We start from the raw sequence: 57671 nt of genomic DNA, 5'->3' as shown, positions 1-57671 counted from the left end.
CTCGGTGTTTGTAAAGGTCTGTGTCAGGTTTTTAAAGTAAATGCCGCTGATATTACCACAGCCTAAAATGCCGATTTTTGCTTTCTTCATATGAATAACCTCCTCGGTATTTATCTTGTCGCCCATAAAAAGCCGCGGCGCATCAGTTCTTTGGCTTCGGGGATGTCGAAGATTTTATAGGTATGGCCAAGGGAGTTATAGAATACGCGCCCCTCGCCCCATAATTTTGTATAGACAACCGGAACGACAACCGAGCCGTTGGCTGCGTGCGGACCATCCGCGGTCGGAAAAGTAGTGGTTGCGAGCACGTTGACCGCAGGATCGACGTGGATATAATACTGCTCACTGGAGACATCAAAGTCATCAAGACCGTCGACAATCGGAGAAGACGAGGTTTTGACGATATTGACGCGGTAGTCAGTGCCGTCGTTTCCCGGATGTGCGATCCACTGTGAACCGGTCAGAAACTGCCACTGGGTGCTGTTGCGAAAAGAATCACACATACCGCCGTGGCAGCCGGCAATGCCCATGCCCTCTGCGACTGCCGTGCAGACGTTTTCGCAGTATTTACCGTCGATTTCGCCCATGGTCCAAATGGGGACAAATAAATCAAAGGTGCGCAGGTTATCGAGATCAGCCAGATAGTCGAGCGTGTCCGAGATTGTGACCTCGAATCCCTCTTCGCGCAGGATTTCGGCGAACACTTCACCGGTTTCTTTCGGGGTGTGGCCGTTCCAGCCGCCCCACACAATTAATGCTTTCATGTTGTTGACCGTTCTTTCTGTTGTTTTAGTTTATGTGTAAGAATAATATTTTCAATATCACCACCCTGTATAGACGATCGGATCGTTGATATACCCGTCCTCGGGCAATATAGCCGGCATCTCGGGGAATTCCATTGATGTCAGTTTTGCATTTTCGGTAAAAATCAGCAGCGTTCGGTCGGAAATTGCAAGCGTATTCGGTTTACCGATAATCGTTACCTGAGCGGCAATCCAGGTGTATTCGGTATCAATGACCGTGATATTATAGGTTGTCTTTCCGGTTTTTTCGGCAAAGACAAAATAGCTGCCGTCCTCGGAAAAAGCCATCGGCAGACTGCCGTCCGACTTTTCGTTGCCCCGACTGACAAGAACTGCCCCGGAAGCGCCGAGTGTGCAGAAATAAAGATCATATTGATCTTCGTCATAATTTACGGTTGTGCAAGCGGCGTATTTTCCGCCGTGGGCCTGCGTGCAGTTATAATACCCTTGTACGGGGAAAGCGGTCGTCGTACGGCTTTCGATGTCATAGACCCCTTTGGTCTCAGAGGATTCATATCCGCCGTATATATAGGTGAAATGGGTATCGTCAATGCGCGTATCGAAGCTGTATACCCAACTGTCCATGCCGTAAGGATCCTCTCCGATAATTCCGGCCATCAGCAGTTTGAACGCACCGCTGTCCCTGACCAGATACAAGCTGCCGTCCGAGTCCTGCAGAATATAATTTTCGTCCGAGAGATATGAATAATTTCCCGATTTCTCAATAGAAGAGAGTTCTTTTCCCTTTTCATCAAATCGGTGTTCATAATAGATAGTATTCTCGGAACCGTCGTCGTTGGTGTTATACTGCGTCATGCAGGCGAGGATATTCCCGTCGCTTGTAAGCGCTATTTCGGCGTTGGCATTAGCTTTCCAGAGCCGTACGACATTGACTGCGGTTTGAAAGTCGGGTTCGAAAATTTTCAGATAATACTGTACCGCGCTGTGAGAATCGGATTCGTCCAGCTCATAAAGAAGCATTGCGATATTGCCGTCGGGAAGCGTCACCGCGTCTAAAATATTTCGATACCCGAGGATTTTTGATATGGATACCGCATCAGGGGATTCAAAAGTTTGGGGTGGGGTATAAAATGTGCTGTCATATGACGGATCTTCGCATAAAAAAGAATAAAGTTGTGCATAGGTGGAGATCTGTTCGTCCTGATTGGTGACAAATCCGAGTAGAAGACTTCCGCCCTGCGGTTTTTGCTTCAAAACGACCTGAATCCAGACAAGGCAGTCGAATTTCTGCTCATCAGCCGAAAAGATTTGATTTTCAAGCCCCGGAACTTCTGAGATCGTTTTAAAACTGACCGGATATTCGGCAAGATAAACTCCGGCGTCCCGATAGAAAACACCGCTGCCAATATTCATATTAACGGAGATGCTGTAATCTCCGATATTAAAATCGGTGACGCCGAACGGCTCGAGGTTGGATTTGATAAAATCCTCCGCAAATTCCCGCGAAGCAGGGATGACGGAATCCTTTTCAAACTGTCCGGCAATCACCTTTTCACGGGTATAAACAGTATTGACCACCCATTCACCGGTGAATTCCTCCGACTCGCTTTGATCGCGCTCAAAGGTCTGCGAGACGACCGGCGGTGTATAGGAGGAGGTGGAAGAGGATTCGGATTGTGTCGAGCTTGTCCCGTTCGAAATCGGTATGGGAGCGCATCCGGCGGCCAGAAGGATAATTAAAGCAAGGCAAAGGGATTTTCTCATCAATTCGTTCTCCCGAGTTTTTAGCCGATCGAATACGAGGTATATTCACCCGTATATTGATAGCCGAGTTTTTGTGCCAGCAGGCAAGAAGGCAGGTTGGCCGCATCCCAGCACGGGCACAGCTTTCGATCCAGACATTCTAAAATCAATTGTGCCCCGCAGGCCGATGCCAGCCCTCTGCGTCGGTATTCCGGTTTGGTATTGATCTCGACTTCAATGCCGCCGTCATAAACGATATAGGAAGATGCTCCGGATACGGGTCTGCCGTTAAAAAGTACGACAAAGCCAAACCCCTTTTCCAAGAACGCCTCTTTCGACGGAAAATTCTCAATCAATCCCCGAGACCAGTTTTCCGAATATAAAAGGTCGTAAATTTCACTGTCAATGGGTTTTATGTAAAAGCTAACCGGCAGATTGACTGCATATTTTTCAAGCTGCTCTCGATTGAAGATACTAGGATCCTTTTTAAAACCGTACCGAACTCGTCTGCGGGCTCTCGGGCCGAGGATGTTCTCGACCATGTCATACCAGTTGGGCTGGGGGATCAGTTCGGTTCCCGCCGGAACACATTCCAACAGTTCCACTGCTTGAATGCTGGCGGGGTTCCCTCCGACAAACGAAAAGCCGGTATTGACAATCAATGCTGTGGTGGGGAAATCGGGATCGTCGGCAAATGCCTGGCCGCTGTAACCCTGCAGGCAGGAGACAATCAGTTTGTCATCGCTCCACGAAAACAGCGGTGCGATGTTTTTTATTTTTTTTAACGGGACTGTTTTCATAATGGAGTCACCCTCTTTCACAATTTTGGGAGTTGAACTCGATTGGTATTTGAAAAATGATATTTCGGAGCGATATGACCAAACTTACCCCGCTGTTGTTGTCTTATATTTTAACATAACCAATCGATAAATACAACCTTTGAAAAATCGAAAAAATGTCCTTTGAGATGTTGACAAAAAGGGTACGGTGTGATAAAATTACCGTTGCCATTGCGGAATTGTGTAATGGTAGCACGGCAGACTCTGACTCTGTTTGTGAGGGTTCAAGTCCTTCTTCCGCAGCCAGCGGCGAGTCGCCGCAGACAAACGCGATTTTCGAATCATAAAATCAACGGCGTGATTCACGCGGCGGACGCTTTATTAATTCGGAAGAAATAATATAAAGCCTCTGCAGACAAATGCGGTGGGCAGTGCCCGCTTCCAAACGCGTTTCTCATGCCATGTGTCCGAATGTGAGGATTCACGCGGCGGACGATTTATGATCGCGCAACAAATGATTCCCGGCAAAGACAAATGACCTGCGTCAAAAACGCAGGTTCAATTATCGGGGTGTGGCTCAGTTTGGTAGAGCGCTTGGTTCGGGACCAAGAGGCCGTGTGTTCGAATCACATCACTCCGACCACAAAACATCAGAATACAGCGATATACCAGAGGATAATATCGCATAGGAAAGCCAAAAATAAACGCTCACGTCGATTGACGCGGGCGCTTTTTCTTTGTAAATATTCACCGGTGTATTTCAATATATCTCACTATTACTGTCGCGGTTACTGTTTGCTATTACTGTCGGAGTTGCTTTCAGTACACTCCCGCCGTTTTGAGCGCGTCACGCAGCGAGTCGATTTCGTTTTTGATATAACCGCGTGTAGCAAGTTGACATTTGGTAATGAAGTATTTTATAATGAGCCAACAATGGGAAGTAGATGAAGGGAAGGGACAAGTCAATGAAAAAAGTTATAAAAATAGTAGTTTTTTCATTATTAGGACTCGTTTTGATTATGCGGTTGTCTGTTCCATTGATAAACAACTTGATTGCATTTGATGTAAAAAGAAAATTAATTGCACTTTCACTCCCGGAATCCACGCAAATTATCGATTCAATTTCCTGCGCGGGGAAGTTGGTGGGTAACGGAAACGGAATGCAATTTTTCGGCGCAATGCTTATTAAAAGCGAATTATCTCAAGATCAGTTAATGAATTATTATCAGACTTATCAAGATACAATCCCATCTATTTCTGTGGACCGACAGTTAGGAAACAAAATCGAAAGCATTATAAATCGTGAACTTGCTTTCTCACAAACCGGTAATGTGAGTGGATATTATATCGTTTCTGCATTTCTTGATGAAAGTGATTATTTTCTAAGTGATTATGATTTGAGAGGGCATTGATATGGATATTTCCACAAAAAACGCCGATCGGTTTACTGGATTTGCGGATACTTATGATTTGGCACGGCCAAAGATGCCGCTCTGTCCGGTTGAAATCATCACCCGATATCTCGGGAAAAAGCCAGGCCTCGTCATCGACATGGGCTGCGGAACAGGATTGTCAACCGTGATTTGGAAAGACCGCTGTGAACAGGTAATCGGCGTTGAGCCCAACGACGATATGCGTGCGATTGCGGAACAAAAAGCCGGGGATAACTTATCTTTTATCAAGGCATTTGCCCATGAGACCGGTCTTGCTTCTGCCTGTGCCGAAGCGGTGATTTGTTCGCAGTCGTTTCATTGGATGAATCCGGATTTAACATTGAAAGAGATTAATCGAATCCTAAAAAACGACGGTATTTTCGCCACGGTTGATTGCGATTGGCCTCCGGTTTGTAATTGGGAGGCCGAAAAGGCTTATTTAGAACTATTTAAAGCGGTAGCCGTCATCGAAGAAGAAAACATTGATCTGAAAGACAGCTTTACCAGGTGGGACAAGAAAAAACATTTGCAAAATATTCGAGACAGCGGCTATTTCCGTTACACCCGAGAGCTTGTATTTTCCAACACCGAAGTTTTTGATGCAGATCGTTTTATCGGTATTGCAATCAGCCAAGGCAGTTTACAGGGGGTTCTTAAAAAGAGTCCGAATTTAATCGAACAAGATTTGAAAGCATTCATTGAAACAATCCGACGTTTATTCGGTGGCCGAAACTTGAAGACGGATTTCGGTTATCGTATGCGAATCGGAATAAAATAACACTTGTAAAAAAGCCGCCTGCCGATTCTTTTAAGAATCGGCAGGCAGCTTTTTTTGGAGGGAAACTGAATCCGTAAGATCAGTCTTTCTTTTTCTTTTTAAGAGAAAACAGTAAGGCAACAATTGAAATTCCGGCGGCAGCGAATATCAAAATTTTTAACCACATATCCGCAACCAAAATTCCGCAGGCTAACATAAGAAGGATCGCGACAAGAGATAAAACCGTTCCGAATTTCATGATTTCGGGTATAACGACTGTAACTAGCCGTTTACCCATACCTCCTTTTTATGATTCTCTACCAAGGGCTTATCAGTATTATACACGATAAAAAGTAACAAATCTATAGATTATGAAAATAATTATCAAATATATGTCACTATATTTTTGCTTAAAAATCATTATACTGAAAAAATATGAAAAATTTTGATTTGTGCTTGACAATACCGAGCCCCATGTGTATAATCAAACTTCCGCGTCTGCGGCTGGACGCTTGAGGATATTTTACTGACACCGGTTTTTCGTCCGATTTTCGGAACGGAGGATTTTGTCATCTGTCGGAATAAGCGATATGATGCCATGTTCAGGCGTCATATTCAAACGCGTTCATTTGATGGGGAGAACAAAATGATTGAACTGAAAAACATCAATAAGACCTTTAAAATCGCAAAGCGTAATGCGGGACTTAACGAGGCATTAAAAGCCCTTTTTAAAAAAGAATACACCTATATCCACGCGCTCAATGACGTTTCTTTTCAAATCAACGACGGCGAAATGGTCGGCTACATCGGTCCGAACGGCGCGGGGAAAAGCAGCACCATTAAGATCATGAGCGGTATTCTGACACCTGACAGCGGCGAGTGCATCATCAACGGGCGGACGCCTTGGAAAGACCGCATTGACCATGTGCGCGAAATCGGGGTTGTCTTCGGCCAGCGCAGTCAGCTGTGGTGGGATGTGCCGGTGGTCGACAGCTTTGAATTGATTAAAGATATCTATAAAGTCAGCGATACGGCTTTCAAACGAAATTTGGACGAACTGACGCAGTTATTGGATATCGGCGAGATCATCCGGACACCGGCGCGCCAACTCTCACTCGGCCAGCGGATGCGTTGTGAAATTGCGGCTTCGCTGCTGCACGACCCGAAAATTTTATTTCTGGACGAGCCGACCATCGGGCTTGACGCGGTCTCGAAAATCGCCGTGCGTGATTTTATCAAAACGATCAACCGCGAGCGCGGCACGACCGTGATTCTGACGACCCACGACATGCAGGACATCGAGGCACTGACCGAGCGAATACTATTGATCGGGAAAGGCCGCATTCTGCTTGACGGTTCGCTCGAGGAGTTGAAGCGCAGAAATTCGACCCACAAGACCCTGACGGTCGATTATACGGGGCAGTTGGGAACGCTCGAAGCCGGAATGCACCTGCAAAAGAATCTCGACGGACATGCGGTGATCGTGATAGATACGGCGAAAATTCCGGTTTCGGCGGCCATCGCCGCGATTTCGAAGCAAGCGGAAGTAAACGACCTCTCGGTGACCGGAGCGACCGCCGAGGAAATGGTTGTGGCGCTCTATAAGGAGTTTCAGATATGAAAAAATACCTGTCCTTCTTTAAAATCAGATTGATCAATGGCCTGCAGTACCGTGCCGCCGCGATTGCCGGAATGGCTACGCAGTTTTTTTGGGGCGGTATGACGTTGTTGATGTTCTGGGCATTCTATCAAAACGGTGCGAACGAATTCCCGATGACATTCCCGCAGTTGGCCAATTACATCTGGATGCAGCAGGCGTTTTTGGCGCTGTACGCGGCGTGGTCTTTCGATAACGATATTTTTGAAGCGATCACGAGCGGCAACATCGCCTACGAACTCTGCCGGCCCGTAAGCATCTATACTATGTGGTTTGTCAAGAACATCGCCGCCCGGTATGCGCGGATGATGCTGCGCTGTCTACCGATCTTCGCGGTTGCAGTGTTTCTGCCCGTGCCGTTCAACTTGTCGGCGCCGGTCTCACTCGAGGCGGGGCTGTTGTTTGCGGTTTCGTTGATATTGGGTTCACTGTTGGCGATTGCGTTTGTAATGCTGATCTATATCGCGACGTTTTATATGCTGTCATCATTGGGTGTACGCATATTATTCAGCAGTATTGTCGAATTCCTTTCGGGTGCGATTATCCCGATTGCCTTTTTCCCGGAGAGTGTTCAAAAGGTTTTGTATCTGCTGCCGTTCGCATACACACAAAATACACCGTTTCAAATTTATAACGGCTATCTATCCGGTGCGGATGCCTATCAAAATATATTGCTTCAATTCGTTTGGCTGATCGCGCTGTGGCTTCTCGGTCGGCTTGCGATGTCCCGGGCGCTGAAAAAAGTCGTGGTGCAGGGGGGATAAGGCTCGAAAAATTAATTTTCGAACCTCAGGGAGTTTGGTCTGTTATACAAAGAATAATAACTGGTCGTTGTAAGGACCAAACACCCCAAAATCTGCGATAGGATGGTTGTAACCATGTTTTTATACCATGTCAGCGAAGAGCCGAATATAGAATTGTTTGAACCGCGTCTGCCTTCACGAAAGGATTTAAATCCGGATGTAGGACTGGTATGGGCGCTGTGTGAGCGGACACTGCCGAATTTTTTAACACCGCGTGACTGTCCTCGAGTGACTTATCATATCGGCGAAAACACCGCTGCCGCCGACATTGAAAAATATCTTCCGAAAGGATATTCCCATGCCGTGATCATCGAGACCGATTGGCTGGAACAGCTGCGGAATGCCACGTTATATTTATATCAATTTGACCCGACGGGATTTTATCTTCAGGATGAAGTTGCGGGATATTATGTCTCCGAAAAGCCGCAGATACCGATTGAGAAAACAATTGTCATCGATTTGGAGGCTGAACTGAAAAAGCGAAAGGTCGTTTTTATGACGGTTGATAACCTTTGGGAGATTTCCGAGAGAATCAAAAAGACGACGTTTAATTGGTCAATGTGCCGCATGGCATTTGCCAAAAGCAAACCGGAGGGAAAAGCATGAAATTATATCTGAAATACGCCTCTATCATCCTGCGCAGCCAGATGCAGTATAAGGCCTCGTTTGCATTGACGGCTGTCGGACAGCTTTTGGTATCGTTTACCGGGTTTTTGGGCGTGTACTATATGTTCAGCCGATTCAATTCGGTGAATGGTTTTACATTGTCGCAGGTGCTGCTGTGCTTCGGCGTGCTGCTTGCGTCGTTTTCGCTGGCGGAGTGTTTCGTGCGGGGGTTCGATGCATTCCGGGGGATTATCTCCAACGGGGAGTTTGACCGCATCATGGTGCGTCCCCGCAATGAAATTCTACAGGTGTTGGCCGCGCGCATCGAGTTTACCCGTATCGGACGGCTGCTGGTCTCGGTTGGTTTGTTGAGCTATGCCGTTTCCAACAGTGGTGTGGTCTGGACTGCAGATAAAATTCTGACCTTGTTTTTTATGATTTTCGGCGGATTTTTCGTCTATTCGGGCTTGTTCGTCATCTATGCGAGCATCTGTTTTTTCACCATTGAGGGACTGGAATTTATGAATATCTTCACCGACGGCACCCGCGAATTCGGAAAATACCCCCTTTCGATTTACGGAGAGGGTGTGTTGAAATTTCTGACTTATGTCATTCCGATTGCGTTGTTTCAGTATTATCCGTTTTTATATTTGATCGGTCAATCGCAGAATAAACTTTATATGTTTTTGCCGCTGATCGCCGCGCTGTTCGTTTTCCCGTGCCTGTTGTTTTGGAAGTTCGGCGTCAAGCACTATAAATCCACGGGTTCGTAATTATACGGCAGCCCACGCCTTATCGAGCAGGTCAAACGAATCGGTGATCGTGCATTCGATGGAATCCTCGCCGTTCAGCGGGCGCATTTCCAAAACCAGCGGATTGCGTTTGGCTTTGTCGAGATAACCGATTTCAAACAGCGCTTTCAAGGCGACGGTCAGTTCGCGTTCGCAGATTTCGCCGCCATCAATGCCCATCGGCGGGTGCATGTCGCCGTAGAGCGAACAGCACTTGTCTTTGAGTACGCAGTTGCCCAAATGGACGCGTTTGATTCTGTCACCGCATTTTAAAACGGATTCCCAGATGTCCTCACCCATGATCGGCAAATGGGCGATATCCAGTTCGATGCCGATGTTTTGATGCGTTTTTTTCACCCGATCAACGAGTGCAACACATTCGTCAATCGAGCCATATAAGAATTTTTTATCCACTGTGCGGTCGAACGGTTCGAGCAGGGCAGTGATGCCATGCGGCGCAAGTTCTCCGCAAAACCACAGGCAGAATTCGTAAAACCGCTCCTGCGCTTCGGCTCTGCGGTCGGGATAATCCGTGCCGGAGACGAATACAAAATCCTTCGCTCCTGCCTTGACTGCCTGTTCAATCTGATCCCGTACGACGATTTTGGTGAGCTCGCGTTCGGTCAGGTCGAGTGACCCGAGTGAGATTTTACGCGCGGGAAACAGGTGCAGCGCATAAGCCGTGTCTTTGCCGCTGTTTCTGACCGCGCCGATTGCTCGTGATCGCCACGGTTCCGCATATGGTACGCAGAAATCGAAGGTCACAATATCGGTGCGGACAGCGAATTTTTTAAGCGTATCCGTGTGATAAGCCGGGTCGTTCACGCAGTTCAGATAGAGCATGTGATGGACGAGTCCCAAGCTGGCGTATTGTTTGATATTGCCGGTCATAGCGTCTTTAAAACCTCCGTTTTTCTGAACAGGTAGGTCGCCCAGCACTGATTGGCGGTCGCGCCGGAAATGGTGTTTCCGTATTTTTTTAAATATTTTTCCGCGTACGGCGTATCATTGAAAGCAAATTCAAGTGTGACGGCGTCAAAAGACATCGGAATGACCGGCGGCGGTGACTGCACGACTTTTTTTGCCGCCTCGTAAATCAAGCGAAAGGTCTTTTCAATCGGATAACACAGCGCGCCGGTTTCGGAGAGCGACTCTTTCACGGTGACACCCGCGACATTCGGAAAGAGTTTTTTCGCCTCGGCAATGCCCTCGGAATCGGCGGTGATCAAAACAAGCGGCACATTGAAGCTGCCGGCAACTGCGGTCTCCATGCCGATTTCGCCGACCGATGTCCCGTTCAGCAGAATGTCTTTGATGTCGGATTCGTAGGAGTGGTTGAGCAATGCGCCTGTTGTACCCGCTTTGGAATGAAAACCGAGCAGGACAAGCCCATCGAACGATCCGTCCAACCCGCCCGCGGATGCTATCGTATAATTCGGTTTTCCGCAGTAGGAAAAGGCGTATTCGGGCAGACGGTCGAGAAAAATATTGCGCCCGTAAAAATGTTCGTCATAAATATGAACCTCATCCGCGCCGCCGTCGTGCAGACCGGTCACTGCAGCCAGCAGATCGCTCATAAAATATTCGCGGCCTTCGGCATATTCGCTTGCGCCCGGTACCGACTGCTCATAGCTGACGATACCGCTTACGCCTTCCATATCGCATCGGATCATGTACTTCTTCACGGCGGTTATCTCCTTCATCTTGCTGAATTTAATCCTATTATATCTGAAAAAAAGATCGTATGCAATATAGTAAACCTACTTTCAATCCAAGGTGAAATGAAAGTGGGTTTACCCAATGTGAAGCCACTTACCGCTTATTCCGTGTTTGATTTTTTAAGTGGATTCACTATATTTGCATACGATCAATCGAAAAATGCGGCTTCTTTATTGGTTGATTTCGGCGTTTTCACGATCCGGTTCGTCATGAGGCTGATCAATCGGATTGACATGTACCATGCAGTGTTTGATGGCGGGGAATTGCGCTTCAAGGCGGTCATGCACCGATTCGGCAATCATGTGCGATTCGTCTAGTGTTTTACTGCCGTCTGCGGAGATTTCAACGTCGACATAAATTTTAGATCCGAACATGCGGGTATGTATGACATCAATGTCGTTGACACCCTCTGTCGCCGCGATGACCTCCCGAAGTTGATTGACGATGTCCTGCGGGCAGGCCTTATCTACCATTTTATCGACCGAGTCGCGGAAGATGTCATAAGCGGCTTTGCAGATAAAGAAGGCGATCACAACGCTTGCAATGGGATCGAGTATTGGTAAACCCAGACGTGCGCCGAGAATACCGATAAAGCTTCCGACGGAGGAAAGCGCATCCGAACGGTGATGCCAGGCGTCGGCCATCAGTGCGCCGGAATTAATTTTCTTTGCCGCTGCCCGAGTCCACCAAAACATGGCTTCTTTTACGGCGATCGAGAAGACAGCGGCAACCAATGCAAGTGCACCCGGGGTAACGAGCGTTTCCGTACTCGCGGATATGATTTTTTTCACACCGCTGTAACCGATTAACAGGCCCGTTCCGCATAACAGAGTAGCCAACACGATGGCGGCGACGCACTCCATGCGGTCATGTCCGTAGGGGTGTTCTCTGTCGGATTTTTTGGATGCCATGTTGATTCCGGCAATGACGACGAACGTGCTTAAAACGTCCGATGCGGAGTGGATAGCGTCCGAAATCATTGCGCCGGATTTGGCGAAAATGCCTGCGGCGAGTTTGAATAACGATAATACCGTGTTGGCAATGATGCTGGTAATAGATACCTTGATTGCTAATTTTTTGTCCATAAAAGTATCCTCCGAAAGGCGCAAAAAAGCGCCACAGATTCGCTCTATGGCACTTTATCAACAGTTTATGTTCCCTTGTATAAAAATATATCTGCGGAACATACATACTGTCCCACAGATGATTTACTCAATCTGCTGCCGCTTATAACGGCCCGGCCCCATGACTTTTGCAAGTTCATCGCCTGCTCAGTTTGTACTGGTGATCGCACGTCTTATAAAAAACATAAAACGTAATACAGTGCAAAGAGATCGTTTTTTATTATATCAAATATTTTAGATTTGTCAACACGATATTTTACCAATGAAGAAATTGTGTTCTGGAATTTCCAGAGCTCCGCTGTCATAAACACCGTTTCCGTATAATAAATCAGCTTTTTCTGCTTTCAACAGGACGTTTTTATTTGAGCGGTTGACTGCACAAAGCATGATTTCATTGCTTTTTTTTCGGGTAAATGCAAAAACATGCTCATCAGCTTTGGCAATCTCTAAAGCGGCGTCGGCAAGCATCGGGTGATCTTTTCGCAGCTTTCCGAGTGCGGTAAAATGCGCCGTCAGTTCAGAATTCGGATGTTCCCAGTCGAAATAGCCGCGATTAAACGGGTCGCCGTAACCCTGCATGCCGATCTCGTCGCCGTAATAAATCGTCGGAATGCCGAACAGCATATAGTTCAGCGCTGAGGCGAGTTTCACTTGTTTGATGCCGTTTGTATACTCGTCAAGCGACAGAAAGGTCTTTGCCTGCCAAGCCCGGTCGTGGCCGTCCTGCGGTTCTCCCGCAAGGCGTGTGATCAGGCGGGCGGTGTCGTGCGTGCCGAGGTGATTCATCAGCAGGGAAAGCGTTTGCGGCGGGTAGTCGTTTTGCAAATCGTTCAAAATGCCCGAGAGCCGTTTGTAATTTCCGTCGCGGATATAGGCGATTACGGCGTCCGCAATCGGGTAATCCATCACGCTGTCGAGTTCGCCGCCGAGCAGATAGTGCCGCCGATGCCCGTAACTGATTTTATTCGAGGCGTTTTCCCAGACCTCGCCGATGACGATGGCTTCGGGGTTTTCGGCTTTACACGCCGTATGGATTTTGCGGATAAATTCTTCGGGCAGTTCGTCCGCCACATCGAGCCGCCAGCCGGATGCGCCCAGCCGGAGCCATTTTCGAATCACGCCGTTTTCACCGGTGATAAATTCGGAAAAACCGGGGTCGACTTCTACGGTATTCGGTAGAGACCGCACATTCCACCAGCAGTCGTAATCATTCGGCCAGTGCCGGAAGCAATACCACGAAAAATAGGGTGATGTCTGATCGTTCGCCGCGCCTTTTTCGCCGTAACGGGTTGCGTCGAAATACCGGCTGTCGGAGCCGGTATGCGAAAACACGCCGTCCAAAATAATTTTAATGCCGCGTTTTTTTGCCTGCTGTGCCAATTCGATAAACTCTTGCTCATCACCCAACATCGGGTCGATTTTCAAATAGTCGGCGGTATTGTAGCGGTGGTTGGAATGCGCCTCGAAAATGGGATTGAGATAGAGTATCGTCACGCCAAGAGAAGCAAGATAGTCTAATTTTGCAATAATGCCCGCCAAATCTCCGCCGTAATAATCATTGTTTTGAACGGCGAAATTCCGTTCGAGATTGGCGTATTCGGGCAGTTTGGCTTTGTCGGTCACGATATGGCGGTCGGGGTAAGGGTTTTTCAATTCTTTTGCCTGAAAGAAACGGTCGGGGAAAATCTGATAAATCACACCGCCGGCAAATCCCTCGGGCGTTTTCATGTTTTGGTCATAGACGGTCTGCTGCCAATAATCGCGCCCGTCCGGCTTAATCACGGCATCGCCGCTCATAAAGCGATAGAAATATAATCCCGTTTTTTTAAAAACATGACTGCATGCCCAGATTTCAATGCCGTCTTCGCAGTCCTGCCATAACATCTCAAAACGCCCGATTTCGCGGGTGTTCTCGTCGAACAGGCAAAATTGAACTTCAACTGCACCGTATTCAAAGGGCAAAGGCAGCGAAAATTCAACCTTCGTGCTGTCCGCAACAGCGCCTATAGGATTTTTACACGTTTTCGATTGTTGGTTATAATAGGTCATATTAAATGCTCATCGCGGGCATAAACACCGAAAGCCCAAATAGGAATTGTGCCGCATAGTAAAAGGTCAGTGAAACGGTGTCGCTGAGCCGCGTTTTTTTGACATAGACAATTCTTGCAAGCAAAAGGTCGGAAATTACAAAGAAAACCGCGCCGCAGGCAAGCAAAATCCCGCGTCTGTCAAACGACAAAAAAGCGGGAACGCCAAGCGCCAGCATGGCATTTAAAATAACCGAATAAGCCAGCAAATAAGGGAGTGCCTTTCCGGCTTTTTTAAAGTAATTATGGAACAAAATCCAGACCAGCAGCAACCCGGCGAGAAAGATCGGTAAACTGATCTGCCACCGGAATTGATAGGTCTGCAAAAACGCCGGAATAAAGAACAGATGGCCGAGTAAAAATGCGAACACACCGAGTACGAAATTGACGCCGATCAAAACATCGGCAATCAGGCAAACGGTCATCGCAACCATCATCAGCAATCCGAATGTACCGGCGGTACGAATATATCCGATCACACCTAAAGTCAATGCCATACCGGTGGCGAGCGCTTTGAATGTCAGTGAAAGAGGCCTTTTCTCTGCCGGAGAGAAGGACATTTTAAGATAGACGGGTTCAAAGACAAAGAAAAGCACAATGCCGAGAAACGCGATGATTGCCCAATCCAAATCTCATTCCCCCAATCGTTATCAGTATAATACGCCGATGTCGCTTCTGCAATACTTGCCTTTGAAATTAATTTTTCCGGCGGCTTCGTATGCGCGTTTTAATGCGGTTTGCAGATCGTCTCCGGTTGCGGTCAAGCCGAGTACCCGTCCGCCGTTGGTGACGATTTTGCCGTCCTTGTTTTTGGTTCCCGCGTGATAAACGGTTGCGCCGCAATCATCCAATCCGGTGATCTCATAACCTTTTTCGTAATGCCCCGGATAACCGCCGCTTGCAAGCACCACGCACGCCGCGCAGCCGGGTTTGATTGAAAAATTCACCTCAGCCAGACGCTGCTCCCGCACCGCGAGCATGATGTCGACCAGATCACCATCGAGCAGCGGCAATACGACTTGGGTCTCGGGGTCGCCGAATCGGGCGTTGTATTCAAACATTTTCGGGCCGTCGTCGGTCAGAATCAAGCCGAAAAAGATCACGCCTTTAAAGGTGATTCCCTCAGAAATAAGTGCGGTCAATGTGGGTGTGAGCACTTTTTTCTCAATGATGTTGGCCACTTCCGGCGTGTAGAGCGGGTGAGGTGCGATCGTACCCATACCGCCGGTATTCGGGCCCTGGTGGCGGTCAAAAATCTTCTTATGGTCTTTGGCGGTCGCCATCGGGCGGATGGTTTTACCGTCGCAGAAGGTCAGCATGCTGATTTCGACGCCGGTTAAAAACTCTTCGATGACGATTTTTTCGCCCGAAGCGCCGAAAGCCTTGTCCAAAAACATGGTTTTGAGTGCGTCGTCGGCTTCCGGTTCGTTTTGCGCGATGATGACGCCCTTGCCGAGCGCCAGCCCGTCAGCCTTGATTACGGTCGGATATTTGTTCTGCGTTTTCACATAGCAGAGCGCATCTTCATAATTGTCAAACGATTCGTAAGCGGCGGTCGGGATGCCGTATTTCTTCATCAGATACTTGGAAAAGACCTTGCTGCCCTCGATACGGGCGGCGTTTTGATCCGGTCCGAATGCCGCAATACCTTCGCTTTCAAGACGGTCGGTAAGACCCGCGCACAGCGGATCGTCCGGTGTCACAACGACGAGATCGATTTGGTATTCTTTCGCCGCTTTGACAATGCCGTCGAAATCCATCACGCCGATGTCAAGACAGGTCGCATCCTGCGCGATTCCGGCATTCCCGGGTGCGCAGAACAGAACGGGCTTGTGTGCGGACTCGGTTAGCTTTTTAATCACGGCGTGTTCGCGGCCGCCGGAGCCGATGACAAGTATCTTCATGTAATATTCCTCCTTTATGAAGGCGAGAAGTTTGACTTGTCTTTATCTTGTTTTTAAAACGCAATTGGGTCAAACTTCAGATTTGAAAATTTATTTTTCAAATTGTTAATGATGGAACAGTCGGATGCCGTTAAAGGCCATCACAATGCCGTATTTGTCGCAGGTCTCGATCACGTTGTCGTCGCGGATGGAACCGCCGGGCTGCGCGATGTATGAAACACCGCTCTTATGCGCGCGTTCGATGTTGTCCCCAAACGGGAAGAACGCGTCCGAACCCAGCGAAACGCCGGTGATCGTATCGAGATGAGCCCGTTTTTCTTCTTTGGTGAACACGGGCGGCTTTTCTTTGAAAATCGTCTGCCATACGCCGTCGGCCAGCACGTCCATGTAATCGTCGCTGATGTAGATGTCGATCACGTTGTTGCGGTCGGGTCGGCGCACTTCGTCGAGGAATTGCAAACCGAGAACGCGGTCACTCTGACGCAGCCACCAGTTGTCGGCTTTTGAACCGGCCAGACGGGTGCAGTGGATGCGGGATTGCTGTCCTGCGCCGATGCCGATGGCCATCCCGTCGCGGGCAAAGCAGACCGAGTTGGATTGGGTGTATTTGAGCGTGATCAGCGCAACCAGTAAATCGCGTTTGGCGCTGCCGGGCAGATTTTTGTTCTTCGTGACAATATCGGAAAGGACGCTTCCATCCAGCTTGACATTGTTTCGGCCCTGTTCGAAAGTGATGCCGAATACCTGTTTGTGTTCGACCGGTGCGGGAACATAAGTGGGATCGATTTGAATGATATTATAGCCGCCTTTGCGCTTCGTTTTTAAAATTTCCAGCGCTTTCGGGGTATAACCCGGAGCGATAATGCCGTCCGAGACCTCGAGTGCGACGATGGCGGCGGTTTGTTCGTCGCAGATGTCGGACAACGCAATAAAATCGCCGAAGGATGACATGCGGTCGGCGCCGCGCGCTCTGGCATATGCCGAGGCCAGCGGAGAGAGTTCCATCCCGTCGACGAAACAGGCCTTTTTGACCTTTTCATCCAGTTCGCAGGCAACCGCCGCGCCCGCGGGGCTGACGTGCTTGAACGAGGTCGCGGCGGGTAGTCCCGTGGCGGCTTTGAGTTCGCTGACCAGCTGCCAGCCGTTCAGCGCGTCGAGAAAGTTGATATAGCCGGGTCTGCCGTTCAGCACTTCAAGCGGCAGTTCGCCGTCTTCCATAAAGATTTTCGCGGGCACCTGATTGGGGTTGCAGCCGTATTTTAAAAGCAGTTCTTTTGCCATTTTATTTTCCTCCGTTTTTGTTGACCACACGGGTCTCCGTATCGCCGCTCAGCGGATTTTCAAACCGCACAAACAGCGAAATTTTATTGGCTTCATTCAACGTGTTCCAGAGCGTTTCGGTGAAAGCGTCGATATCACCCTCGACCGCAATCTCGGTCGATTCGCCGGTAAATGAGGGCAGGGGATTTCCGTCGCAATCGTAGGTGTGAATCAAATGACCGACGCCCGGGATGGGGGTATATTCGAAAAATTGGCGATAAACGGCGGTGGGGTTTTGCGGCGCGCTCTTTAAAATCGAGAGTTTGTATTCCGCATCGGCGTAAATACCCGAGATACGCGGTGTAAAATTCGGCTCGTCCGGCTCGAAACGGCGGGTACGCAGCGCGCTCTCAAAGCTACCGCCGAGCCGTAATGCCGCAAAAATGGTATCGGTCTGGTCGCCGTTGGTCACGATGGTCATGCCGTTAAAACGCCGAACCGGGTGGTAGATGATCAAAGACGGATCGGTGACTTTGGACGGGTCGAACGCCTCGGTTTTCAATCCGCCGCCTTCGGTTTCGACGAAAACGCGGTTGCGGCTGTTTTCGCTGCGACCCATGATAAAATAGGCCATGACTTTTTCGCCGTCTTTATTCATGCCGAGCAGAATACCGCGGCCCGGATAAGTGTTTTTCGAAAGTGCCTGTTCGATCGTCTTCATGTGTTCAAATTACCTCCAATACGATTTTCGAAAGGGTCTCCACCAAAAAAGTGTGTTCGCGTTCCAAAACCCGCGCGGCCAGTGTTTCGGGCGTGTCGCTGGGCAGTACCGGAACCGTCGCTTGTGCTACGATGTCGCCGCTGTCATATTCGGCGTTTACCCGGTGAATGGTCACGCCGCTGAATTTCTCGTTGGCTTCGATCACAGCTTTATGCACATTGATACCGTACATGCCCTTGCCGCCGTATTTTGGCAGCAGCGCCGGATGGATGTTGAAAATGCGGTTTTCATATGCCTTTAAAACCGGTTCTCCGATTTTTTTTAGATAACCGGCCAGTAAAATCAAATCGGTTCCGTGGTTTTTTAAAATTTCAAGCGTGACGCGGTCGAGTTCATCCGCATCCGGGTAAAGCGATGTGTTGATGCAAAACGCGTCGATCCCCGCATCTTTTGCCCGCTGCAGCGCATAGGCATCGTCGTTGTTGCTGATCACGCAGCAGACAGCAGCATCGATTTTTCCGTTCCCGCAGCCGTCGATGACTGCCTGTAGGTCGGAGCCGTTGTGCGAGGCGAAGACCGCGATCTTCTTCATACCGGCTTGACCTCGCCCGCGCCGTCTTTGACTTCACCGACCACATAGGCATCCTGTCCCATGGATTTTGCAAGCGCAACGGCCTCATCGGCATATTCGGACGGAAGTGCGATCAGCATGCCCACGCCCATGTTAAAGGTGTTAAACATGTCATATTCGGGGATCTTGCCCATCTGTTGAATCAGTTTGAAGATCGGCAGTACGCGGACCTTATCTTTTTCAATGACTGCATCAAGTGTCTTAGGCAGCATGCGCGGAATATTTTCGTAAAATCCGCCGCCGGTGATATGCGAAACGCCGTGCAGAGGGAAATTTTCCGCGAGTGCGAGCAGCGGTTTGACATAGATTTTCGTCGGTGTCAACAGAGCTTCGCCGAGTGTTCCATCCAGTTCTCCCACTTGCTGAGAGAGGACTTCGGGTGTGATTTTAAAGATTTTGCGCACCAGCGAAAAGCCGTTGGAATGTACGCCGGAGGAGGCGAATGCGATCAGCGCATCACCTTTTTGAATCAGCTTTTGCCCCTCGATGACCTTCTGCCTGTCGACGATGCCGACCGAAAAACCGGCCAGATCGTATTCATCCGCCGGATAAAAACCGGGCATTTCGGCGGTCTCGCCGCCGACCAGCGCACAGCCGGCCTGTACACAGCCGTCGCAGACGCCCTTGACGACGGAGGCGACCCGTTCGGGTTCGTTTTTGCCGAGTGCGATATAGTCGAGGAAAAACAGCGGCTTTGCGCCGGAGCAAATCACGTCGTTGACGCACATGGCCACGCAGTCGATGCCGACCGTGTCATGCTTATTCAGCGTAAAAGCAATTTTCAATTTCGTTCCGACGCCGTCGGTACCGCTGACGAGAATCGGCTCTTTCATGCCGGAGAGATCGGGCGCAAACAGCCCGCCGAATCCGCCGATATCGCCTACGACACCGGGTGTGAGGGTTTTTGCAACGTGCTGCCGCATCAGACGAACGGCCTCGTAACCGGCCTCGACATCGACGCCGGACGCTTTATAACTCTCGTTCATACACACACTCCCACTTATTTATTCATATTTTCGCGCTTTTGCGCGTTTTTTTGCTTTTTCGCTCTCGCTGTATTTGGTTTCGAACTTGTCGGGCTTGATCTCGTCGGGGACTTTCACCGGGTATTTTCCGGTGAAACAACCGGTGCAGCAGCCGCTGCAGGATTCCTTTGCAAGCTGGTGGATGTGTTCAACCGATAAATATCCGAGCGAATCGACGCCGATGGTTTTTGCGATTTCGTCAATACTCATCCGGCAGGCAATCAGCTTGTCTTTTCCGTCGATATCGGTGCCGAAAAAGCAGGGGCTGATGAACGGCGGGCACGAGACCCGCATATGGACTTCTTTCGCACCGGCCTCACGCAGCATTTTGACGATCCGGGCGCTGGTAGTGCCGCGCACGATGGAATCGTCCACCATAATGACGCGTTTGCCCTCGACGGTCGTTGCGACCGGGTTTAATTTGATGTGTACGGACGTTTCGCGCATCGCCTGTGTCGGCTGGATAAACGAGCGCCCGATGTAGCGGTTTTTGACAAATCCGACGCCGTATGGGATGCCCGATTCTTTGGCATAACCGATGGCTGCGTCGATGCCCGAATCGGGTACGCCGATCACCACATCGGCTTCGACCGGGTGTTCTTCGGCCAAAAGTTGTCCCGCACGCTGACGCGCCATGTGGACATTGGTGCCCTCGACGACCGAGTCGGGACGGGCGAAGTAGATATATTCGAATACGCACAGGGCCGGTTTTTGACCGCAGTGCGAGGTGATGGAACGCAGGTTGCCGTCTTCGACCACGGTGATTTCACCCGGGGCGATATCGCGAATGAATTTTGCGCCGAGGGTCTCGAACGCGCAGGATTCGGAGGCGAAAACGATGCTGCCGTCCGGCGTTTTACCGAGCGATAACGGCCGGAAACCATGGGGATCGCGCACGGCGATCAGCTTTCTCGCGGACATGACGACCATCGAATAGGCGCCTTCCAACTCATCCATCGATTTTTCGATTGCCGCCTCGATACTCGGAGAACAGAGCCGGTTTTTCGTGATGACGTAAGCGATGACCTCGGTGTCGGAAGAAGAACGGAAGATCGCGCCTTCGCGCTCGAACTTTTCACGCAACTCGGCGGCGTTGATAATGTTGCCGTTGTGGGCGATGGCCATCGGACCTTTGACGTGCCGGACGACCAGCGGCTGAAGATTGCTGCGGTTGGCGGAACCGTTCATCGAATAGCGGACGTGGCCGATGGCCATCTGACCGCCGTCAAGCTGTCTGAGAATGTCTTTGGTGAAAACCTCGTTGACCAAGCCCATGTCCGCATGCGAAATGACGATGCCGTCGTCGTTGACAGCGATGCCGCAGGCCTCTTGGCCGCGGTGCTGCAGGGCATAGAGCGCATAATAAGCCGCTGCCGAGGCATGGAAGGTCTCGGTCGAGCAAATGCCGAATACGCCGCATTCCTCGTGGATGTCACCGAACATGAAAGTTCTCCTCTGACGAAAAAGTAAATAGCCCTGAAAGACAGAGCTATTTTTGGTTTATAGAAGCGTCCTTTGAAAGGACGGATTTACGCATTTCAATTTTATAATCGGCCAGTTTTTGAGACAGTTGTGTATCCGATACGGCGAGAATCTGTATCGCCAGCAGTGCGGCATTTTCGGCGCCGTCGATCGCGACGGTGGCGACGGGTACACCGGAAGGCATCTGTACCGTGGAGAGCAGGGCATCGAGTCCGTCGAGTGTGGAGGATTTGATCGGGATGCCGATAACGGGCAGAACGGTCTGCGCTGCAATCGCTCCCGCAAGATGAGCGGCTTTTCCGGCGGCTGCAATAAAGACACCGATGCCGTTGTCGGCCGCTGAAGAGACATATTGTGTGACTTCAATCGGCGTCCTGTGCGCCGATAAGACCCTCATTTCACAGGGTACGCCGAACCTTGCCAGACAGTCCGCAGCTTTTTGGACGACGGGCAGATCGGAGTCGCTGCCCATGACAATCGCAACCTTGCGCAAACGACCACCTCCGAAAATGAATTGAGGTGCAAAAAAATCACACCCACATGAATATTCTATCATACCCCGAAAAATTTTGCAACCGGAATTTACCCCTTTGAAAAAGATCGGTAAAATGCAAAAACCGATCATGTCCCGATGAAAGTATTTGTCAAATTTCAATAATTTTATAAAGATTTTCCGATGTTTTTTCAAGAGGTTGACTTTTAAAAACGACTGTGATACCATACGCCTGTGCCGATTGATCGGCCATTAAATTGAATATGATTCGCAGCACGGTTCCGGACAGCATAAACTGTTTGGATCAGAGGGAAGTTCGGTGAAAATCCGTCGCAACCGCCATTACCGTGATAGGGGAAACCCTTCAGTCGGAATACTTGCCGTGCATGCGTGGTAACCGGAATTTTTCCGGAACATTTTTGGGTTTGAAAAGTGCAGCCGTTTTAAAGATTCCGAAAGGGATAGGATCGGTTTTGCACTCTTTCGAAATTATTAGAGCAGTTGCGCTTTTCGTTATCGGGTCAGATAATGGAAGCGCGATTTTTATTTGCCCCGATTTTCAACGGATATCTGCGCAAAGCGCAATATCATATATAAAGATCAAGGAGCGAAAAACTATGAAATTCAGAAAAACAATCGTCGTGATCCTGACCATTGCCATGATGCTGTCCGTGTTCGGACTCACGGCATTTGCGGCGGATGCATCGGCAAAGGTCTATGTCACTATCGTCGATAAAACCGGCACGGTCGTGCTGGCGCAGGAAGCCATCACCGTCACCGATATCGATGCGGACGGCTCGCTGACCATTAATGACGCGTTGTATGCGGCGCATGAACAAAAGTTTACAGGCGGCGCAAGCGCCGGCTATGCCACGGCGACCGGTGATTACGGCTTGTCCATCACCACACTCTGGGGGACCGGAAACGGCAGCGGTTTCGGTTATTATCTGAACGACGCAGCTGCCATGGGTTTGACGGATGTTGTCAGTGACGGAGATTATCTGACCGCTTTCATCTATACCGATACCGCCAATTTCTCCGATACCTATACATTCTTTGACGTCACCACCGTTACGGCTTCCGCCGGTTCCGAGATCGTTTTGACACTTTCAGCCGCCGGTTATGACGCAAACTGGAATCCGGTCGTCAATCCGGTTGAAGGCGCGGTTATCACAGTCGGCGGCACCGCCACTTCTTATACAACGGATGCGAACGGAAAAGCCACAATCAAGATCGAAGCCGAAGGCACCTATGTGATCAGCGCGACTTCTTCATCGATGACGATGGTACCGCCGGTCTGCATCGCGATCGTTACCGCTGAGACCGATTCCACATTGCCCGATACCGGTTCCGGTTTCAATCCGATCCTGATTGCCGTGATCGCTTTGATCGCCATGGCCGGAATCGCCGTGACCGTTATTCCCGGAAAGGTCAATGAAAAGTAAGTTTTTTGCCGTTTTTGCCTGCTGCCTGCTGATTCTTGCAAGTTTCTCCGGAGTGGCAGCGCTTTCGGCACAGGATGCGAACAATACCGTTGACGAGGTGCTAAACCTCGCCGACGGCATTGTCGCATACAACGAATCGGTTTCAAATGCCGCATCAATTCAGGAATGGATCAATACCGAATTGGCGGAAGGGGCCGGGCAGACCTCCGAATGGTATGTCATGGCGCTGAGCCAAAGCGGTGAGACCTATGATTTTTCCGAATATACAAATGCGCTGATAATTTATTTAGATGAAAACGAGATTTCAGGTGCGGTTTCCCGCCAAAAATACGCACTGGCATTGATCGCCGCGGGCTGTGCCGATGATCCGTATGTGACCGCCATAGCAGAGGAATCGATCGGGCAGCAGGGAATTATGAGCTTCATTTTCGGGCTTCACCTGCTCAATAACGGCTGTATTAATTCATCTTATACCACGGATGCGGTCATCGGAGAGATCTTATCGCTGCGGCTTACCGACGGCGGATGGGCGCTGACCGGAACCGTCTCGGACGTCGATGTCACCGCAATGGCGATACAGGCGCTCGCGCCTTATTATCAGACAAATGAAACCGTTAAAACCGCCGTGGACGAAGCGATAACGTTTTTGTCGGAAATTCAGTTGGACGGCGGCGATTATTCGAGTTACGGAGTCGAAAATCCCGAGAGTGCCGCGCAGGTCGCGATTGCGCTGTCGTCGCTCGGAATCAATTGCATGTCGGACAGCCGATTTATCAAAAACGAAAACACATTATTTGACGGCATGGCAAAATATCTTCTCTCCGACGGCAGCTTTTCACATATTGCGGGCGGAGATTACAACCGCATCGCCACCGCGCAGATTTTCATTGCACTGTATGCCTATCAGCGTCAGCAAGCGAATCTAGGGTCGTTTTTTATCTTTGACACACCGGCTGTATCAAATGGCAACGGGCAGGAGACGGCTGCTCAAACACGCGGTTATCAGTTCTGGGTCAGCATTTCTGCGGCAGGAATCGCGTTGGCCGTATGCGTGGTATTGATCATAACAAAAAAGACCCATTTTAAAAATTTTTTGGCGGTCATTCTGGCCGCTGCTGCCGTGATCGCGTTTATTCAGCTGACCGATTTCAGCAAAGCGAGCGATTATTATAACGGCGAAACCGTACAAAAAGGTGAAATCATCGGTACGGTCACATTGATCATCCGCTGTGACACGATTATCGGCAAATCCGACTCGGAATATATCCCGGCGGACGGCGTGATTTTGAATACCGCTGCATTTGATATCGCGGACGGCGACACGGTCTATGATATTTTGGTCGAAGCGGCGCGAAAATACGATATTCAAATCGAAAACAGCGGAACGAGCGATTTGGTCTATATCGCAGGCATCAATTATTTGTATGAATTTCAGTTCGGCGATCTTTCGGGGTGGGTATTTCGCGTAAACGGTGATGTGCCTTCAGTCGGCTGCGGCGAATTTGTGCTGTCCGACGGCGATGTGATAGAATGGCTGTATTCGTGCGAACTGGGCAACGATCTCGGCTGAAAGGAGAAAACGGCATGAAAAATTTTGCGGATTACAACCCCATTGCGGTTTTTATCTATTTTCTTGCCGCTGCGGGCATGGCGATGTTCACGACGGACCCGGTGATCCTCGCATTTTCGCTTGTCGGGTCGGTTTTATTCTTTATCGCCCGAAACGGCCGCAAGGGGCTGCGTTCCCACTTATTCTTTTTCGTTTTGTTTCTCCTGATGGCGTTGATCAATCCGTTGTTTTACCATAACGGCGTGACGGTGTTGTTTGTGATGAACGACAACCCTGTGACACTCGAAGCGTTGCTTTACGGAATCGCCTCGTCTGCGATGATCGTATCGGTGTTGTATTGGTTTCGATCTTTTTCGCAAATCATGACCGGCGATAAATTATTATATCTGTTCGGGTCGGCTTCGCCGAAACTGTCCCTGATTCTCTCGATGACGCTGCGGTATATCCCTTTGTTCGGAAAACAGGCGAAAAAGGTCGATCAGGCGCAGAAAGCGCTCGGGCTTTATAAAGAGGACAATATCATCGATCGGATGCGTGGTGGCACGCGTGTGTTTTCGGTCATGGTGACCTGGGCGCTCGAAAACGGGATCATCACCGCCGACAGTATGACCGCACGCGGTTACGGCATCGGGCGGCGCACATTTTTCTCCTTGTATCGGTTTCGAAAAAGCGATTTGACGCTGACATTGATTTCTCTCGGATTACTGGCGGCGACTGCCGTGGGAATCGGTTTCGGCGTCGTTGATTTCACTTATTATCCCGAGATAGCCATGGCACCCGTGACGGCGGTTTCGGCAGCGGCGTATGCCGCATACGGGCTGCTGGCTTTTATGCCTGCGATTATGGAAGCGGAGGAGAGCATCAAATGGAAATACTTGCTGTCAAAAACCTGAGCTTTTCCTATCCGCTCAAAGCGGATTCGCACAGCGAAAAGAAAGCGCTCGAGAACCTGTCATTTTCGGTCGAAAAGGGCGATTTTACGGTGATCTGCGGCGCGACCGGCAGCGGCAAAACGACGCTGCTGCGCATGCTCAAACGGGAACTGACGCCGCTCGGTGAAAAATCCGGCACAGTCGAATATTACGGAACGCCGCTTGAGGACTTGGACGAAAAGACCGCGGCCTGTAAAATCGGATTTGTGATGCAGCGTCCGGAACAGCAGCTCGTGACCGATAAGGTCTGGCACGAACTGGCTTTCGGGCTGGAGAACATGGGGTTGCCCCAGCAGATGATCCGCCGCAGAGTGGCGGAGATGTCGAGTTATTTCGGCATCGAGGATTGGTTCGGCCAAGACGTCTCCGAACTGTCGGGCGGCCAGAAACAACTTTTAAATCTCGCGGCGGTCATGGTGATGCAGCCGGACGTTTTAATTTTAGACGAACCGACCGCGCAGCTCGACCCGATTGCGGCCTCGGATTTTATCGGCACCCTGCAAAAACTCAACCGCGAACTATCCTTGACGATTATTTTGGTCGAGCATCGGCTGGAAGACGTAATTCCGGTCTGCGATAAGCTGCTGGTATTGGAAAAAGGGAAAATTCTCGACTACGGCACAGCCCGGAAGGTCGCGGAAAATATGCGCGCATATCCGGCGATTTTAGAAGCGATGCCCGCGGCGGTGCGTCTTTATCATCAGCTTGATGTCGTGTCGCCCTGTCCGCTGACCGTGCGCGAAGGACGCCGTTTGATCGAGGAACACTTTGACCATAAAATCAAAGCGAAAGAGCAGGGGGAATACGGGCACAAAGAAGATCCCGCGCTCGAATTTTCGGACGTGTGGTTTCGCTATGCCCGCGAACTGCCCGACGTTTTACACGGGCTCGACTTCACGGTTTACAGCGGGGAATTGTTCTGCATTCTCGGCGGAAACGGCTCGGGCAAGACCACCGCGCTCGGCGCGGCCGCCGGTCTGAACCGGTTTTACGCCGGAAACGTCAAAGTGTTTGGGAAAAAGTTGAAAGAGTATATAAATCAATCGCTGTACCGTGACTGCCTTGCTTTGCTGCCGCAGGATGTGCAGACGGTGTTTTTGCGCAATACCGTGAAAGAAGAACTTGCGGAAGTCGGCGGGGACGAAATCGAACTGCCATATGATTTGGCGCCTTTGATGAATCAACATCCCTATGACCTCAGCGGCGGCGAACAGCAGTTGGTCGCGCTGGCAAAGGTACTGGCGACAAAACCGAAGTTGCTGCTGCTCGACGAACCGACCAAAGGGCTGGACGCCTACGCCAAAAACGGCATCATCAAGGTGCTGAAAAAACTGCAGGCATCCGGCGTGACCATCGTCGCCGTGACCCACGACGTGGAATTCGCCGCGCAGTGCGCCGACCGTTGCGCCTTGTTTTTTCAGGGTGAGATCACTTCGATTGACACCCCCGCGAAATTTTTTGCCGAGAACACTTTTTATACCACGGCTGCGAACCGCATGACACGCGGCTATTACGACGGTGTTGTGACGGTGGACGATGCGGTTTCCCTCTGCTTACAGAATGGGAGGAAAACATGATCGCCATCAAAAATGCGCAAGTTCGCCGGATTTTGAAAATCGCGGTACCGTTTGTCCTGATCCCCGCGGTCATCGCTGCCGGGATTCTCGTTTTCGATGAAAAGCGGTATGCGTTTATCTCGCTGGCTGTGGCGGTTTTGGCGGTGGCGCTGTTCATTGCGGGATTCGAAAAAAAGCAGACCGGAACAAGACGGCTGATCATCGTGGCGGTCATGGTGGCGCTGTCGGTTGTCGGCAGGTTCATCCCACTGTTCAAGCCGATCACGGCGCTGACGATCATCACGGCGATGTATTTGGGCGGAGAGGCCGGTTTTCTGGTCGGCTCACTGTCGGCAGTGATCTCGAATTTCTATTTCGGGCAGGGCCCTTGGACGCCGTTTCAAATGTTCGCGTGGGGTCTGATCGGATTAATCGCCGGATTTTTGGCCGATCCGCTGAAAAAGAGCCGTGTTCTGCTGCTTGTCTGCGGATTTCTCTCGGGCGTACTATTCTCGTTTGTCATGGATATTTGGACGGTGCTGTGGTATAATGAATCACTCGACTGGGCGCTCTATTTATCTGCGCTCGTCACGGCATTGCCTTATACAATTATGTATTCGGTGTCCAACGTGGTTTTTCTGTTTTTGATAGCCAAGCCGTTCGGAGAGAAACTTGAACGCGTAAAATTAAAATACGGAGTATAAAAACTCAAGAAGAATTTTTATTTATCTGAAAGGATCAGCGTCATGAAAGTTATCGCACCGGGTTTCGAATTTGTTCAAAAGCCCGACGGGGAGCAAATTTTGCATAACCTCGAATATATCGGGCGGGTCTGTTATAAGAGCGAAGATAAAATCACAGCCGATTCTGCCGCGAAGTTTGTGGGAATTCTCATCAAAAACGGCCACGAATCGGTGATCGAACATGAAAAGATCACGGTCAAAATCACCTGCGACCGCGGCATCAGCCATGAGATCGTCCGCCACCGTCTGGCCAGCTACAGTCAGGAGAGCACGCGCTACTGCAATTACAACAAAGAGAAATTCGGCGGCGAACTGACTTTTATTCGACCTTTCTTCTGGAACGAAGACCCGCAGAAATACGCACTTTGGGAACAGACGATGGCGCGCATCGAAAACGCCTATATTCAGTTAATCGGAACGGGTGCGACGCCCGACGAGGCCAGAACGGTTTTGCCCAACAGTTTAAAAACCGAACTCGTGATGACGATGAATCTGCGCGAATGGCGGCACTTTTTCGTATTGCGCACTTCGCCGAAAGCCCATCCGCAGATGCGCGAACTGACCATACCGATGCTGAAAGCGTTTCAAGTGGCAGTCCCTGTGATTTTTGACGATATTCTTGTATCTGACTGAAACGAATCATTCGTGATAAGGCAAAAGGCCGCTGCTTTTCGCAGCGGCCTTTTGCCGGGTGATAATGAAAGGGCTGAAAAACAGCGCTATTCGTTGAGCATCAGTTTGTTCTTTTGAAATACCATAATCAGCGGCGGAATCAATACGATCTGCACGGCGATGCCGGGGATCGCATTGGCGACGGCGCCCGCCCAAAACGCGGCAAGCCCGAATTCGGTGTTCTGAATGCCGCCGATGACATAACGCGCGGTGCCCCAAATCAAGCGGCCGACAATCATTGCGGTGATCAGATCGACATAATAAAACCCGAGTTTTTTAGGCAGCAGTTTGTAAAGCAAACCCGAGATCAGACCGTAGGTCGCCAACTCAAAGGCCATCGCCACGGCAGTCGGCATCAACGGCGGCGCACCGAGGGTGAAAGAGCGCAGCAACGGTGCGATAAATCCGACCAGTAAACCCCAGGGCCAGCCGCAGACGAAACCGCACAGCAGCACCGGCAGGTGCATTAAGCTCAACATATTGCCAAGCTGCGGGTTATTGGCGGTCAGAAACGGCAGCACAAACGCAAGCGCCAGAAACATTGCCGAATAGACCAGTTTTCTCAGATGTTTGTTCATAAATATTTTCCTTTCCGTATGTAATAGGGCAAAAAGAAAAAGGGCGTTTTTCCGCGGAGTTTTCCGTTCGGGAAAAACGACACCTTCATGGTATCGATCTATTTTGCGATCGTAAAAGGGCTTCAGCCCGCCGGTTTTACACCGGTTTTCGGCTTCATGCCGAATATGAGAAAATTATATCATAATCGTATCGGTTTGTCAAAGAGAATTTATCAATTTTACCGCCATTTCGAGCGCGGCGTTTGCCGCCGATATGCGGATTTGTTCGCGGGCGTTTTTGCTGTCAAAATTGAATTTTTTCACCCAAATCCGACCCGATGTTCCGGCTGCGATAAAGACCGTTCCGACCGGTTTTTCGGCACTGCCGCCGCCCGGGCCGGCAATTCCCGTGATTGCGACGCCGATGTCCGCACCCGAGAGCCGCAGAATCCCGCGTACCATTTCGGTCGCGCAATCGGCGCTGACCGCGCCTTCGGTTTCAAGAATCTCTTTGGGCACGTCGAGTAATGCCGTTTTCGCAGCGTTTGCATAAGTCACCGCAGAAAGATCAAGCACTGCGGAACAGCCCGGCACGTCGGTCAGGAGTTTGCAGAATAATCCGCCGGTGCATGATTCCGCAGCGGAGATTTTCAAGCCCTTTTCTTTGAGCAGGGTAACGAGTTGTTCTGCGATTTTTTCCATGATTTTAATCCAGCATGATGTGATATCCGTTGGCGAGCAGTTGATTCTGTATCGCGATGATATGCTCGTGGTCGCGGGTCTCGAGTTCTAGCGTGACGACGACTTCGCCCAGACGCGTGCGGTTGGAGAGCCGGTCGTGGCCGATGGACATGACGTTTGCCTGCGCGTCGGAGATGAGGTTGAGCAGCGCACGGAGCTGTCCGGGTTTGTCGGCGACGATGGTCTTGAACAGGAACCGGCGTCCCGAGCTGATCAAGCCTTTTTCCATGATCCGGTCGAGCATATTCATATCGATATTGCCGCCCGAGACAATGGCGACCGTTTTGCCGGATGTGCGGTATTTATTGAAAGCGACCGCTGCCGGAGCCACGGCGCCCGCACCCTCGGCCACCATTTTCATGCGTTCCGCCATGATCAGGATGGTGTTGTAAATCTCGGCTTCGCTGACGGTGATAATGTCGTCGAGCAGTTGTGAGCAAATAGTAAAAGTGAGCTTCCCGGGGGTCTTGACCGCCACACCGTCGGCAATTGTAATAGCCGAGGTCAGCGGGCAAATCGCACCCGCATGCATCGCCTGCCGCATGCAGGCGGCGTTTTCGGGTTCGACGCCGATGATTTTAACTTTGGGGTTGATGGCCTTAGCCGCTGCGGCAACACCGGAGATCAAACCGCCGCCGCCGATCGGTACCAGAATGGCATCGCAATCGGGCATATCGTGCATGATCTCAAGCCCGATTGTGCCCTGACCGGCGATGACCTCGGGATCGTCGAACGGTGCGATAAAAACGGCCTTTTTTTCTTCTGCAAGTTTAATGGCATAGGCATTGCATTCGTCGAAGGTCGGGCCATACAGTATAACCTCCGCACCGTAAGAACGCGTCGCTTGGATTTTATAAATCGGTGCGCCTTCGGGCATGACGACAATGCATTTTGCCCCGAGCATCTGTGCCGAGAGCGCCACACCCTGCGCGTGGTTGCCGGCGGAAGCGCATACGACTCCGCGTGCCAATTCCTCTTTGGTGAGGGTCTTCATTTTATTAAGCGCGCCGCGTACTTTAAATGAACCGGTCTTTTGCAGATTTTCGATCTTCAGATAAAAGTCCGACTGCCCGCCGAAAAATCCGGCAGGTGCGCTGATAATGTCGGTGTGATGGATCAGGCCGGACATCCGTTTCGCAGCCTTTTTTACCATCTCAAGCGTTACGAGATCACACGTCATGGTCATCCCTCCCGATGTTATTATAGCTTACTCGTCAATAGCTGAAATCAGTACCTTTATGACGGCGGCTGCAGTACGCGATTCCATGAAGGGATATTTTTTCGCCAGTGCCTGTTCCATGGTTGCGGGAAGATGTAAAAATCCGATTTTCATGGGCAGTTGGTTGTCCGATGCATAATTGAGCATGCTGTATAAAACATGATTACAGACAAATGTTCCGGCGGAGTAAGAGATATTACAGGGGAAGCCGTTTTCGCGGCAGGCCGAGACCATTTTTTCAATCGGCATTGTAGAAAACAGTCCGTCCGGTCCGTCTTCGCAGATTTTTTGATTCAAACGGGTTTCGCCGCTGTTGTCGGCGGTTGAAGCGCTGTCCCAGTTGATGCCGATGCGCTCGAGTTCCGGCTGCGTGCGTCCGGCGGCCTGACCGACCATCAGCAGTGCGTCGGGATTGTGAATTGTCAGCAGGCGTTTGATTTCATCAACCGAGGCATCGTATTTGGTGGGAATCTGTGCGGTGATAATGCGCGTGAAGTGTACACGTGACGGCAAAAGGTCAATGGCCTTTTGTGCGGAATTGACGGTCTCGCCGCCGAAAGGGTCAAAACAGGTGACTAAAACTTTCATTTTCCGAATTTCCTTTTCATTTACAAAGATTGATAATGAGTTTGTCGAGTACTGGGTTATAACCGGTGCGTCCGTCGATGCTCATAGAGACGGCGAAAAGATTGTCTGCGAGTTCAGCGGCGACGGGCAGTTTTTTCTTGTGCCCGGCGGTCTTTTCGAAGAATCCTGCTTTCGCGTAGGTGAAAACGATTGGTTTTATAACAAACCCATCGGTTTTGATGTAATTGACCGCTGCGGTGTCGATAAAATCCTTTTTGCTGTTATAGAGATAGGCGAAATCCTGCGGACCGAATTCGGCAGTCAGCGGGTTCTCGGGATCACGGGCCACGAACGCCACACCATCTTCGTGGTCGAACGGCATCGCGCCGTCAATCGCGTCATAAACGCCGTAGATGTAGTCGTAACCGACGGATTTTTTACCGAGTTGATATCCCGCAGTGCCGCTGTCGGGCGGCAGGATCACGATTTTACATCCGCTTTTCGCTAATTTTTCGGTTCTCGAGAGGTCGCACTTATTGTCGGAGATCAAGACGGTTTCGCCATGGTCGGGCAGATAAGAAGCCGCTTCGGTTTCAAACCCGAGTGATTTTGCAACCGTCAAGGCATTTTGACCGATACAGACCGCCTTGCCGTGAGCTTCCTGTTTCGGATAAGTCCGAACCGTAAAACGCTCATTGTGAATCGGTTTTTCGCCGTCATAAAGCGCCGCATCGAAATGGATATCGATTTTAGCGGTGACATTCGGCAGCATTGCCTTGACAATTCCGGCACATTTCGGACTGACGGCCTCGATGTCGGAGGTCAGTTCCCAACTGCCGATTGCTTGATCGCCGTTTCGCATCGTGACGACCATGCGCAGGTTCATATGATCTTCCTGCGTGTCATTCAATAACCAACACTCCAACGGAATCGTCTCGCCGCCGTAAGCCGTCCAGCGGTCGCTGCGCAGATTCAAACGCAGCGGAACGAGGGAATTCTTGAATTCGAAAAAGCCGGGTTTGGGCTGACGATCGACGCCGACCAAAACTTTCATCCAGCCGGCGGGCCATGCGTCGATCAGCAGATGCAGGGCGGTGGAGACGATTTTATCGCTGCGGCGGCGGAACGCGTCGGTCATGAGTTTGGCCGCGAATGCCTGATGCCGCTGGCTCTCGGAAATCCAATTCAGAATGCCTTCCTGTTCCTCGTACCAATCGCCGTGCATCGTATTGCTCTGAGCGAAGACGATCTTGTCGGGCAGCCATTGCTCACCGGGTTTGGGCAGCCATTCTTTCGGGTAACGCGAGGTCATCACGTCGTAGTTATCCAGCCCCTCGGTGCCGTATTCGCCGCAGCCGGTTTTCCAACCGATGCGCACTGCAGGCAGCCAGTTTTTATAGATCCGTCCGATCGGCAGCGCATGATTGGTATACCACATGTTATAGCAGTGGAAATCGGAAAGTCCTTCGTTCGTGGGCGGGTCGTAATCGCCCTCGACACGCTTGATGACACGGTCGGGATTCTCCTGTTTGATTGCTCGGTCGCAGCACTCAAACCAACGCTCCAATTCGGGACGACCGAGGTGTCGGTGACATTTGCCGTCGCGCTCAATCGGGAACGGCTCGTTGATATAAGTCACCATGATGCAGGACGGGTGCGAACGCACCAATCGCTCCATCTCGCCAGTTTGGCGGATGCCCTCGTAAAACTGACCGCGCCGGAAGGTGCCGAACAGCGGCAGGTCGGTCTGGTTGAGCATACCCAGCATATCGCAGTAGAGGTAAATTTCGTCCTGCACGGGCCGCTGTGTGAATCGGTAATAGTTCATATTGGCGACTTTAGCGATTAAAATGTCGGTGATCAGCAGTTCCCAGTCCTCGTCGCAGACAGCTAACTGCATATGGCCCATGTCATTTGCACCGCGCAGCCGGATCTTTTTATTGTTGAAAAACAGTTCGCCTTTATCGCCTTCACAATCCGTTTCCATAGAAAATTTGCGCATTCCGAACGGTTTGTCGTATTGGTCGAGCAGTTCGCCGTCGCATGAATACAGGGAAATGCGCGCGGTATACAGATACGGCCTATCGAGTTCCCAGGTCTTGAACTTGCCCATCGGAACTTCGTAGCGGTAGTCATTCGCACCCGGACCGGTGTAGGGAATATTCTCGAATAAAACTTCTTTTTTCGCTGTTCCGCTGAAATTGCGGGCGTAAATCTTCACGCCGAGGGTAAAACCGCCGGATTTGCCGCGGTCGGAATAGTTCTCGTCGGTCGCATTAAACACCTGCACCCACGCCTGTGCGGTACCGCAATCGATATCCGGGCGCATGAAGACGTCGTTGATGAAATAATCCGGCGTCTCTTCCAAAAAGACCTTATTGTAAATGCCGCCGCCGGGTGGGCAGTGGTGCCAACCGGTCTGCGGGTCATCCCAGCCGAGGCCGGTCGCCGCATAGATCTTGTCGCCGTCAATGCGGTCGCCTTCGATGCCTGTGGTCGGCAGATCGTTTTTCAATTCAACCAGCAGCACGTTTTTTCCGCGTCTTAAAAGCTTTGTGACCTCGAATTTGAACGGCGCGAACATCCCTTCGTGGCTGCCGACATATCGTCCGTTCAAATAGACATTGGCGATGTAATCCGCGCCCAAAAAGTTCAGCCAGACCCGCTTGTCCGCAGAGGCAAAATACTTGAATTCGGAGCGGTAAAAAGCCGTCCACCGACCCACCGGCCCGTGATAATGCGGCAGCTTGACGTGTTCCCATTCGCCGCGGCCTTTTTGGGCGTTTTCGAAATTCCGGTTGTCCTCCGGGGTTTCAAAGCGGAAATCGAATTCGGACAGAACTTGTGTTTTGCGTGTTTTGCGCGCTTTCGGAACCAGATCACGCAGAAAAGGGGAATAGTACGCCCGCAGCGTTTTGATTTCGTCCCAATAGTCCTTTTTCAGCTCTTCGTAGGATTTTTGAATCACTGCGGGCGCAATTTCGTCTGAAGGCTTGAAATCAACGGATTGGAAATCGATTGGCGGGCATTTGGCCAATCCGGGGCGGGTCGCCTTGTTATCTGCGGCGATCTTTGCAAAGTATGCCTGTTCGTTTGCCATGAAAGTCTCCATCCTGCCGCATTGCGGCATTCATGTTCAGAGAATTGACCGATTATGAAAGGACAATTCTCTTGGTATAAATTTATTTTATGCTATACTTCTATTACGTATTTATTGAGCCATCCGCCGAACTTGGAAAGATTGGGGCGGCAGGGGGCAAGCACGACGAGTTTTCCGTCGGATTGTTCATATCCCCAATGCCCGGTGAAATCGACGGGGAACAGCGTTTTGGTATCGTCGACATCGTCGGGTTTGGTCACAATCGTCGTGACTGTCTTTTTTTTTACGCGGCAGGAGTATTTGTCTATCTCGGCAATACAAAGCGGATAACGCGGGAAATTGCCCACCGGATTTTTCTCGTTGATTACGCCGATATAAAATAATCGTCCGTCGGAGTGTGTGAACGTGCGTGCACGGCTGGAGGAGGAATACATGATGCTGCCGTCGTCGTAGAGAAGAGGTTCCGGGTGGCTCCATGTCTGTCCCTCATCGACCGACACCAACATGAATTTGCAGCCCTCGACGGTGGAGTAGGGGGCGTTGCTGCCGCGTGCGACCATCATAATCCGTTCGCCGTTGACCACGGATAAGACCGGTTCGAAAAGACCGCGCGTAGAGCGTTCAACTTCGATTGTTGCCCAGTTACCGAATTCGAAGTTATATCCCAAATCCGCCGCGTTCCATTTTGCTTTAATGGCTCCGCTGCGCATAAAACCTGTGCCGTAGTAATCGATGCGGTTCCAGCCGGGATCGACCGCCTGTGAACTGACGCCGAGGGTCAGTGTAAGGTCTTTTGTGCGTACAAGGTTCGGAATCACGAGGGTCGCCATATTGGCGCCGAATTTGACGCTGTGCATATAGTGGGTTTTATCGTACATCTGACCGGAACTGCTGATGCCTTTTTGAATGATCTGGCGTTTGTCCGACCAGGTGAAGCCATTATCAAACGAAATCCGATAATAGATCTTGCGCTTTTTGGAGGGACTGTCCGGATCACCGTAATCAAAATACAACTCGGTGCCGAAATAGAGCATCGTTCCGCGGATATCGTCAGAAAAAACCGAGCCGTAGCCGTCCCGCCGACTGCTGCCGTGCAGATCATAGACGAATTTGTGCTCAAAGACGCTTTGAAATTTCCAGGTTCGCCCGCCGTCGGAAGACCGATAGATTGAGGTTGAAAGGTTGCTCTTTCGGCGGTCCATTCGGTCGAAGGTCAGAATCATATCACCGCTTCCCGGGATATCCTTGCGTGGGCATACGGCGACCGAAGGTCCGTTGATGAATTCATCGCCTTCGCAGCGGATAAACGCCTCTTCGCGCTCGATGACTTTCATGGGTTCGCTCCTTTTTACGGGGTTTTTATTTAAAACACGTTGTCGATATATCCTCTTGCACCCGGTGTGAATTTATCGATATTGTCCAGTGCTTTTGCAGCGCCCAGAATAACCGCATCTTTTGGGCTGAGCGCTCGGATCACCGGTGTGTTCAGGTGCAGAGACATATATTCGTCCAATCCTTCCAGCATACTGCCGCCGCCCGAGAGTAAAATGCCGTCGGTCTTAATGTCATTGATCAATTCCGGAGGAGTGCGTTCCAACACTGATTTTGTTGCGTCGACGATCAGAGAGACAGCTTCAGCAAGGGCTTCGGCAAGCATATCGTTTCCGATTTCAACCGCTTGAGGGATACCGGTAATAAAGTTTCTGCCCTTGACGATTGTGGTTTTACGCTTTCCGTTATAAAACGCACATCCGACTTCTTTTTTAATGCGTTCGGCGGTCGGTGCGCCGATAATTAACTTATATCTGCGTTGGATGTATTTTATGATGTCGCTGTCAAAACGATTTCCGGCTGAATTGACCGAGTTTGTGGCGCTGATACCGTTCAAGGTGATAACCGCGATATCGGTTGTGCCGCCGCCGATATCAACAACCATAATACCGTGTGGTTTTGAAATGTCAAGACCGCTTCCGATTGCCGAAGCGACCGGTTCACTGATCAGATAGACCTCTCTCGCACCTGCCAGATCGCAAGCGTCAACAACCGCCCGGGCCTCAACGTCGGTCATACGGGCGGGCACAGAAACCATGACGACGGGCTTGAAAATACGCAAGTCACCGCAGATGGTTTTGATGTAGTGGCGCAGCAGTTTCTCAGTCACGTCAAATTCGGAGATTACACCGTCCGCCAGCGGTTTGATCACCTCGATGCCGCCGGGGTTGCGTCCGAACATCCTGCTGGCTTTTTCGCCTATGGCAATTACCTCACCGGTTTCACGGCTGAAGGCAGCAACGGTGGGTTCGTCGATCAGAATACCCTTACCGCGCAAAAATACCTTTGTGGTGGCTGTGCCGAGGTCAATCGCAATATGTTGATTTAACCCGAGAAAGCCGTATGCCATTTGGTGACCATCCTTTCTTTTTTAGGGTTTACACGGTTCAGGTTTTAATTTCAACTTCCCGTTTAAAGACTACCGAGGCTGCACAGACGGCGAAAACCTCTTTTGCGCCTGCTGATTTTAAAACTCGAGTTGCCTCAGAAAGAGTTGAACCGGTAGTCATGACGTCATCTACCAACAGAATTGAACGTTTTTTAACAGAGACACTGTGTTTTAATTGAAAACTGCCGAAGATGTTGGCAGCACGTTCGGCGGCGGTCAGTTGTTTTTGTTCGGTGGAGTGGCGCAGACAGATCATGGTTTCGCAAAACGGAAACCCCAGAACATCGGCGATTCGCTCAGCCAGCAGTCGCGATTGATTGTATTCGCGTATACGCCGGCTGTGTTCGCTTTGGGGGATGCAGGTCACAAAATCCACAGGCCCGAAATCGGAACCGAGGCAGCAGTGCGCCATCATTTCCCCGAGGATAACGGCATTTTGCCGTTTGCGATTGAATTTTAAATCCCTTACCGCTTTTTTGACGCCCTTTATGTAAAAGAATGGGGCGAAAAATCCGTCCGCATTGGGAACGCGCCGCCCGGCAAATTCCATGTCGCGGCGTTTCATAAAAGGGGGATGGCATTGTCCGCAGTAGTCGAGATCGGCACAGACCTTGCCGCAGAAGATGCACTTATGCGGAAAAAATGCAGAGATCAGGCGGTCAAACCATGTCCCGTTTTTCATCAGGATTCCGCTCCTTCATCCAATCCAAGCAAAAATTTTTTTAACCCGGTATAGCGCAGCGCCTTTTTTTCGTTGGATACCATCTTCATCACGGTTGCCTCGCTGCCCACAATGATCAGCATTTTTTTTGCACGGGTCACGGCGGTATAGAGCAGATTACGGTACATCAGTTGTTCGGAATAGGCCGGAAAAATCGGAAGAATCACGGCCTCGAATTCGCTGCCTTGGGATTTGTGCACCGTGCAGGCATAGGCGGGTTCAAGCTCGTTGAGCTGCTGTGAGGTGAAACAGACCTGCCGTCCGTCGAAATCGGCATACAAAAGACGCGCGGCTTTGTCGATACCGGTGACGATTCCGCTGTCGCCGTTATACAATCCGATGCCGGCCTCGCCGTCCCTTGTCCACATTATATCATAATCATTGTGCGTTTGCATAATTTTATCGCCGATTCGATAAGAAAATCCCTCGTAATCATATTGCGGGCTTCCGCTCGGTGGATTTAAAACAGCCTGAAGTTTTTTATTCAATTCAATGGTACCCAACGCGCCTTTTCTGCCGGGGGTCAATACTTGAATATCCGTGAAGGGTGACCAGCCGTAACGGGCGGGCAGGCGGGCAGAGCACAGAGACACCAGCGTTTTGACACATTCGGTCTCGGTACGGACGGGCATAAAGAAAAAATCACCGTCTTTGCGTTCCAATACGGGCGGTTCTCCGCTGTTGATGCGGTGGGCATTGACCACGATCAGCGAAGACGCTGCCTGCCGGTAGATCTCTGTCAACCGGATCAACGGAATCTTACCGCTTCCGGCCAGATCGCGCATGATATTGCCCGCACCGACGGCGGGCAGCTGGTCAGCGTCACCCACCAGAATCAGTTTGGCGTCCGGGCGCATCGCCCGCAGTAGTCCCTCCATCACAAAGATGTCGCACATGGAAGCCTCATCGATGATAACCGCATCGCTGTCAAGCGGGGATTCTTCATTGCGTCCAAAGGTAAGCCAGCGGTCATCGCCGTTGCCGACTTTGCTGTCGAGCAGACGGTGGATGGTGGTGGCCTCCCAGCCGACGAGTTCGCTCATGCGTTTGGCCGCACGTCCGGTCGGCGCCGCAAGAGTGACTTTTAAATCGCGGTTTTGTAAAAGCCGAAGTACTGCATATAATATTGTCGTCTTACCGGTACCGGGGCCGCCGGTAATGATGCAGGCTCCGTGCGAAACTGCGGTGCGGATGGCTTCTTTTTGATAATTCTCATAAGTGATGCCGACAGATTTTTCAAGTTCGGCGATCTCTGCATCGCTGACAGGTTTTGCGTAAGTATCGATCTGAGAGAGAATCCGCATGCGGTCGGCGATGGTTTTTTCAGCCACAAAAACCTTGGAGAGAAAACAAAATTGCCGTACGCCGAAAGAAACAGGTAAAATCTCACCTAATTCCATCTGACTGTTCAGGGCGTTCTCGGCCAGTTCGGGTTCGCAGCGTAAAAGTGTTTGAGCGGCACCGAGCAGTTTATCGGTCGGCAGGCAGGTGTGGCCGTTCTGGAGGTTATGACGCAGCACATGCAAGACGCCCGCACCCAATCGGTTATCGTTGTTATATTCAAATCCGCGCTCAAAAGCAAGCGCATCAACGCGCGCAAAATCGAGGCCGATGGCGTTACAGCAGAGGATGTAGGGATTGTCCTCGACCAATTGCATCGTGTTTTCACCGAGTACCCGTATCGTTTTAACCGATTCCGAAGGACGAAGACCGTATCCCGAGAGATAGATCAGCATTCTGCGTAAATCAAAAAGCTTTGTCAGTTCTTCGGCGATTGCGACGGCTTTTTTGTGGGAAAATCCGCGTACTTCGGCAACCTGCATCGGATCGTTTTCCAATATAAATAAGGTATCGTCTCCAAAGCGGTCGAAAATCCGTTCGGCGCTGATGGGGCCGATGCCTTTGACAGCACCGGACATCAGATACCGAAGGATATCTTCGCGGTTGTCGGGCAGGCGGCGTTCGGAGGACTGTACCTCGAGTTGTTTGCCGTAAGAAGAGTGGGTTACAAACTTGCCGATCGCTTTCAGACGCTCGCCAGGGTAGAGCTGCGGCATCTCGCCGACAACCGTCAGAATGTCACCGCCGCACAGCAGTTCGACGACATGGTAACCGTTTTCCTCGTTGGCAAATACGACGCGGTCAACGACCCCTTCCGCTTCGTAAAGCCCATCCTCGCTGTCGCAGGGAACGCAGCCCGAGAAATCGCCCGCAAGGTCTCCTGCAATATCCCTCAAGCCCGCCACCTCCGAAAATGAAAAACACCGCATATCGGCACTATTTGTTTATAGTATACCATATATAGTAAACAAGGTCAACGATAAAGATAAAATTAGCCAAAGTTTTCGTATGATTTTTGTAAAATCAGACAAAGATAAAATCTATAAAAATTTTTTCGGAAAGATTGCTTGAAAAGAGAGCAGGGATATGGTATGATGCTTTTGTGATCGCTGTTTTGCGGCTTTTCGCCGTTATCACGATTTATTTAGGTCGGAGGCGCCTAACCAACCGACCGGGATTAGTTTATTTTATATCACATGGTTTTCGTGGGGGTATAGCTCAGCTGGGAGAGCGCTTGAATGGCATTCAAGAGGTCAGCGGTTCGATCCCGCTTATCTCCACCAGCACAAACCTTGTGATACAAACTTCTCTCCCCTTGTATGACAAGGTTTAGGCAAATATTTTTTTTAGGAGGAGTTTCTCTTGGACAAGTTTTTCAAGATCAAGGAACGCGGCTCGACGACACGCACCGAAATTATCGCCGGAATCACAACGTTCCTTGCGATGGCGTACATACTCGCCGTCAACCCGAGTATTCTGTCTGCCTCCGGTATGGACAAGGGCGCCATTTTTACGGCGACGGCCGTGTCCGCAGCGTTTGCGACCATCCTAATGGGCGTATTCGCAAATTATCCGATCGCGCTGGCCTCCGGCATGGGATTGAACGCTTATTTCGCCTATACCGTTGTCCCGCAGATTCAAGCCATGGGCATTACGGATCCATGGAGAGTAGCCCTGACCGCAATTCTGGTCGAGGGTATTATTTTTATTCTGCTCTCTATATTCAAATTCCGTGAAGCGCTTGTCAACGGTGTTCCTGCCAACCTCAAATACGGCATTACCGCCGGTATCGGTCTGTTTATCGCGATCATCGGCCTTAAAGGCGCCGGTATTGTGGTGGCCAACAGTTCCACGCTCGTTGATCTCGGCAGCTTAAAAACCCCGCAGGTCGTGCTTGCTTTTGTCGGTATTTTAATTATCGGCATTCTCTGGCATTACAAAGTAAAAGGCTCCATTTTGATTGGTATCCTCGCAACTTGGATTCTCGGCATCATTGCCGAACTGACAGGTTGGTATGTTGTAAACATTGATGCCGGTGTCTATTCCTTGATTCCGTCATTTGCGGACGGTTTGAGCGTTCCGTCTTTGGCGCCGACCTTCTTCAAATTTAATTTTGCGTTCGTCGGTCAGCATTTGATGGATTTCATCATCATTACGTTTGCCTTCCTGTTCGTCGACCTGTTTGACACGGTCGGAACGGTTATCGGCGTCGCATCAGAAGGCAATCTGCTCGATAAAGACGGCAAACTTCCGCGTGCCGGACGTGTCCTGATGACAGACGCGATCGGTACCGTCGGCGGCTCCATGCTCGGCACCTCGACCGTCACCAGCTATGTTGAGTCGACAGCCGGTGTCGCCGAGGGCGGTAAAACCGGTTTAACGGCGATCGTCACCGGTCTTTTGTTTATCGTCTCGCTGATTCTTTCCCCGATCTTCTTGGCTATTCCGGGCTTTGCAACGGCTCCGGCACTGATTTTTGTCGGTTTGCTGATGATGAAATCCGTCCTGAAGATGGACTTTACAACCGACATCGCCGATACGGTCGGCGGCTTCTTGGCGATCTGCTTCATGCCGTTCACCTATTCCATCGCAAACGGCATCATGTTCGGCATGCTGGCATGGGTTATCCTCAAGCTCTTCACCGGTAAAGCTAGGGACATCTCCGCAGTCATGTGGGTTGCGTTCGGACTCTTTGTTCTGAGAATTCTGACAATGGTCATTCCGGGACTTTCCATCTGAGCATCGAATTTATAAAAAGAGGCGGGGCGTTGCCCCGCCTCTTTTCTTGACAAAATACAGATGTAAATGTTATATCTCAAAGACGGTTTATAGCAAAAGAACCGCCGTAAAGGTAAACATGTTCCGGCCGGTAGTCGGGGGGAAGGATTCCGAAGTTTGGATTTACATCCTTGAAAACTGGCGTAAATAGAAATTCAGCGAATTTCCCGAAGATGAGCGAAAATACGACAGGCATGTCAATCCCAAACGCATGCAGCGTGAAATCAGCCGTTATTTAAAAAATCCGGGAATCGGCACAAAAGCGCAGCCAGGCGCTGAAACTTCAGCAGGAACAGGGAAAACTGGAGAGAAAAGGTAAATCTAAAGCGATTCGTGAAGCGGAAAAAGAACGCAGATTCGAACTGAAACAAGATAAACGCAAAGAAAAACACAGGGGCATTAGCCTCCTGTGTTTTTTAATTGAACCGTAAAGCCTTATTCTCCGATAATTTTAACCAGCACACGTTTGTCGCGCATGCCGTCGAACTCGCCGTAAAAAATCTGTTCCCAAGTTCCGAAATCTAATTTACCGTTCGTGACGGCTACTACAACCTCACGCCCCATTACAGTGCGTTTTAAGTGAGCGTCGGCGTTATCCTCGTAACCGTTATGGTCATATTGGCTGTAGGGCTTTTCCGGCGCGAGCTTTTCCAGCCAGCGTTCAAAATCGCGGTGCAGGCCGCTTTCATCATCGTTAATAAAAACGCTTGCCGTGATATTCATTGCATTGACAAGGCAGCCCCTCACGGATGCCGCTCTCCGCAAGCGCTGCGTCGACCTGTGGTGTGATGTTGATATAAGCGCGGCGTGTCGGGATATGGAATCGGAGTTCCTGTCGATAAGATTTCATGGCATTCGATTCTCCTTAATCTCTTTTTCTGAATATCAAGGCTACAATAATGATAAGAAAAGCAACTGCGGCGACGGCAAGTAAAGCCGTGACAAACGGTATGGATATGCCCAATTGGTGTGACAGCGAAGTTATAAGCGTTGAGAATTCGAAAGCCGATGGTTCGGATGAGGCAGGGATGGACGAAACCGAAAAAGTCGGCAAAATCGGTTCGGAAGAGCTTTCAAATGAACTGACAATCAGTGAAGATGATTCCGGAGATACCGATTTTTGCGATGAGGTTTCGGAAGAAGCGGCTGAAGCCGAGGGTTCGGATGGCTTAGATGAGACCGTTTGGGAAGAGGAAACGGGCTCCGGTAAACTCGCTTGAACGGAAGACGTTTCAACGCTACTCGGTTCTGAGGATTCATCCTGGGACTCCGGACGAACGGCAGTATCTGTTGCGCCGATTCCCCGGTCAGTGGCAGTGCAGGGCGGATAATTTCCGCTCCACACGTGATCCAATGCCATTTCGGCGTCTGTTATATTGAAATATTCATAGGTTTTGACGTCTCTGCCGTCCGAGGTGATGGGGTCGTCCCAGGTGATGTCGAGTTGATACCAATTCCCCCCGATTTTTACAAGGTTCCAGGCGTGAGGGATGCTATCATCTACTGTTCCGCTGACAAATAAAGATTCAATACCGACCGCATCAAAGAGCAGACGAGCTGCTTCCGCATATCCCTCGCAGACGCCTGTGCCTTTGACTAACGGCCCGTAAGCATAATAAATAAAATTCTCATTGCTGTTTTGAGCATATACGGTATTATCGATCAAATAATCATGTATGGATTTTACGAGCATATATTCACTCATTCCGGGTGAAAACACCTCTGAAGCCAACCAGTCCACTTCGGCTTTGGTCTCTTGTTTCATCTCGGTCATAGTGGCGCTATCATACCCGTAGGTGAAATCAATCATATACGCAATAGCGTCGGAGTGATTGTTGATAAAACTGTGCACCGAGATACTTTTATAACCCATGTAGGCGATATAGTCGCGGTCATGAATTTGATCGATTATATCGGAAAAGTCGGTATTTAATTCTTTACCACCGGTAAAGACAACATAGACTTTCGTTTCTGCATTCATCATAGCGGACCGGAGACACTCATATAATTCGCTGCTCGAGTTGACAATCTGAATATTGCTTATCGCGATATCGGTGTTGGTATATTGCACCTCGCAGTCGGTGTGGTCGCCGTAAACGGTGTAAGACATTCCGTAATAATAAAAGATTAATTCGGGCTTAGCGGCAAAAGCCTCCCGAAACACACTGATAATATTATCGGTCGAAACACTGAATTGTTCGTTAAAAGCGGATAAATTCTCGATAACCGTGTCGGCAGGCGAAGCGGACAGCGGCAGCGTAAAAGCGGAAAGGACTATAAAAACAAGCAAAAAAACGCATAAAAAATTTTTCAAAATTAGTCCCCTCCCGTTCTCATTTTATGTGACATAATATAGTTTATTTCGGCGGATTTGTCAATCATAAAACCATTCTTTAAGGCGTGGAAACGGTTGACATGTAAATAATTGCATGCTATACTTATCCAGATATTCCTTATTCATTTAAATCGACCTCCGCGACAAGACAGCCTAAAGGGAACAAATGAAATAAAACGCTGTCGAGAAATAAAGAAACGGAAGGAAAAAACATGAAAAAACTGTTTTCGGCCTTGGCCATCCTGCTTGCGGTCGCTCTTTTCCCAATCTCTTTTTCGGGATCTTCAACGCTATCAATCCATACAATAACGGGTACTCTTGTGGTAATGGAAGGAGAATCCATAACAGTAAGTGCAGGCGAAATTCGGGAAGGAATGACATTTCGGTGGGTATTAAATGGAACTTCTGGGAACACAACAGAAGAATGTAACGCTGCCACAGCCTCAAAATACGGGGTTATATTTTCAGGTGGATCCACCAATTCACTCACAATCTCGAATATTAACAGCTCTCTCAATAATAAAAGCTTAGTCTGTTATGTTAATTTTTACAACAAATTCATGGGAACTTGTTTTATAAAAACAATCAAAGTTCAAGAATACAAACCGGCAACACCCACAATTTCAACCATCCAATCGTTCACTGCAAATAAAAACGAGGAATGCAAACTCACAGCCATCGCAACCGCTTCGGACGGCGGCACCCTCAGTTATCAATGGTACGAAGCCTCTGCGGAAAATACAAGGGAGATCACGCCGATTGATGGAGCGGTAGGGAATACTTTATCATGCGATACAAGTAAGGGCGGAATACGGTATTATCAATGTAAAGTTATTAATACGAAAAAGGGAAAATCCAATAATGCGTTCAGCAATGTGGTTTCGGTGACGGTCAGCACACCGGTTCCTACACCGGAATACAGCACAAATAAAGTAAGTGTTTTGCCCGATGAAAACGTCACACTGAAAGCCGATATTTCGTTGAGTGAATCCGAAAGAGGTAAGATTAGTTATCAGTGGTACGAGAGTGCAAAAGATGACCCGGACGAAGCGAAAGCAATTTCTGGAGAGATCTCCGACACCATTACGATCAGCGGAAGCGAACACTCCGGCACAACACGCTATTACTTTTGCAAAATAACAAACGAAATAAACGGAGAAAAATATACGAATATTGATGACGGTTTGGCGATGATCGAGGTTACATTTGCCGGGCAACATGTCCATGAATACGGCGAATGGAAGGTGACCGCCGAACCGATATGCACTGAAGACGGAACCAAGACCCGCACCTGCGAATGCGGTGAAAAACAGACGGAAACCATTTCGGCATTGGGGCACGCATTCGGTGAATGGATCGTTGTAACCGAAGCCACTGCAGATCAAGAGGGTTTGGAAGAGCGCAGCTGCACACACTGCGGTTCAACCGAGACTCGAACCGTTCCGGTTATTGCGGCACAGTCGATTGAAACCGCAAGTGTTGATTTTTCGGATATTGCGGTGACGGAACCTCAAGGTGAATCAGAGTGGGTGGTTGTTCTAATTGTTTTGGCGGGTGCGGCAATTGGGGCAGTATACGGATTGATTTTAGTAAAAAAAGCCAAAAAGGCAAAACAAAATGAAGAAAAATAAAAACAAGGAGCGTCAAAAATGGGCAGAGTAAACGTGGTAATCGTGGATGCGACGGGAAACAAGGAGCAAAAAGTCGGCTTACCGGATGATATCAAATGCGGTATCATCATGGTAAAGCTGATCGAGAAAATCAAACTTCCGTCCGTCGGACCCGACGGAAATCCGATCAGCTACAAATTCATACATAAGGTGACCGGAAAGCAGCTGTTGGAGTCGCAAACGCTTGCCGAAGCCGGAATTCGGGACGGAGACGTATTGCGGTTACAGCCGGAGATCACCGCGGGCTGAGTATGGAAAATAACATCGAACTGTCGAGTGCCGATTTTGAAGAGGACCGGTACGACCGATTGCGGCTGATCCCCTGGTGGGATCAAAAACGTCTGTCCGAAGCGACGATAATGGTTGTCGGTGCAGGTGCGATCGGCAACGAAATCATCAAGAATCTGGCACTGCTCGGTATCGGTAGACTTCTCATTGTCGATATGGACCGAATTGAACACACAAATCTGACACGCTCGGTTCTGTTTCGTGCAAAGGACGTCGGAAGATATAAAGCCGAGGTAGCCGCAGAACGGGCGACGGAGCTTAACCCCGATGTAAAAGCGAAAGCGTTTATCGGCAATATCATTGATGACATCGGACTGGGTGTATTTCGGAGAGCCGATGTAATCTTGGGCGGGCTCGACAACCGTGAAGCGCGGCTGGCAATCAATCAAGCCTGTTATAAAGTCAACAAGCCTTGGATTGATGGGGCGATCGAAGTGTTAAACGGGTTCGCGCGGGTTTTTCTGCCTCCGGACGGCGCCTGTTACGAGTGCACGATGACCGAGACGGATTGGAAACTGATCAATAAACGCAAATCCTGTGCGCTGTTGACTCATGAGCAGATGGCTGAGGGGAAAATTCCGACCACACCGACGTCTTCGTCGGTAATCGCGGGTATTCAGGTGCAGGAAATGCTGAAGTTGCTGCATAGTGACCGAGAACTGCCCACTCTCGCCGGAAAATGTTATGTCTTCAATGGTCTGACGCATGACTCCTATATCGTGGAATATCAGCGAAAGCCCGACTGCATGAGCCATGACTCCTATGAAAAAATCGAGCAGAAACCCTGGTCGGTCCGAACGATGACCTTGAAAGAACTGGTCGCCGCCATTAAAAACGAGATGGGCGAAAATGCAGTGGTGGATTTTGACCGAGATATTGCAACTGCGGCGGGTTGTACCTGCGGTGAAATAAAAGAACTTTTAAAACCCATACATCAGCTGAGCGGTATGGATATCACCTGTGCAAAATGCGGTAAAACCATGGATTTTGACAGCTTTCACTCCCTGAACGGAACCGAGCCGTTTTTAGATCAAACACCATATGACGTCGGGATTCCGCCGCTGCACATCATCACCGGAAGGGTGGGGACGAAACTGCGGTATTATGAATTCACCGGCGATGAAAAAGAGGTTTTTGCAGAGCTCTGACAGAAAGGAATTTGTTTATGACGCCCAGAATGCGCAGAATTGCTTCCGACTGGGAGCAGATCAAAAAGGATTTCACAGGTCACAAAAACATTATTGTCACACCCGTCGGGGAAGAGCCGCCGGAAAAATATCATGTGACCTATTTTGTCAACGGCATTTATTTGCTGCCGGATGGAAGCGTTCAAAAGCTGGGACGGCACGAGGTTGAAATCACCCTCCATGCCGAATATCCGAGATTCAAACCGATCTGTAAAATCCTGACGCCGATCTGGCACCCGAATTTTCGGGACGGACAGATCTGCATCGGCGACATCTGGGGCGCCGGCGAATCTCTGGCCGACATCATCGTCAACATCGGCGATATGATTCAATATAAATCCTGGAATTCTTACAGTCCCCTTTCAGCCGAAGCTGCCAGATGGGCGATGGAAAACCGCCATCTGTTTCCGGTCGGAGACGTCAATCTAAATATCGCCGATGACGGCAAAGAAAAACGTGATTTTGAGATTGAGTTATTTGACGAGACTCCGGAGTCGGATTCTCCTCCTCAACCCACCATTGAAACCGAACCCCAACTTCGACCGGAATCCCAACCCGAGTCGCAACCCACCCCTGAACCTCAGCCGGAACAGCCGCAGCCATTTATACCGGTGCCGGCGCTTGTGATGGAAAAACCTGCGGGGAACGATTTTGACATCACGGCCGAGGAACTTGCCGGAATCGAATTTGTCCCGACCGCACAACGGATGCAGACAGTTGCACACGGCGGTTTGGTCAAAGGCCGTCGGATCAATTTCAAAACCATTTTTGTGAAGGGTTTATTATGGGCACTGATCGGTGCCATATTGGGCTTCGGCGGTTCTGAATTGATGCAAACTGCGGCAAGCGATGCGGTAATCGCAAAGATTTCGGGTTATACCGAACTGGCTGATTTCTATGAGCTGTGGGATCAGACAGATAAGATTTCCGACCAGCTGAATCAGCGCTTTTATGCTTATTGCAGAGATAACGATTTGAATCCAAAAAAGGATTCGAGTTTTGATTCTTGGGCAGACGATATGACCACATCGGATCAGCGTTTATATGATCAATATATTGTATCTTATGAAAACGCGAATGATGCTTACGAAACAGCATATGAAAACTTTGACGGCACCGAAGATGAATTTTACGCGGTGATGGATCGTGTCAACAGGACATCGACCGGCGTGTGGTTTTCGTTTGTGGCGCTGTTCATCGGGTTGATGCTGGGAATCGGTGAGGGTGTGTATTACGGATCGGCAAAACAGGCGTTGAGATACGCATTGATCAGCGCCGGCATTTCCGTTGCTGCGGGATTTATAAGCGGATATATCGCACAGTGGATGTATGCCGGACTGCTTAATGAAGACACATCGGATTTTATGTCCTCCATGATCCGAGGATTCAGTTGGGCGGTTATGGGAATCGGAGTGGGGTTGGCGGTCGGTTTGATTAAGCCGGAGAAGAAACGGCTGCTGTATTGCACGCTTGGCGGTCTGATCGGTGCATTCCTCGGCGGATTTATTTTCAACGGTATTTATGACCTCATTCCGAATGACATCGTCTCCCGTTGTGTGGGAATCATTGTGATGGGAATTTTAATCGGTCTCGGTGTCGGTTTATTGGAGCAGTTTGCAAAACAGGCCTGGCTCAAGGTAATCCGCGGCGAGTTTGAGGGTAAGGAATATCTGGTGTTTGCGGGTACGACGAGCATCGGAAACAACGCAAAGAATACGATTGTGTTGTTCAAGGACAAGCTGGTCGCACCGCATCACTGTGACATCGTACTCGAAGGCAGCAAATATACGGTCGTCGATCAGGGCTCTCCGTTGGGTACGGTTGTCAACGGCAGAAGAATCCAGCGGCAGATGCTGAAAAAAGGAGATACCATTGCGATTGGCAACTCCGTATTGGTCTTCAATACAAAATAGACAGTGTGGTGGATGCCGGATGAGAAGAATTTTAAAAATTATAACGGCGGTATTGCTGACAGGAGTGATGCTTCTGTTCGGCATACCTGTTTCGGCAATGGGATTCGACGCAGACACGGTCTATGAATCGGTATTTGTTGTCTGCTCGGGGGATGCACTCGGCAGCGGATTTTCCATCGGTGAAAACTGTATCATCACCAATGCGCATGTTATCGACAATCGATTGAATATTTATGTCTACACCCATTCGGGCAGCGAATATCGCGCAAAAGTAGCACTGATGGATGAGGACTTGGATATTGCCGTGCTCCAGGTGGACGGCGTCACATTTTCCGCATTGATTGTTGCCGGTTCCGACGGAAAAGTCGGCGATGATATCTACACGGTCGGTGCACCGGAAAATCTGGCCTATACCCTGACCAAAGGAATTATATCGGCGAAAAATCGGGAGGTTGACGGCAACACTTATATCCAGATTGACGCGGCGGTCAATCCGGGCAACAGCGGGGGCCCGCTGCTAAACGACAGCGGGGAAGTGCTCGGCGTCAATACACTGAAGCTGGCTGACAGCGAGGGCATAGGCCTCTCGATCCCGATTGCCGAAGTCACGAAATTCCTCGCCCAAAACGGAATTGAATTGGATGATAAGGGCAATGTCGCACAGCGGATCGAGGTCTCGTCCGTCCAAAGCATACCCGGCGAATCGGAAGCTCAACCCACCGATGATATCGTCACCGATAGTGCAAAAGACCCGGTTTTAATTGCGATTTTATGTATTTCGGCAGTGTTGAATGTGATTTTAATCGTCGTACTGGTTTATAAAAACCGCAAAAAGCCCAAAGCGGACCCCTCCGAGAGAACCGATTTTGAGATTGATATTATGGAGTGAAAACCATGGCGAAAAAGAAAAACAGACGAGTTGTCACTACGAACAGCGGTGAGGTTTTACCGCAGAACATCGCTTTTATCGGTGAACAGACCGCCGATGAGGATAAAAAAATTTATATCTCACAGCCGGTTTACAAAGCTGTACATCGGTTTTCCAAGGGGAAAACGAGCGTTGAAACCGGCGGCGTATTGGTCGGCAGCACGGTCTCCGCATTCGGGAAAATGAATATCCTGATTTCCGGATTCATTGAGGCGAAATTCACCGCATCCACGGCGACGACTTTGACTTTTACACACGAGACCTGGAAGTCCATTCACAGCGAACTCGAAAAGAAGTACTCAGGGTTGAAAATCGTGGGTTGGATTCATACACACCCCGATTACGGTATCTTTTTATCCGAAAACGACAAGTTCATCCACGGGAATTTTTTCAAAGAAGAACAGCAGATCGCCTATGTGGTGGATCCCGTCCAAAACAGCGAGGGTTTCTTTTTCTGGAAAAACGGTGTGATCGAGCGCAGTAAAGGGTTCTATATTTACGACAAAACGGGTGTGACGATCCAGCAGGCGGAAGCACAGGAAGATGATCAGGATTCCGAAAAATCCAAGGCATCGTTTTCGGCCAGGGACATTTTGCTCGGAGCGCTTGTTATCTCTGTGATTCTTCTGTCGATTTCTTTGATCGGCATGCAAAAAAGGATTTCAAATCTGCTGGAGACGCAAAAACTGATAATTGCAAATATGAACACGATCCAACAAGAGATCATCATTATGCAGCAGTCGGAGCTGTCCGAAATCGATCAGACCAGTTCAGCGGAAGTATCTTCTGTACCCGAATCGTCAGAAGCGGAACAGGGAAGCGGAAGTTCGGAGAGCGAATAGAAACGAAAGGAAATAAAGCCATGAATACGTTCGCAGGAAAAACATGCCCCTATTGCAAAACGGAATTCGCCGCTGACGACGATATTGTTGTCTGCAGCGAATGCGGAATGCCGCATCACAGGGAGTGCTGGGTGGAAAATCAGGGCTGCAGCACCTTCGGGTGCAGCGGAACCATTCAGGGCGTCGGCAGTGTACAACCCGAAAGCGCACAACCCGTTGCAGCGCAGTATGAATTTGAAAGACCGATTTCCGCCGGCTCCACCAGTGTAGCTGCAGTAATTGCCGCTCCTCCCACAGCAGTAACTGTCAGGGCGAAATTCTGCCCGAAGTGCGGCGCAAAGCGGGAGGAGGAACATCTGTTTTGCAGTGAGTGCGGATATCGTTTTGTGGCACGGGAAAGTACTGTATCCTCCGCTGCAGCGACTGCGGCCATACAGAATCCGGTTTATCAGGGAGCTCCCGATCCTGTTGTAACCATGCAGGAGATGTATTTTAAAGATACCGCTCATCCCGAGGCAAAGTACATTGTACGAAATGTCCCGTTTTATCTGGAGAAGTTCAAGCGCATGCGCCTGTCGGATACCATCGTGAGTTGGAATTGGCCGGCGATGCTCGTTACCCCTTATTGGTGCATGTACAGAAAAATGTACGGAATCGGTGCGGCATTTGTTGTCGGCGCAATCGCTTTGGCTCAATGGCCGATATACGGTTTTATCATATTATTGGTCACCAGAATCGTCTTTGCGATATTTGCCAATTACATCTATATGAAACGTATTCAGGTAATGATAATCAAGGAAGAGATCATGGACGAATCTCTACGGCCGATTTATGTTATGAATCACGGCGGAATCAATACCGGAGCTGCGATAGCCGCGGCCATTGTATTATTAATCATCAATATCATCATCGCATATAATTGACCGACAGGCAGGAGATGTGAAATATGAGCGATATCGAGATTGAAGTCAATGAAAAGGAAAAATCGACAGAGGGAAATATTCAGCTTCCGGTGAATTTCATCACGGTCGGAAAAATTGAGAATGAAGATGTGAAGGTGTATATTAAGCAGGATATCTATAAAAACATCGAACATTATGCCGAATCCGATACAAAACAAGAGCTCGGCAGTATTTTATTGGGTGATTATACGGTATCTGCGGGAAAAACCTGTGTTGTGATTTCCGAATTCATCGAAGCCAAATATACCGACGCCTCAGCCTCGACGCTGACTTTCACCCACGAGACCTGGGATTTTATTCATAAAGAACATGACCACCGGTTTCCGAATCTGAAAATTATCGGCTGGCAGCATACGCACCCGAACTACGGAATCTTTCTGTCCAATTACGACATGTTCATTCAGGAGAATTTCTTCAATATGCCGTTTCAGGTGGCCTATGTCGTTGATCCGCTGCAAAACATCCGCGGATTTTTCCAGTGGAAAAACGGGAAGGTCGAGAAGCTGAACGGGTTTTATATTTATGACGGCGTCGAAAAACCCATTAAGATCGAGCAGCGGAAATTGAAAACCGAGACGGAGAAATCAAATAAAAAGCAAAACGCTGTTTTTATCGCACTGCTCGCGGTGCTGATTGTTGCTGCGGGTGGATTGTTGTTTCATCAAAACAACCTTTTAAACGAGAGAAAACAACAACAAAGCGAGTTGGAATCAACTGTGAGCGTCCAGACACAAACCATTGAAGCGCAAAACACTGAAATCACCTCGCTAAAAGAGGTATTCGTAAATCAAGTACTCGATTCCGAGAATAAGGACGATGTTTCGGATCTTATAGAGAAAATCGAATCCGGACAGCTTGTTTTCGACAATCAAGAGGCTATGCTGACCGAGTTGAAATCATTGCTTGCGAAACTTGAAGCAAATGAATCAGAATCCGTATTTTTCATTGTTTACACCGTTCAAAAGGGAGACACGCTTTCAAGCATCTGCAAATCACTCGGTCTAGACTATCAAACGAATATCGGCATCATTAAAGCGCTGAACGATATCGAAAACCTTGATTATATCTGCGACGGCCAAAATCTTCTGCTTCCGATGTTTGAATTAGGGAATACATAAATACGATATAACGGATATTGCCTTTATATTGTTTAAAATTCATAATAAAAATAAGGGAGTGAATTTTATGCCAAAATGTGCCGCTACCATCACTCTCGTTTTTCCGGAGTGATATGATATCGTTCCATCACGTGCCGCAGGCACATCTCACGCGCAGCGCATATCACGTCGAAGGCATATCACCCGTTCCGACAGGAACGGATATCACTGAAAAAACCACGCATGGCGTGGTTTTTTCTTGGCACTCCCGGTGCGATTTGAACGCATGGCCTGCCGCTTAGGAGGCGGCCGCTCTATCCAGCTGAGCTACGGGAGCATATATTTGAAGCCACTTAGGAGAGTGACTTCGCATTGGGTAAAACAACTGTAATGTATTTATTTGCCTTGATATGAATGTGGTTTTACTGCAACTTTTTGTGCAAGAAACGCCTTACGCAAAAGTTATTTCGGCAGTCGGCAAACGATCCGGTCTGTAAGCCGGGTTCTGTACGGTTTTCACCGTGACGACCATCTATCTGGGACGGGCATTGCTGTCCGCCTCATGCCATCTGTCGGGAATGCGCCGGGCCGGCGCGTCACCCAGTCGATGTTGCTTCGGATAGAGTTTACAGGGAGCGGCGGTCTCCCGCTGCACCGGTGAGCTCTTACCTCGCCTTTCCACCCTTACCAACGTGTTGCTTGCGCAGCACGCAGGCGGTATATCTCTGTTGCACTTGTCCGAGGGTCACCCCTGGCGGCCGTTAGCCGTTATCCCGCCCTATGAAGCCCGGACTTTCCTCCCCTTGCAGGGCGGCCGTCCGACCGGGTCGTTTGCCGACTGCCGAAATTGATATTATAATATTCAGACTTAAAAAAAGCAAATGCAATTTATGGGTATGAAATTTTCAAGCTTAGGATAGATTTTTAATGAAAGATTTCAAATAATTGCTGAAATCCGAACCCAGTTCGGGATGCTTGACACCCAGTTCAACGATGGCTTCGAGGTATCCGAGTTTGTTGCCGATGTCATATCGCTTGCCGGTGAATTCATAACCGACCATACCGTAACGCTGTGCGAGCACCCGCATGGCGTCGGTAAGTTGAATTTCTCCGCCCGCACCGGGAGGGGTTTTGTCGAGAATTTCGAAAATTTCCGGTGTGAGCACGCATCTGCCCAAAATCGCATAAAGAGACATAATCTGTTCGTCACTCGGTTTTTCAACCATATCCGAAATTGCAAAAGTACGATCTTCAAGCGGAGAAACCGCCAATGAACAGTATTTTTTGATGGATTCGCGGTCGACTTCCTTAATACCGGCGACACCTTTGCCGTATTTTTCATAGGCCTCGCAGAGTTCACCAATGGCCGGCTTTTTTCCGCCTGCGATCACGTCGTCGCCGTAGAGCACCGCAAACGGCTCATTGCCGACAAAACCGCGTGCACAACCGATGGCATGACCGAGTCCCTTGGTCTCTTTTTGACGGATAAAATAGATATTGGCCATCTTCGAAGTCTCCAATACCGAGTTGTAAAGCGCGGTTTTGTTGCCTGCCAAGAGGCGTTCTTCCAATTCGGGAGAGCGATCGAAATGATCTTCCATCGCCACTTTGCCGCGATTGGTGATAATCAGAATGTCGGTAATACCGGCGGCGACCGCCTCCTCGACGATATACTGGATCGAGGGTTTGTCGACGATGGGTAGCATCTCTTTCGGGATTGCCTTGGTTGCAGGCAGAACGCGGGTACCGAGCCCGGCGGCGGGGATGACAGCTTTTGTAACTTTCATAAAAAACGCTCCTTTAGCTGAAAATCAGACAGATATATGCCACAAAGGAAGAGGCGAAGAAATACAGCACAAATGGAAGCAAAACCGCAAATGCATTGACACCGCCCTTGGCCGCAAACAGATATTCGCGCTGATAGCGGTCGTAGGAGCGCTGACGGATCATGCGGATGGTCTTGACAGCTTTGTTGTAATAGAGTTTCATGCCGAAAAATCCGCAAAACACCATCGACAAGATATATAGAATCACTGTGAGCGCAATACAGATATTCACAATCGCCATATTTGCGGAGAGAAATTCGTTGATAATACGGTATTGTTCGGTCATATAGGCATCATAATCGGTGATGGAGTTGGTTGCGACCATAAGCGCATCCGCACATTTGACACAGATGATGCCGTACAATGCAAGGATAGGAGACATCACTGCCAGCGCAATCGCAAGTCCGGCACTGACCATTTTGTGATACAAAAGCCAGAAGAATGATCCGATAAATGCATACCCGGAAAAAGCCAGTTTTCCCTGACTGATCTGTTTGAAACTGTGAATGGCGGCGTCCGAATTGGCACCGTAAAACCGAGCCATATCGGCGCGGCTGATATCTTCGACCAGCTTACCGTCGTCATTATAGACAGTATCACCGTCATTATAGGCGTTGGAACCCGGGGGCGGGGGATAATTCGGAGTTGCTTTGAATTCCGGATTCGGCAGTGTTAATTCGTGTCCGCAGTTGAGGCAGACGCGAAACATCGGGTCGTTGTGATAGCCGCAGAAGTCACAGATGATTTTTCCGTTTTCATCGACACCATGGATTACGGAGTTTGTTTTAGAAGGTCCGGAAGGCGCAGTAAGCTCATTAGTCGTATCAAAATTGCCGTTAGCATGCTCGGGCGCAAAGAAACAGGCGCCGTTTTGGTTCCAGCATTCTCGGTGATGCGCCGTTCCGCATTCGGGGCAATAGACGATGTCGTCTTTATCGTTGAATTCTTTTTTACAGACGGGACAGATTTTTCCCTGCCAAAAATTCATGATGATACCTTTCTTAAAACAAATGCGTGATTAAAGCCAAAGCAAAAATCACCTAAAATATATTAACCAAATATTTTCGTTTTGTCAAGTTAAAGCGGGGGTGTGAAACACATCATCCCTGGGCAGAATCAGATTCAAAAAGCGCACAAGCCGTATTGCCGGCTTGTGCGCCCGAAAGGTCTATTAATAATCGGTGCGTTTTTTCTTTCTGACGACGAAGAAGATGATCACTGCGGCAACCACAACGGCGAGAATGATTAAAATGTACCAGCTCCAACCGCTGCTTGAGGTCTTAACCGTATCAAACAGTTCGTTTGTATATTGGGTGGTTTCGGACGGAAGAGTCTCAAAGGTGACGCCGCGTGTGAGTACCTCTTCCGGGGGATAGGCGATCGGGTTTTCAGCCACTTCGGGATCCATAAAGGCTTTTGCGGCACTGATCGGTGTGGAATATCCGAGGTATTCCATGTTCTGCCCCGAGATCTCCGGATCGCACAGGAAGTTGATATACTGTTCGGCGGCTGTTTTATTCTGAGCGCCGGTCGGGATGCAGATCGAATCAATGAACAGGTTAAATCCCTCTTCGGGGAAGCAGAACGCCAGATCTTCATTTTCTGCCTGCATGGTCAAAAAATCACCCGCATAATAAGGAGCGATCCAGGCCTCTTCGGTCTCCATCTGGCTAAACACCTGATCCATGACGTAGATTTGCACCAACGGTTTTTGTTCGGACAGTTTAGCGGCGGTCTCGTCGAGTTCCTGCGTGGAGGTCGTGTTGACGTCGATGCCGAGTAAAAGCTGAGCGATGGCAAACGCGTCGCGGCTGTTATCGAACATCAGAATTTTACCGGCATAATCGTTGTCCCACAATAGATCCCATCCGGTAACCTCTTCGGTGACGTATTTGCTGTTGTAAATCAGGCCCACGCAACCCCAGGCATAGGGAACACTGTAATCATTGGTCGGATCAAAGGTGCGTCCTTTAAATTCGCTGTCAATGTTTGCGTAATTGGGAATATTGGTGTAGTCGAGTTTCTGCACGAGCCCCTCTTCAATCAGCTTTCCCACCATATAATCGGAGGGGATGATGATGTCGTAACTTGCGCCGCCGGTCTTGAGTTTGGAATAGAGCGCCTCGTTGGAATCATAGGTCGAATAATTGACCTTGATGCCGGTGCGGCGGGTGAATTCTGCGTTGACGTCGATATAGCCGTCGGTGCCGTCGGAGATATACTGTCCCCAGTTGTAGACATTGATGACCTCACCGGTTAACGGAACGGCGTCATCCGTCGCGAAAACCGGCAGTACCAGTCCGGCCAGCAGGAACAAAGACATTGCGAGTGCGAAGAACTTTTTCATCTCTCAAACCTCCTGTGATTTATTTCATAATCGGAGCAGCGGGTGAATCGAGCCGCTGCTTCTTTGTATCCAGAAAACCACTCGCTAGGCGAGTGGTAGAAAAAAAGGCTAATGC

At 49.7% G+C, this 57671-nt stretch carries 51 protein-coding genes, 4 tRNA genes, 1 other RNA gene, 1 pseudogene and 2 riboswitches (1 of these 59 running past the window's edge); of the genes and pseudogenes, 25 read left to right on the top strand and 32 right to left on the bottom strand.

The window, feature by feature from the left end; translation table 11 throughout:
- The 4 genes in view from PK629_09015 to PK629_09000 are tightly spaced (at most 57 nt apart) and all read right to left on the bottom strand, a layout consistent with a single transcriptional unit that may run on beyond the window.
- On the bottom strand, window positions 1–90 hold the 5' portion of the coding sequence (locus PK629_09015) for a Gfo/Idh/MocA family oxidoreductase (protein HOP11614.1). The gene continues 1014 nt to the left of window position 1, outside the view; 90 of the gene's 1104 nt are visible here — the first part of the coding sequence; its start codon is at window positions 88–90; its stop codon lies off the left edge, out of view.
- 20 nt (window positions 91–110) lie between these two features.
- Window positions 111–764 (bottom strand): ThuA domain-containing protein, encoded by a 654-nt coding sequence (locus PK629_09010; GenBank protein HOP11613.1) that lies wholly within the window; start codon window positions 762–764, stop codon window positions 111–113.
- Between the two features lie 57 nt (window positions 765–821).
- The gene (locus PK629_09005; GenBank protein HOP11612.1) at window positions 822–2528 is read right to left on the bottom strand and encodes a hypothetical protein; all 1707 of its coding nucleotides are present in this window, start codon (window positions 2526–2528) and stop codon (window positions 822–824) included.
- 20 nt (window positions 2529–2548) lie between these two features.
- Entirely contained in the window at window positions 2549–3307 is a 759-nt protein-coding gene (locus PK629_09000) for a GNAT family N-acetyltransferase (GenBank protein HOP11611.1), read from the bottom strand.
- Window positions 3308–3518: 211 nt separating this feature from the next.
- On the opposite strand from PK629_09000, the gene PK629_08995 reads away from it, so the two are divergent.
- The 8 genes from PK629_08995 to PK629_08960 all read left to right on the top strand — a co-directional run bounded on the left by PK629_08995 (window position 3519) and on the right by PK629_08960 (window position 9315).
- Window positions 3519–3592 (top strand) — tRNA-Gln (locus PK629_08995).
- Window positions 3593–3852: 260 nt separating this feature from the next.
- Window positions 3853–3929: transfer RNA gene (locus PK629_08990), tRNA-Pro, on the top strand.
- Window positions 3930–4251: 322 nt separating this feature from the next.
- Window positions 4252–4698: a hypothetical protein gene (locus PK629_08985; protein HOP11610.1), complete on the top strand. Its 447-nt coding sequence runs from the start codon at window positions 4252–4254 to the stop codon at window positions 4696–4698.
- 1 nt (window position 4699) lies between these two features.
- The gene (locus PK629_08980) at window positions 4700–5497 is read left to right on the top strand and encodes a class I SAM-dependent methyltransferase (GenBank protein ID HOP11609.1); all 798 of its coding nucleotides are present in this window, start codon (window positions 4700–4702) and stop codon (window positions 5495–5497) included.
- Window positions 5498–6122: 625 nt separating this feature from the next.
- Window positions 6123–7097 carry an ATP-binding cassette domain-containing protein gene (locus PK629_08975; protein HOP11608.1) on the top strand — a complete coding sequence of 325 codons (975 nt, stop codon included), beginning with the start codon at window positions 6123–6125 and terminating at the stop codon, window positions 7095–7097.
- Window positions 7094–7897, top strand: a complete 804-nt coding sequence (locus PK629_08970; GenBank protein HOP11607.1) for an ABC transporter permease — start codon at window positions 7094–7096, stop codon at window positions 7895–7897. Before PK629_08975 ends, PK629_08970 begins: the two co-directional genes overlap by 4 nt.
- A 114-nt stretch (window positions 7898–8011) precedes the next feature.
- Window positions 8012–8542: a hypothetical protein gene (locus PK629_08965; protein ID HOP11606.1), complete on the top strand. Its 531-nt coding sequence runs from the start codon at window positions 8012–8014 to the stop codon at window positions 8540–8542.
- Complete coding sequence (locus PK629_08960; GenBank protein ID HOP11605.1) at window positions 8539–9315, top strand: ABC-2 family transporter protein; 777 nt, start codon at window positions 8539–8541, stop codon at window positions 9313–9315. Before PK629_08965 ends, PK629_08960 begins: the two co-directional genes overlap by 4 nt.
- On the opposite strand, the gene PK629_08955 is transcribed toward PK629_08960, so the two are convergent.
- The 12 genes from PK629_08955 to purE all read right to left on the bottom strand — a co-directional run bounded on the left by PK629_08955 (window position 9316) and on the right by purE (window position 21779).
- On the bottom strand, window positions 9316–10224 hold the full coding sequence (locus PK629_08955) for a TIM barrel protein (protein ID HOP11604.1): 909 nt from the start codon (window positions 10222–10224) through the stop codon (window positions 9316–9318).
- On the bottom strand, window positions 10221–11018 hold the full coding sequence (locus PK629_08950; protein ID HOP11603.1) for a M55 family metallopeptidase: 798 nt from the start codon (window positions 11016–11018) through the stop codon (window positions 10221–10223). Before PK629_08950 ends, PK629_08955 begins: the two co-directional genes overlap by 4 nt.
- Window positions 11019–11222: 204 nt before the next feature.
- Window positions 11223–12137, bottom strand: a complete 915-nt coding sequence (locus PK629_08945; protein HOP11602.1) for a cation diffusion facilitator family transporter — start codon at window positions 12135–12137, stop codon at window positions 11223–11225.
- Window positions 12138–12242: 105 nt separating this feature from the next.
- A riboswitch (NiCo riboswitch) is annotated at window positions 12243–12337 on the bottom strand.
- An 82-nt stretch (window positions 12338–12419) separates the two neighbouring features.
- Window positions 12420–14225 carry a glycoside hydrolase family 13 protein gene (locus PK629_08940; GenBank protein HOP11601.1) on the bottom strand — a complete coding sequence of 602 codons (1806 nt, stop codon included), beginning with the start codon at window positions 14223–14225 and terminating at the stop codon, window positions 12420–12422.
- A 1-nt stretch (window position 14226) separates the two neighbouring features.
- On the bottom strand, window positions 14227–14892 hold the full coding sequence (locus PK629_08935) for a lysoplasmalogenase (protein HOP11600.1): 666 nt from the start codon (window positions 14890–14892) through the stop codon (window positions 14227–14229).
- A gap of 21 nt (window positions 14893–14913) precedes the next feature.
- Window positions 14914–16167, bottom strand: a complete 1254-nt coding sequence (purD, locus tag PK629_08930; GenBank protein HOP11599.1) for a phosphoribosylamine--glycine ligase — start codon at window positions 16165–16167, stop codon at window positions 14914–14916.
- A 105-nt stretch (window positions 16168–16272) separates the two neighbouring features.
- On the bottom strand, window positions 16273–17448 hold the full coding sequence (locus tag PK629_08925) for a phosphoribosylaminoimidazolecarboxamide formyltransferase (protein HOP11598.1): 1176 nt from the start codon (window positions 17446–17448) through the stop codon (window positions 16273–16275).
- Between the two features lies 1 nt (window position 17449).
- Entirely contained in the window at window positions 17450–18148 is a 699-nt protein-coding gene (locus PK629_08920) for an IMP cyclohydrolase (protein HOP11597.1), read from the bottom strand.
- A gap of 4 nt (window positions 18149–18152) precedes the next feature.
- On the bottom strand, window positions 18153–18740 hold the full coding sequence (gene purN / locus PK629_08915) for a phosphoribosylglycinamide formyltransferase (protein HOP11596.1): 588 nt from the start codon (window positions 18738–18740) through the stop codon (window positions 18153–18155).
- Entirely contained in the window at window positions 18737–19765 is a 1029-nt protein-coding gene (purM, locus tag PK629_08910) for a phosphoribosylformylglycinamidine cyclo-ligase (GenBank protein HOP11595.1), read from the bottom strand. Before purM ends, purN begins: the two co-directional genes overlap by 4 nt.
- 18 nt (window positions 19766–19783) lie before the next feature.
- Window positions 19784–21247, bottom strand: coding sequence for an amidophosphoribosyltransferase (purF, locus tag PK629_08905; GenBank protein ID HOP11594.1), 1464 nt, complete (start codon window positions 21245–21247; stop codon window positions 19784–19786).
- Between the two features lie 46 nt (window positions 21248–21293).
- Window positions 21294–21779 carry a 5-(carboxyamino)imidazole ribonucleotide mutase gene (gene purE, locus PK629_08900; protein HOP11593.1) on the bottom strand — a complete coding sequence of 162 codons (486 nt, stop codon included), beginning with the start codon at window positions 21777–21779 and terminating at the stop codon, window positions 21294–21296.
- 259 nt (window positions 21780–22038) lie between these two features.
- A riboswitch (cobalamin riboswitch) is annotated at window positions 22039–22179 on the top strand.
- Window positions 22180–22396: 217 nt separating this feature from the next.
- Here purE and PK629_08895 point away from each other — a divergent pair.
- Genes PK629_08895 through thyX form a run of 6 tightly spaced genes read left to right on the top strand, consistent with a single transcriptional unit; the run spans window position 22397 to window position 28658 of the window.
- Window positions 22397–23224, top strand: a complete 828-nt coding sequence (locus PK629_08895) for a hypothetical protein (GenBank protein HOP11592.1) — start codon at window positions 22397–22399, stop codon at window positions 23222–23224.
- The gene (locus PK629_08890; GenBank protein HOP11591.1) at window positions 23214–24794 is read left to right on the top strand and encodes a DUF4430 domain-containing protein; all 1581 of its coding nucleotides are present in this window, start codon (window positions 23214–23216) and stop codon (window positions 24792–24794) included. Before PK629_08895 ends, PK629_08890 begins: the two co-directional genes overlap by 11 nt.
- A gap of 14 nt (window positions 24795–24808) precedes the next feature.
- Window positions 24809–25687 (top strand): energy-coupling factor transporter transmembrane component T, encoded by an 879-nt coding sequence (locus PK629_08885; GenBank protein ID HOP11590.1) that lies wholly within the window; start codon window positions 24809–24811, stop codon window positions 25685–25687.
- Window positions 25660–27303, top strand: coding sequence for an ATP-binding cassette domain-containing protein (locus PK629_08880; GenBank protein HOP11589.1), 1644 nt, complete (start codon window positions 25660–25662; stop codon window positions 27301–27303). Before PK629_08885 ends, PK629_08880 begins: the two co-directional genes overlap by 28 nt.
- On the top strand, window positions 27300–27986 hold the full coding sequence (locus PK629_08875; GenBank protein ID HOP11588.1) for an ECF transporter S component: 687 nt from the start codon (window positions 27300–27302) through the stop codon (window positions 27984–27986). The genes PK629_08880 and PK629_08875 overlap by 4 nt, the downstream gene beginning before the upstream one ends.
- Window positions 27987–28028: 42 nt before the next feature.
- The gene (gene thyX / locus PK629_08870) at window positions 28029–28658 is read left to right on the top strand and encodes an FAD-dependent thymidylate synthase (GenBank protein ID HOP11587.1); all 630 of its coding nucleotides are present in this window, start codon (window positions 28029–28031) and stop codon (window positions 28656–28658) included.
- Window positions 28659–28744: 86 nt separating this feature from the next.
- On the opposite strand, the gene PK629_08865 is transcribed toward thyX, so the two are convergent.
- The 9 genes from PK629_08865 to PK629_08825 all read right to left on the bottom strand — a co-directional run bounded on the left by PK629_08865 (window position 28745) and on the right by PK629_08825 (window position 40279).
- Entirely contained in the window at window positions 28745–29275 is a 531-nt protein-coding gene (locus tag PK629_08865) for an ECF transporter S component (protein ID HOP11586.1), read from the bottom strand.
- A 198-nt stretch (window positions 29276–29473) separates the two neighbouring features.
- Window positions 29474–29956: a CinA family protein gene (locus tag PK629_08860; GenBank protein HOP11585.1), complete on the bottom strand. Its 483-nt coding sequence runs from the start codon at window positions 29954–29956 to the stop codon at window positions 29474–29476.
- Between the two features lie 4 nt (window positions 29957–29960).
- Window positions 29961–31175 (bottom strand): threonine ammonia-lyase, encoded by a 1215-nt coding sequence (ilvA, locus tag PK629_08855; protein HOP11584.1) that lies wholly within the window; start codon window positions 31173–31175, stop codon window positions 29961–29963.
- 27 nt (window positions 31176–31202) lie between these two features.
- Window positions 31203–31802: a pyroglutamyl-peptidase I gene (locus tag PK629_08850; protein HOP11583.1), complete on the bottom strand. Its 600-nt coding sequence runs from the start codon at window positions 31800–31802 to the stop codon at window positions 31203–31205.
- A gap of 16 nt (window positions 31803–31818) precedes the next feature.
- On the bottom strand, window positions 31819–34881 hold the full coding sequence (locus tag PK629_08845; GenBank protein ID HOP11582.1) for a glycoside hydrolase family 2 TIM barrel-domain containing protein: 3063 nt from the start codon (window positions 34879–34881) through the stop codon (window positions 31819–31821).
- Window positions 34882–34973: 92 nt separating this feature from the next.
- Window positions 34974–36215, bottom strand: coding sequence for a sialidase family protein (locus PK629_08840; protein ID HOP11581.1), 1242 nt, complete (start codon window positions 36213–36215; stop codon window positions 34974–34976).
- Window positions 36216–36244: 29 nt separating this feature from the next.
- Entirely contained in the window at window positions 36245–37282 is a 1038-nt protein-coding gene (locus PK629_08835; GenBank protein ID HOP11580.1) for a rod shape-determining protein, read from the bottom strand.
- Window positions 37283–37319: 37 nt separating this feature from the next.
- Window positions 37320–38003, bottom strand: a complete 684-nt coding sequence (locus PK629_08830; GenBank protein ID HOP11579.1) for a phosphoribosyltransferase family protein — start codon at window positions 38001–38003, stop codon at window positions 37320–37322.
- Window positions 38003–40279: an ATP-dependent RecD-like DNA helicase gene (locus PK629_08825; GenBank protein ID HOP11578.1), complete on the bottom strand. Its 2277-nt coding sequence runs from the start codon at window positions 40277–40279 to the stop codon at window positions 38003–38005. Before PK629_08825 ends, PK629_08830 begins: the two co-directional genes overlap by 1 nt.
- 311 nt (window positions 40280–40590) lie before the next feature.
- Between PK629_08825 and PK629_08820 the strand changes: the two genes are divergently transcribed.
- The 3 genes from PK629_08820 (at window position 40591) to PK629_08810 (ending at window position 42592) form a co-directional block, all read left to right on the top strand.
- A tRNA-Ala gene (locus tag PK629_08820) sits at window positions 40591–40666 on the top strand.
- A 79-nt stretch (window positions 40667–40745) separates the two neighbouring features.
- Window positions 40746–42122, top strand: a complete 1377-nt coding sequence (locus PK629_08815) for an NCS2 family permease (protein ID HOP11577.1) — start codon at window positions 40746–40748, stop codon at window positions 42120–42122.
- A gap of 341 nt (window positions 42123–42463) precedes the next feature.
- On the top strand, window positions 42464–42592 hold the full coding sequence (locus PK629_08810; GenBank protein HOP11576.1) for a DUF2992 family protein: 129 nt from the start codon (window positions 42464–42466) through the stop codon (window positions 42590–42592).
- 4 nt (window positions 42593–42596) lie between these two features.
- On the opposite strand, the pseudogene PK629_08805 reads toward PK629_08810, so the two are convergent.
- Window positions 42597–43011 (bottom strand): annotated as a pseudogene (locus tag PK629_08805) (secondary thiamine-phosphate synthase enzyme YjbQ).
- 15 nt (window positions 43012–43026) lie between these two features.
- Window positions 43027–44475: a transglutaminase domain-containing protein gene (locus PK629_08800; GenBank protein HOP11575.1), complete on the bottom strand. Its 1449-nt coding sequence runs from the start codon at window positions 44473–44475 to the stop codon at window positions 43027–43029.
- A 233-nt stretch (window positions 44476–44708) separates the two neighbouring features.
- On the opposite strand from PK629_08800, the gene PK629_08795 reads away from it, so the two are divergent.
- Genes PK629_08795 through PK629_08760 form a run of 8 tightly spaced genes read left to right on the top strand, consistent with a single transcriptional unit; the run spans window position 44709 to window position 53404 of the window.
- A complete protein-coding gene (locus PK629_08795; protein HOP11574.1) occupies window positions 44709–46127 on the top strand; it encodes a hypothetical protein in 1419 nt (472 codons plus the stop codon).
- Window positions 46128–46145: 18 nt separating this feature from the next.
- Complete coding sequence (locus tag PK629_08790) at window positions 46146–46415, top strand: EsaB/YukD family protein (protein HOP11573.1); 270 nt, start codon at window positions 46146–46148, stop codon at window positions 46413–46415.
- A 2-nt stretch (window positions 46416–46417) separates the two neighbouring features.
- The gene (locus PK629_08785) at window positions 46418–47602 is read left to right on the top strand and encodes a ThiF family adenylyltransferase (protein ID HOP11572.1); all 1185 of its coding nucleotides are present in this window, start codon (window positions 46418–46420) and stop codon (window positions 47600–47602) included.
- Window positions 47603–47619: 17 nt separating this feature from the next.
- Entirely contained in the window at window positions 47620–49554 is a 1935-nt protein-coding gene (locus PK629_08780) for an FHA domain-containing protein (protein ID HOP11571.1), read from the top strand.
- 19 nt (window positions 49555–49573) lie between these two features.
- Complete coding sequence (locus PK629_08775) at window positions 49574–50443, top strand: trypsin-like peptidase domain-containing protein (GenBank protein ID HOP11570.1); 870 nt, start codon at window positions 49574–49576, stop codon at window positions 50441–50443.
- Window positions 50444–50448: 5 nt separating this feature from the next.
- Window positions 50449–51324, top strand: a complete 876-nt coding sequence (locus PK629_08770; GenBank protein HOP11569.1) for a hypothetical protein — start codon at window positions 50449–50451, stop codon at window positions 51322–51324.
- A gap of 20 nt (window positions 51325–51344) precedes the next feature.
- A complete protein-coding gene (locus PK629_08765) occupies window positions 51345–52247 on the top strand; it encodes an RING finger protein (GenBank protein HOP11568.1) in 903 nt (300 codons plus the stop codon).
- A 23-nt stretch (window positions 52248–52270) separates the two neighbouring features.
- Window positions 52271–53404, top strand: coding sequence for a LysM peptidoglycan-binding domain-containing protein (locus tag PK629_08760; GenBank protein ID HOP11567.1), 1134 nt, complete (start codon window positions 52271–52273; stop codon window positions 53402–53404).
- 239 nt (window positions 53405–53643) lie between these two features.
- Here the strand turns inward: PK629_08760 and PK629_08755 are convergent.
- From PK629_08755 to PK629_08735, 5 genes are all read right to left on the bottom strand, one after another.
- Window positions 53644–53720 (bottom strand) — tRNA-Arg (locus tag PK629_08755).
- A gap of 141 nt (window positions 53721–53861) precedes the next feature.
- Window positions 53862–54213: RNase P RNA component class A (gene rnpB / locus PK629_08750), an RNA gene on the bottom strand.
- Window positions 54214–54294: 81 nt separating this feature from the next.
- Entirely contained in the window at window positions 54295–55170 is an 876-nt protein-coding gene (gene galU, locus PK629_08745) for a UTP--glucose-1-phosphate uridylyltransferase GalU (GenBank protein HOP11566.1), read from the bottom strand.
- 13 nt (window positions 55171–55183) lie between these two features.
- Window positions 55184–56197 (bottom strand): RING finger protein, encoded by a 1014-nt coding sequence (locus PK629_08740; protein ID HOP11565.1) that lies wholly within the window; start codon window positions 56195–56197, stop codon window positions 55184–55186.
- A gap of 183 nt (window positions 56198–56380) precedes the next feature.
- A complete protein-coding gene (locus tag PK629_08735; protein ID HOP11564.1) occupies window positions 56381–57556 on the bottom strand; it encodes a spermidine/putrescine ABC transporter substrate-binding protein in 1176 nt (391 codons plus the stop codon).
- Window positions 57557–57671: the final 115 nt, after the last annotated feature.

Source organism: Oscillospiraceae bacterium, assembly GCA_035380125.1.
Classification (GTDB): Bacteria; Bacillota; Clostridia; order Oscillospirales; family JAKOTC01; genus DAOPZJ01.
The sequence above is the reverse complement of the archived record's forward strand: the minus strand, read 5'-3'. Positions and strand labels throughout refer to the sequence as shown.

Coding starts and splice junctions, on each gene's coding strand:
- PK629_09010 (HOP11613.1), bottom strand. CDS start 764: ATGAAAGCATTAATTGTGTGGGGCGGCTGGAACGGCCACACCCCGAAA.
- PK629_09005 (HOP11612.1), bottom strand. CDS start 2,528: ATGAGAAAATCCCTTTGCCTTGCTTTAATTATCCTTCTGGCCGCCGGA.
- PK629_09000 (HOP11611.1), bottom strand. CDS start 3,307: ATGAAAACAGTCCCGTTAAAAAAAATAAAAAACATCGCACCGCTGTTT.
- PK629_08985 (HOP11610.1), top strand. CDS start 4,252: ATGAAAAAAGTTATAAAAATAGTAGTTTTTTCATTATTAGGACTCGTT.
- PK629_08980 (HOP11609.1), top strand. CDS start 4,700: ATGGATATTTCCACAAAAAACGCCGATCGGTTTACTGGATTTGCGGAT.
- PK629_08975 (HOP11608.1), top strand. CDS start 6,123: ATGATTGAACTGAAAAACATCAATAAGACCTTTAAAATCGCAAAGCGT.
- PK629_08970 (HOP11607.1), top strand. CDS start 7,094: ATGAAAAAATACCTGTCCTTCTTTAAAATCAGATTGATCAATGGCCTG.
- PK629_08965 (HOP11606.1), top strand. CDS start 8,012: ATGTTTTTATACCATGTCAGCGAAGAGCCGAATATAGAATTGTTTGAA.
- PK629_08960 (HOP11605.1), top strand. CDS start 8,539: ATGAAATTATATCTGAAATACGCCTCTATCATCCTGCGCAGCCAGATG.
- PK629_08955 (HOP11604.1), bottom strand. CDS start 10,224: ATGACCGGCAATATCAAACAATACGCCAGCTTGGGACTCGTCCATCAC.
- PK629_08945 (HOP11602.1), bottom strand. CDS start 12,137: ATGGACAAAAAATTAGCAATCAAGGTATCTATTACCAGCATCATTGCC.
- PK629_08940 (HOP11601.1), bottom strand. CDS start 14,225: ATGACCTATTATAACCAACAATCGAAAACGTGTAAAAATCCTATAGGC.
- purD (HOP11599.1), bottom strand. CDS start 16,167: ATGAAGATACTTGTCATCGGCTCCGGCGGCCGCGAACACGCCGTGATT.
- PK629_08925 (HOP11598.1), bottom strand. CDS start 17,448: ATGGCAAAAGAACTGCTTTTAAAATACGGCTGCAACCCCAATCAGGTG.
- PK629_08920 (HOP11597.1), bottom strand. CDS start 18,148: ATGAAGACGATCGAACAGGCACTTTCGAAAAACACTTATCCGGGCCGC.
- purN (HOP11596.1), bottom strand. CDS start 18,740: ATGAAGAAGATCGCGGTCTTCGCCTCGCACAACGGCTCCGACCTACAG.
- purM (HOP11595.1), bottom strand. CDS start 19,765: ATGAACGAGAGTTATAAAGCGTCCGGCGTCGATGTCGAGGCCGGTTAC.
- purF (HOP11594.1), bottom strand. CDS start 21,247: ATGTTCGGTGACATCCACGAGGAATGCGGCGTATTCGGCATTTGCTCG.
- PK629_08895 (HOP11592.1), top strand. CDS start 22,397: ATGAAATTCAGAAAAACAATCGTCGTGATCCTGACCATTGCCATGATG.
- PK629_08890 (HOP11591.1), top strand. CDS start 23,214: ATGAAAAGTAAGTTTTTTGCCGTTTTTGCCTGCTGCCTGCTGATTCTT.
- PK629_08885 (HOP11590.1), top strand. CDS start 24,809: ATGAAAAATTTTGCGGATTACAACCCCATTGCGGTTTTTATCTATTTT.
- PK629_08880 (HOP11589.1), top strand. CDS start 25,660: ATGGAAATACTTGCTGTCAAAAACCTGAGCTTTTCCTATCCGCTCAAA.
- PK629_08875 (HOP11588.1), top strand. CDS start 27,300: ATGATCGCCATCAAAAATGCGCAAGTTCGCCGGATTTTGAAAATCGCG.
- thyX (HOP11587.1), top strand. CDS start 28,029: ATGAAAGTTATCGCACCGGGTTTCGAATTTGTTCAAAAGCCCGACGGG.
- PK629_08865 (HOP11586.1), bottom strand. CDS start 29,275: ATGAACAAACATCTGAGAAAACTGGTCTATTCGGCAATGTTTCTGGCG.
- PK629_08860 (HOP11585.1), bottom strand. CDS start 29,956: ATGGAAAAAATCGCAGAACAACTCGTTACCCTGCTCAAAGAAAAGGGC.
- ilvA (HOP11584.1), bottom strand. CDS start 31,175: ATGACGTGTGATCTCGTAACGCTTGAGATGGTAAAAAAGGCTGCGAAA.
- PK629_08850 (HOP11583.1), bottom strand. CDS start 31,802: ATGAAAGTTTTAGTCACCTGTTTTGACCCTTTCGGCGGCGAGACCGTC.
- PK629_08845 (HOP11582.1), bottom strand. CDS start 34,881: ATGGCAAACGAACAGGCATACTTTGCAAAGATCGCCGCAGATAACAAG.
- PK629_08840 (HOP11581.1), bottom strand. CDS start 36,215: ATGAAAGTCATCGAGCGCGAAGAGGCGTTTATCCGCTGCGAAGGCGAT.
- PK629_08835 (HOP11580.1), bottom strand. CDS start 37,282: ATGGCATACGGCTTTCTCGGGTTAAATCAACATATTGCGATTGACCTC.
- PK629_08830 (HOP11579.1), bottom strand. CDS start 38,003: ATGAAAAACGGGACATGGTTTGACCGCCTGATCTCTGCATTTTTTCCG.
- PK629_08795 (HOP11574.1), top strand. CDS start 44,709: ATGAAAAAACTGTTTTCGGCCTTGGCCATCCTGCTTGCGGTCGCTCTT.
- PK629_08790 (HOP11573.1), top strand. CDS start 46,146: ATGGGCAGAGTAAACGTGGTAATCGTGGATGCGACGGGAAACAAGGAG.
- PK629_08785 (HOP11572.1), top strand. CDS start 46,418: ATGGAAAATAACATCGAACTGTCGAGTGCCGATTTTGAAGAGGACCGG.
- PK629_08780 (HOP11571.1), top strand. CDS start 47,620: ATGACGCCCAGAATGCGCAGAATTGCTTCCGACTGGGAGCAGATCAAA.
- PK629_08775 (HOP11570.1), top strand. CDS start 49,574: ATGAGAAGAATTTTAAAAATTATAACGGCGGTATTGCTGACAGGAGTG.
- PK629_08770 (HOP11569.1), top strand. CDS start 50,449: ATGGCGAAAAAGAAAAACAGACGAGTTGTCACTACGAACAGCGGTGAG.
- PK629_08765 (HOP11568.1), top strand. CDS start 51,345: ATGAATACGTTCGCAGGAAAAACATGCCCCTATTGCAAAACGGAATTC.
- PK629_08760 (HOP11567.1), top strand. CDS start 52,271: ATGAGCGATATCGAGATTGAAGTCAATGAAAAGGAAAAATCGACAGAG.
- galU (HOP11566.1), bottom strand. CDS start 55,170: ATGAAAGTTACAAAAGCTGTCATCCCCGCCGCCGGGCTCGGTACCCGC.
- PK629_08740 (HOP11565.1), bottom strand. CDS start 56,197: ATGAATTTTTGGCAGGGAAAAATCTGTCCCGTCTGTAAAAAAGAATTC.
- PK629_08735 (HOP11564.1), bottom strand. CDS start 57,556: ATGAAAAAGTTCTTCGCACTCGCAATGTCTTTGTTCCTGCTGGCCGGA.